51 protein-coding genes (1 of these 51 running past the window's edge) are annotated in these 55,993 nt (G+C 71.9%); 26 read left to right on the plus strand and 25 right to left on the minus strand.

The features are described 5' to 3' along the window. Positions 1-141 precede the first annotated feature (141 nt). Genes AC07DS_RS10900 through AC07DS_RS10910 form a run of 3 tightly spaced genes read right to left on the minus strand, consistent with a single transcriptional unit; the run spans position 142 to position 3,199 of the window. Positions 142-735, minus strand: coding sequence for a TetR/AcrR family transcriptional regulator (locus AC07DS_RS10900; protein WP_145882741.1), 594 nt, complete (start codon positions 733-735; stop codon positions 142-144). 23 nt (positions 736-758) lie between these two features. Continuing rightward, entirely contained in the window at positions 759-2,429 is a 1,671-nt protein-coding gene (locus tag AC07DS_RS10905; protein ID WP_479144124.1) for a class I adenylate-forming enzyme family protein, read from the minus strand. Further along, positions 2,426-3,199: an SDR family oxidoreductase gene (locus AC07DS_RS10910; protein ID WP_479144125.1), complete on the minus strand. Its 774-nt coding sequence runs from the start codon at positions 3,197-3,199 to the stop codon at positions 2,426-2,428. Before AC07DS_RS10910 ends, AC07DS_RS10905 begins: the two co-directional genes overlap by 4 nt. 205 nt (positions 3,200-3,404) lie before the next feature. Here AC07DS_RS10910 and AC07DS_RS10915 point away from each other — a divergent pair, with 205 nt between their 5' ends. Then, positions 3,405-4,631 carry an exo-beta-N-acetylmuramidase NamZ family protein gene (locus AC07DS_RS10915; protein WP_479144126.1) on the plus strand — a complete coding sequence of 409 codons (1,227 nt, stop codon included), beginning with the start codon at positions 3,405-3,407 and terminating at the stop codon, positions 4,629-4,631. Between the two features lie 80 nt (positions 4,632-4,711). Further along, positions 4,712-5,986 carry a lipase family protein gene (locus tag AC07DS_RS10920; RefSeq protein ID WP_479144127.1) on the plus strand — a complete coding sequence of 425 codons (1,275 nt, stop codon included), beginning with the start codon at positions 4,712-4,714 and terminating at the stop codon, positions 5,984-5,986. An 18-nt stretch (positions 5,987-6,004) separates the two neighbouring features. Here the strand turns inward: AC07DS_RS10920 and AC07DS_RS10925 are convergent, their stop codons facing one another. Then, complete coding sequence (locus tag AC07DS_RS10925) at positions 6,005-8,794, minus strand: penicillin acylase family protein (protein WP_479144128.1); 2,790 nt, start codon at positions 8,792-8,794, stop codon at positions 6,005-6,007. A gap of 258 nt (positions 8,795-9,052) precedes the next feature. Here AC07DS_RS10925 and AC07DS_RS10930 point away from each other — a divergent pair, with 258 nt between their 5' ends. Together AC07DS_RS10930 and AC07DS_RS10935 are read left to right on the plus strand one after the other, a co-directional pair. After that, positions 9,053-9,655 (plus strand): hypothetical protein, encoded by a 603-nt coding sequence (locus AC07DS_RS10930; protein ID WP_479144129.1) that lies wholly within the window; start codon positions 9,053-9,055, stop codon positions 9,653-9,655. Between the two features lie 100 nt (positions 9,656-9,755). Beyond that, positions 9,756-10,484 (plus strand): 3-keto-5-aminohexanoate cleavage protein, encoded by a 729-nt coding sequence (locus AC07DS_RS10935; protein ID WP_479144130.1) that lies wholly within the window; start codon positions 9,756-9,758, stop codon positions 10,482-10,484. On the opposite strand, the gene AC07DS_RS10940 is transcribed toward AC07DS_RS10935, so the two are convergent. Further along, positions 10,430-11,164 carry a hypothetical protein gene (locus AC07DS_RS10940; RefSeq protein ID WP_479144131.1) on the minus strand — a complete coding sequence of 245 codons (735 nt, stop codon included), beginning with the start codon at positions 11,162-11,164 and terminating at the stop codon, positions 10,430-10,432. The two genes, AC07DS_RS10935 and AC07DS_RS10940, sit on opposite strands and share 55 nt — an antisense overlap. A gap of 150 nt (positions 11,165-11,314) precedes the next feature. Between AC07DS_RS10940 and AC07DS_RS10945 the strand changes: the two genes are divergently transcribed. Both AC07DS_RS10945 and AC07DS_RS10950 read left to right on the plus strand, forming a co-directional pair. Beyond that, positions 11,315-12,382, plus strand: coding sequence for an RNA ligase (ATP) (locus tag AC07DS_RS10945; protein ID WP_479144132.1), 1,068 nt, complete (start codon positions 11,315-11,317; stop codon positions 12,380-12,382). A 222-nt stretch (positions 12,383-12,604) separates the two neighbouring features. Then, positions 12,605-12,766, plus strand: a complete 162-nt coding sequence (locus tag AC07DS_RS10950; protein WP_479144133.1) for a hypothetical protein — start codon at positions 12,605-12,607, stop codon at positions 12,764-12,766. Here AC07DS_RS10950 and soxR read toward each other — a convergent pair. Beyond that, positions 12,740-13,198 (minus strand): redox-sensitive transcriptional activator SoxR, encoded by a 459-nt coding sequence (gene soxR, locus AC07DS_RS10955; protein WP_479144134.1) that lies wholly within the window; start codon positions 13,196-13,198, stop codon positions 12,740-12,742. The genes AC07DS_RS10950 and soxR overlap by 27 nt on opposite strands. A 117-nt stretch (positions 13,199-13,315) precedes the next feature. On the opposite strand from soxR, the gene AC07DS_RS10960 reads away from it, so the two are divergent. After that, on the plus strand, positions 13,316-13,777 hold the full coding sequence (locus AC07DS_RS10960; RefSeq protein WP_145882732.1) for a MaoC family dehydratase: 462 nt from the start codon (positions 13,316-13,318) through the stop codon (positions 13,775-13,777). Positions 13,778-13,799: 22 nt separating this feature from the next. On the opposite strand, the gene AC07DS_RS10965 is transcribed toward AC07DS_RS10960, so the two are convergent. From AC07DS_RS10965 to AC07DS_RS10975, 3 genes are all read right to left on the minus strand, one after another. Then, complete coding sequence (locus AC07DS_RS10965; RefSeq protein WP_145882731.1) at positions 13,800-14,423, minus strand: TetR/AcrR family transcriptional regulator; 624 nt, start codon at positions 14,421-14,423, stop codon at positions 13,800-13,802. A 93-nt stretch (positions 14,424-14,516) separates the two neighbouring features. After that, positions 14,517-14,804 (minus strand): YiaA/YiaB family inner membrane protein, encoded by a 288-nt coding sequence (locus AC07DS_RS10970; RefSeq protein ID WP_479144135.1) that lies wholly within the window; start codon positions 14,802-14,804, stop codon positions 14,517-14,519. A 60-nt stretch (positions 14,805-14,864) separates the two neighbouring features. Next, on the minus strand, positions 14,865-16,016 hold the full coding sequence (locus tag AC07DS_RS10975) for an acyl-CoA dehydrogenase family protein (RefSeq protein ID WP_479144232.1): 1,152 nt from the start codon (positions 16,014-16,016) through the stop codon (positions 14,865-14,867). A gap of 90 nt (positions 16,017-16,106) precedes the next feature. Here AC07DS_RS10975 and AC07DS_RS10980 point away from each other — a divergent pair, with 90 nt between their 5' ends. From AC07DS_RS10980 to AC07DS_RS10990, 3 genes are all read left to right on the plus strand, one after another. After that, positions 16,107-16,748, plus strand: coding sequence for a TetR/AcrR family transcriptional regulator (locus AC07DS_RS10980; protein WP_145882729.1), 642 nt, complete (start codon positions 16,107-16,109; stop codon positions 16,746-16,748). Positions 16,749-16,794: 46 nt separating this feature from the next. Then, on the plus strand, positions 16,795-17,508 hold the full coding sequence (locus AC07DS_RS10985; RefSeq protein WP_479144136.1) for an ArsR/SmtB family transcription factor: 714 nt from the start codon (positions 16,795-16,797) through the stop codon (positions 17,506-17,508). A 245-nt stretch (positions 17,509-17,753) separates the two neighbouring features. Continuing rightward, the gene (locus tag AC07DS_RS10990; protein ID WP_479144233.1) at positions 17,754-18,683 is read left to right on the plus strand and encodes a DMT family transporter; all 930 of its coding nucleotides are present in this window, start codon (positions 17,754-17,756) and stop codon (positions 18,681-18,683) included. Between the two features lie 3 nt (positions 18,684-18,686). Here the strand turns inward: AC07DS_RS10990 and AC07DS_RS10995 are convergent, their stop codons facing one another. The 9 genes from AC07DS_RS10995 to AC07DS_RS11035 all read right to left on the minus strand — a co-directional run bounded on the left by AC07DS_RS10995 (position 18,687) and on the right by AC07DS_RS11035 (position 29,771). Continuing rightward, complete coding sequence (locus AC07DS_RS10995) at positions 18,687-19,769, minus strand: Zn-dependent alcohol dehydrogenase (protein WP_479144137.1); 1,083 nt, start codon at positions 19,767-19,769, stop codon at positions 18,687-18,689. A 15-nt stretch (positions 19,770-19,784) separates the two neighbouring features. Continuing rightward, the gene (locus AC07DS_RS11000) at positions 19,785-21,173 is read right to left on the minus strand and encodes an aldehyde dehydrogenase family protein (RefSeq protein WP_479144138.1); all 1,389 of its coding nucleotides are present in this window, start codon (positions 21,171-21,173) and stop codon (positions 19,785-19,787) included. A gap of 231 nt (positions 21,174-21,404) precedes the next feature. Further along, complete coding sequence (locus tag AC07DS_RS11005) at positions 21,405-22,781, minus strand: ABC transporter ATP-binding protein (protein WP_479144139.1); 1,377 nt, start codon at positions 22,779-22,781, stop codon at positions 21,405-21,407. Positions 22,782-22,999: 218 nt separating this feature from the next. Next, positions 23,000-23,701, minus strand: coding sequence for a class F sortase (locus AC07DS_RS11010; RefSeq protein WP_479144140.1), 702 nt, complete (start codon positions 23,699-23,701; stop codon positions 23,000-23,002). Next, the gene (locus AC07DS_RS11015; protein WP_479144141.1) at positions 23,688-24,461 is read right to left on the minus strand and encodes a hypothetical protein; all 774 of its coding nucleotides are present in this window, start codon (positions 24,459-24,461) and stop codon (positions 23,688-23,690) included. Before AC07DS_RS11015 ends, AC07DS_RS11010 begins: the two co-directional genes overlap by 14 nt. 160 nt (positions 24,462-24,621) lie before the next feature. Continuing rightward, positions 24,622-26,019: a CitMHS family transporter gene (locus AC07DS_RS11020; protein WP_479144142.1), complete on the minus strand. Its 1,398-nt coding sequence runs from the start codon at positions 26,017-26,019 to the stop codon at positions 24,622-24,624. A gap of 123 nt (positions 26,020-26,142) precedes the next feature. Continuing rightward, complete coding sequence (locus tag AC07DS_RS11025; RefSeq protein WP_479144143.1) at positions 26,143-28,374, minus strand: molybdopterin oxidoreductase family protein; 2,232 nt, start codon at positions 28,372-28,374, stop codon at positions 26,143-26,145. 157 nt (positions 28,375-28,531) lie between these two features. Then, a complete protein-coding gene (locus AC07DS_RS11030) occupies positions 28,532-29,149 on the minus strand; it encodes a TetR/AcrR family transcriptional regulator (RefSeq protein WP_479144144.1) in 618 nt (205 codons plus the stop codon). 85 nt (positions 29,150-29,234) lie between these two features. Then, positions 29,235-29,771, minus strand: coding sequence for a hypothetical protein (locus AC07DS_RS11035; RefSeq protein WP_479144145.1), 537 nt, complete (start codon positions 29,769-29,771; stop codon positions 29,235-29,237). Between the two features lie 155 nt (positions 29,772-29,926). On the opposite strand from AC07DS_RS11035, the gene hmgA reads away from it, so the two are divergent. From hmgA to AC07DS_RS11050, 3 genes are read left to right on the plus strand one after another with little or no spacing between them, the layout of a single operon-like run. Then, complete coding sequence (gene hmgA / locus AC07DS_RS11040) at positions 29,927-31,300, plus strand: homogentisate 1,2-dioxygenase (protein WP_479144146.1); 1,374 nt, start codon at positions 29,927-29,929, stop codon at positions 31,298-31,300. A gap of 45 nt (positions 31,301-31,345) precedes the next feature. Next, positions 31,346-32,095 (plus strand): GntR family transcriptional regulator, encoded by a 750-nt coding sequence (locus AC07DS_RS11045; protein WP_479144147.1) that lies wholly within the window; start codon positions 31,346-31,348, stop codon positions 32,093-32,095. 26 nt (positions 32,096-32,121) lie between these two features. Then, positions 32,122-33,285, plus strand: a complete 1,164-nt coding sequence (locus AC07DS_RS11050; protein ID WP_479144148.1) for a type ISP restriction/modification enzyme — start codon at positions 32,122-32,124, stop codon at positions 33,283-33,285. Here AC07DS_RS11050 and AC07DS_RS11055 read toward each other — a convergent pair. Together AC07DS_RS11055 and AC07DS_RS11060 are read right to left on the minus strand one after the other, a co-directional pair. Beyond that, the gene (locus AC07DS_RS11055) at positions 33,282-33,737 is read right to left on the minus strand and encodes a nucleotidyltransferase domain-containing protein (RefSeq protein ID WP_479144149.1); all 456 of its coding nucleotides are present in this window, start codon (positions 33,735-33,737) and stop codon (positions 33,282-33,284) included. The two genes, AC07DS_RS11050 and AC07DS_RS11055, sit on opposite strands and share 4 nt — an antisense overlap. 48 nt (positions 33,738-33,785) lie before the next feature. After that, complete coding sequence (locus tag AC07DS_RS11060; RefSeq protein ID WP_479144150.1) at positions 33,786-34,496, minus strand: TetR/AcrR family transcriptional regulator C-terminal domain-containing protein; 711 nt, start codon at positions 34,494-34,496, stop codon at positions 33,786-33,788. 63 nt (positions 34,497-34,559) lie between these two features. On the opposite strand from AC07DS_RS11060, the gene AC07DS_RS11065 reads away from it, so the two are divergent. From AC07DS_RS11065 to AC07DS_RS11075, 3 genes are read left to right on the plus strand one after another with little or no spacing between them, the layout of a single operon-like run. After that, positions 34,560-35,516 (plus strand): ATP-binding cassette domain-containing protein, encoded by a 957-nt coding sequence (locus AC07DS_RS11065; protein ID WP_479144151.1) that lies wholly within the window; start codon positions 34,560-34,562, stop codon positions 35,514-35,516. Further along, positions 35,513-36,295 carry an ABC transporter permease gene (locus tag AC07DS_RS11070; protein WP_479144152.1) on the plus strand — a complete coding sequence of 261 codons (783 nt, stop codon included), beginning with the start codon at positions 35,513-35,515 and terminating at the stop codon, positions 36,293-36,295. The genes AC07DS_RS11065 and AC07DS_RS11070 overlap by 4 nt, the downstream gene beginning before the upstream one ends. A 44-nt stretch (positions 36,296-36,339) precedes the next feature. Beyond that, entirely contained in the window at positions 36,340-37,536 is a 1,197-nt protein-coding gene (locus AC07DS_RS11075; RefSeq protein ID WP_479144153.1) for a CaiB/BaiF CoA transferase family protein, read from the plus strand. A gap of 53 nt (positions 37,537-37,589) precedes the next feature. Here the strand turns inward: AC07DS_RS11075 and AC07DS_RS11080 are convergent, their stop codons facing one another. The 3 genes from AC07DS_RS11080 to AC07DS_RS11090 form a co-directional block, all read right to left on the minus strand. Then, entirely contained in the window at positions 37,590-37,856 is a 267-nt protein-coding gene (locus AC07DS_RS11080; protein WP_479144154.1) for a hypothetical protein, read from the minus strand. A gap of 126 nt (positions 37,857-37,982) precedes the next feature. Next, on the minus strand, positions 37,983-38,801 hold the full coding sequence (locus AC07DS_RS11085) for an anti-sigma factor (RefSeq protein ID WP_479144155.1): 819 nt from the start codon (positions 38,799-38,801) through the stop codon (positions 37,983-37,985). Further along, positions 38,798-39,340, minus strand: coding sequence for a sigma-70 family RNA polymerase sigma factor (locus AC07DS_RS11090; protein WP_479144156.1), 543 nt, complete (start codon positions 39,338-39,340; stop codon positions 38,798-38,800). The genes AC07DS_RS11085 and AC07DS_RS11090 overlap by 4 nt, the downstream gene beginning before the upstream one ends. A 211-nt stretch (positions 39,341-39,551) precedes the next feature. On the opposite strand from AC07DS_RS11090, the gene AC07DS_RS11095 reads away from it, so the two are divergent. The 4 genes from AC07DS_RS11095 to AC07DS_RS11110 all read left to right on the plus strand — a co-directional run bounded on the left by AC07DS_RS11095 (position 39,552) and on the right by AC07DS_RS11110 (position 46,019). Continuing rightward, positions 39,552-41,093 carry a DUF4331 domain-containing protein gene (locus AC07DS_RS11095; RefSeq protein WP_479144157.1) on the plus strand — a complete coding sequence of 514 codons (1,542 nt, stop codon included), beginning with the start codon at positions 39,552-39,554 and terminating at the stop codon, positions 41,091-41,093. 97 nt (positions 41,094-41,190) lie between these two features. Further along, positions 41,191-42,717, plus strand: coding sequence for a tetratricopeptide repeat protein (locus AC07DS_RS11100; RefSeq protein ID WP_479144158.1), 1,527 nt, complete (start codon positions 41,191-41,193; stop codon positions 42,715-42,717). Continuing rightward, positions 42,714-44,372, plus strand: coding sequence for an urease accessory protein UreH domain-containing protein (locus tag AC07DS_RS11105; RefSeq protein ID WP_479144159.1), 1,659 nt, complete (start codon positions 42,714-42,716; stop codon positions 44,370-44,372). Before AC07DS_RS11100 ends, AC07DS_RS11105 begins: the two co-directional genes overlap by 4 nt. A 45-nt stretch (positions 44,373-44,417) precedes the next feature. After that, positions 44,418-46,019 (plus strand): serine/threonine-protein kinase, encoded by a 1,602-nt coding sequence (locus AC07DS_RS11110; protein WP_479144160.1) that lies wholly within the window; start codon positions 44,418-44,420, stop codon positions 46,017-46,019. A 3-nt stretch (positions 46,020-46,022) separates the two neighbouring features. Here the strand turns inward: AC07DS_RS11110 and AC07DS_RS11115 are convergent, their stop codons facing one another. After that, entirely contained in the window at positions 46,023-46,829 is an 807-nt protein-coding gene (locus AC07DS_RS11115; protein WP_468813788.1) for an SGNH/GDSL hydrolase family protein, read from the minus strand. Between the two features lie 295 nt (positions 46,830-47,124). On the opposite strand from AC07DS_RS11115, the gene AC07DS_RS11120 reads away from it, so the two are divergent. From AC07DS_RS11120 to AC07DS_RS11140, 5 genes are all read left to right on the plus strand, one after another. After that, on the plus strand, positions 47,125-47,559 hold the full coding sequence (locus AC07DS_RS11120; protein ID WP_479144161.1) for a hypothetical protein: 435 nt from the start codon (positions 47,125-47,127) through the stop codon (positions 47,557-47,559). Positions 47,560-47,950: 391 nt separating this feature from the next. Beyond that, positions 47,951-48,772, plus strand: a complete 822-nt coding sequence (locus AC07DS_RS11125; RefSeq protein WP_479144162.1) for a glycosyltransferase family 2 protein — start codon at positions 47,951-47,953, stop codon at positions 48,770-48,772. Beyond that, positions 48,769-49,809 (plus strand): glycosyltransferase family 2 protein, encoded by a 1,041-nt coding sequence (locus tag AC07DS_RS11130; RefSeq protein WP_479144163.1) that lies wholly within the window; start codon positions 48,769-48,771, stop codon positions 49,807-49,809. The genes AC07DS_RS11125 and AC07DS_RS11130 overlap by 4 nt, the downstream gene beginning before the upstream one ends. A 34-nt stretch (positions 49,810-49,843) precedes the next feature. After that, positions 49,844-50,644: a polysaccharide deacetylase family protein gene (locus AC07DS_RS11135; protein WP_479144164.1), complete on the plus strand. Its 801-nt coding sequence runs from the start codon at positions 49,844-49,846 to the stop codon at positions 50,642-50,644. Beyond that, entirely contained in the window at positions 50,637-54,410 is a 3,774-nt protein-coding gene (locus AC07DS_RS11140) for a lipopolysaccharide biosynthesis protein (protein WP_479144165.1), read from the plus strand. Before AC07DS_RS11135 ends, AC07DS_RS11140 begins: the two co-directional genes overlap by 8 nt. An 18-nt stretch (positions 54,411-54,428) precedes the next feature. On the opposite strand, the gene AC07DS_RS11145 is transcribed toward AC07DS_RS11140, so the two are convergent. Continuing rightward, positions 54,429-55,850 carry a GH39 family glycosyl hydrolase gene (locus tag AC07DS_RS11145; RefSeq protein ID WP_479144234.1) on the minus strand — a complete coding sequence of 474 codons (1,422 nt, stop codon included), beginning with the start codon at positions 55,848-55,850 and terminating at the stop codon, positions 54,429-54,431. A gap of 110 nt (positions 55,851-55,960) precedes the next feature. On the opposite strand from AC07DS_RS11145, the gene AC07DS_RS11150 reads away from it, so the two are divergent. Further along, a protein-coding gene (locus AC07DS_RS11150) for a DUF5925 domain-containing protein (RefSeq protein WP_479144166.1) crosses the window boundary here: on the plus strand, positions 55,961-55,993 show its 5' end (the start). The gene runs 1,062 nt beyond the window's last position; the window shows 33 of its 1,095 coding nt (coding positions 1-33); its start codon is at positions 55,961-55,963; its stop codon lies off the right edge, out of view.

Below are 55,993 nucleotides of genomic sequence, written 5' to 3' on the forward strand. Positions count from 1 at the left end.
CACCTCTGTGTTTGGTCCGGTTCCTGGCAGGGGGGCCCCGCGTTGTTTGTGGCGGGGGGGGAGGCAAAAAGCTCTTTTGGGGGGGGGGGGGGGGGGGCCGCCCCCCCTGGCCCCCCCCCCCTCACCGGTATGTCTGCGGGGCTAGGGACGCAGCGCCCGCAGCAGCAGGTCGGCCAGGTGGTCGGCGACCTGCTGGGGGGTGAGGGGGCCGTCCGGGCGGTACCAGGTCGACAGGTGGTGGACCGAGCCGAAGTGGTAGTCCACGACCAGGTCGGCGGGGGTCGCCGTGGAGAAGACGCCCTCGCGCTGGCCCTCCTCGATGAGCGCGCGGAACTGCTCGTGGTAGCGCCGGCGCTCGGCGCGCACCTGCTTGTTCTTCTCCGGGCTCAGGTGGTGCATGGAGCGGAAGAAGATCATCGCGTCGTCGAGGTTCTCGATCGTCGTGACGACGACGTCCGCGGCCGCGCCCCTGAGCCGCTTCTCCACCGGCGCGTCCATGGTGGCGAAGTGGTCCAGCCGCTCCTGCTGGACGCGCAGCACCCGCGCGTACACCTCGTGCAGAAGGTCGTCCTTGGAGCCGAAGTAGTGGTACAGCGCCCCCTTGGTGACGCCGGCCGCCTCCACGATCTCCTGCACCGAGGTGCGGTCGTAGCCCTGCTCGGCGAAAAGGCGGGTGGCGGCGTTCAGCAGCCGCTGCGGAACGGGCGTCCCGTCTCCGTCCGTCGTCCTGGGCACTGCCGCCACCTGCCTTTCCGTCGTTACTGCTGATTGTCGTGGGCGCGGGAACGCAGTTCCCGACGGAGGATCTTCCCACTCGTCGTCTTGGGCAAGTCGGGCAGGATCTCCACCTGGCGCGGGTACTTGTAGGCAGCCAGTCTCTCCTTGCAGTACACCGCGAATTCATCCGGGTCCGCCTCGGCGCCCGGCCGCAGGCTGATGTAGGCCTTGACGGTCTCCCCGCGGTAGCCGTCGGGGACGCCGACCACGGCGGCCTCGCGCACCGCCGGATGGGTGTAGAGGACGTCCTCGACCTCGCGCGGCCACACCTTGAAGCCGGACGCGTTGATCATGTCCTTCTTGCGGTCGACCACGTAGAGCCAGCCCTGCGCGTCCATGAATCCGATGTCGCCGGTGCGCAGCTCCCCGTCCGGGAAGGTCTCGGCGGTGGCCTCGGCCCGCCGCCAGTAGCCGGGGACCACCTGGGGCCCGCGGACGACGATCTCGCCCTGCTCGCCGAAGGGGACCTCCTCGCCCCGCTCGTCCAGGATGCGGACGAGGGTGTCGGCGCCGGGCACTCCGACGGCGAGCGTCCCGGAGGCCTGGTCGACGGGCGACTCCAGGCCGGGCGGGACGGCCGCGGCGGCCCCGCTGCACTCGGTCAGCCCGTAGCCGGTGCGGATGTACTGGCCGCACTGGGCGCGGAACTTCTCCACCAGGGCGGGCGGCACGGGGGCACCGCCCGAGGCGATGCCCACGAAGGAGACGAAGTGCTCCGCGGTGACGTCGGGGTGGGCGGCCAGCGCCATGTACGCGGTGGACGGGCCGACCGTGTAGTGCGGACGGTGCTCGGCGAACGCGTCCAGGACGACACCCGGCTCGAAGCGGTAGGCGAGCACCAGCGTGCCCACGCTGGTGAGACACGACGCGAACTCGCTGACCATCCCGGTGATGTGGAACAGCGGTGCGAGCGCGAAGTAGACGGGTGCGTCCGGCAGGGCGAGCCCGGTCCGCTGCCGCTCGGCGTTGTGCATGATGTTGCCGTGCGTGTTGGTGGCGCCCTTCGGGGTGCCGCTGGTGCCCGAGGTGTAGCTGATCAGCGCGATGTCGCCGGGGCCCGGGTCGCGGTCCCCGGGCGCCCTGCCGCCCTGCCGGGCGACGGCCACGAGGTCGTCGGCGTCGGGGGCCTGGGGCAGCCGCTCGAAGGTGAGCACGCGCGCGTCGTCCCGGGTCTGGAAGTCGAGCTCGCACCCGGTGAGCACGATCCGCACCGGCGAGCCGGCGGCCGTGTCCCGCAGATACGACTCCCAGGCCCGGTCGGAGCAGATCAGCGCGGCGACCTCGGCGTCCCGCAGCACATGGGCGACCTCGGCCGACTTGTACATCGGGTTGACGGGCACGACGGTCGCGCCCGCCTTCCAGGCGCCGAGGACGGCCAGGACGAAGTGCGGGGAGTTCTGCAGCACGACGGCGACCCGGTCGCCGCGCTCCAGACCGCGCGCGGCGAGGCGGGCGGCCACGGAGTCGCTCAGCTCGTCGACCTCGCGGTAGCTCAGCCGGGCGTCGAAGTAGGCGAGGAAGGTGCGGTCGGGGGCGTCGGCGACGGCCGCGCGCAGGGCGTGCACGAGCGAGTCGGCGGGGTCGACCGGCCCGCGCTGCACCTCGTTGAGCAGGGCCAGCCAGGGCCGCGCCGCGTACGGTGAGGCGCTCACCGGGTGGCCTCCCACTTCTGCTGGATGTGGTTCATTCCGGCGAGCCAGCGGTCGGGGGTGGCGGCCCGCGCCTGGTAGTACTCGGCGACCTCGGGGTGCGGCAGGATCAGGAAGCGGTCCTCCGCGATGCCCTGGAACAGCGCCTCGGCGACCGCCTCCGGCTCGATCGCGGTCGGCTGCAGCACCAGGTCGCCCGCGCTGCCGGTGGCGGCGAGCATGTCGGTGCGGACGCCCTGCGGGCAGATGGCGTGGACCTTGACGCCCCGGTGGCCGTAGGTGAGCGACAGCCACTCGGCGAAGGCCAGCGCGCCGTGCTTGGTGACGGCATAGGAGGGGGCGCCGATCATGGTGAGGAGTCCGGCGGCCGACACCGTGGAGACGAACCGGCCGCGCCCGCGCTCCAGCCAGTCCGGCAGCAGCGCCTGGGCCGCCCGGACGTGGGCCATCACGTTGACGTCCCAGGACAGCGCCCAGGCCTTCTCGTCGAGGGTCTCGCCGGCACCCGCGTCCTCGAAGGCGACGCCGGCGTTGGCGCAGAAGACGTCCACGGCACCGCCGAGCGCCTCACGGGCGTCATCGACGATCGCCGAGGCATCGCCCGGCACGGCGATCCCGCCGATCTCCGCGGCCACCGCCTCGGCCTTCCCGGCGTCCAGGTCATTGACGACGACTCTGGCACCCTCTGCCGCGAACCTGCGGGCCAGCGCGGCCCCGATCCCCCCGCCCGCTCCGGTGACGACCACTCCGGCATCCTGCACGGCTTCCACCATCGGTCTCCTTCGACGCGATCTCGCGCGGCGCGTATCGGCTCTGGCATCCCAGACTAACCAGTCGGTATGTAGGTACGGAAGGGTCGACTCCCCAGGGTCTCGGGGCTGCATCGATTTGCGGCTCTGTCGCCTGGGCGCGATCAGCCACATCCGGCCCGCACCCTGCCACACTGCCTGCGGGAGCGCTCAACGTGGAGGTCACCTCATGCACCTGTCCAGAAGAGCCTTACTCGCAGCGGCCACAGCCACCGCCTCTCTCGGAGCGACACCGGCAGCGGCCGCCGACCACCTGCGCACGGGTTTCGAAAGACTCGCAGCCGACGGATACGCCCTCCTCGGCGGCCGGCGAGTCGGCATCGTCACCAACCCCACCGGCATCACCCGGGACGCCCTGCACATCGTCGACGTCATGCACGCCGACCCCCGCTGCAGGCTCACCGCGGTCTTCGGCCCCGAGCACGGTTTCCGCGGCACCGCCCAGGCCGGCGGCTCCGAGGGCCGCTACGACGACCCGGCGACGGGTCTGCCGGTCTACGACACGTACCTCACGAGCGGTCGCCCGCTGGCGGACATCTTCACCGCCTCCGGGGTCGACACGATCGTCTTCGACATCCAGGACGTGGGCGCCCGCTTCTACACGTACATCTGGACCCTGTACGACTGCATGGAGGCGGCCCAGCTCGCGGGCAAGAGCTTCGTCGTGCTCGACCGCCCGAATCCGGTCACCGGACGCTCGGCCCAGGGCCCCGTCCTGCACAAGGAGTTCGCCACCTTCGTGGGCCGCCGGCCCATCGCGCAGGCACACGGCATGACGGTCGCCGAGCTGGCCCGGCTGTTCAACGGGGAGTTCCTGAGCACGCCGGTCCCGCTGGAGACCGTCCTGATGACGGGCTGGAAGCGCACATGGTTCTACGACGCCTCCGGTCTGCCCTGGGTGCCGCCCAGCCCGAACATGCCGACCCCGGACACCGCACTGGTGTACTCGGGCACCTGCATGTTCGAGGGCACCAACCTCTCCGAGGGGCGCGGCACGACCCGGCCCTTCGAACTCCTCGGCGCCGAGGGCGTCGACGGGCGCTGGGCCGCCGCGGCCGACGAACTGGGGCTGCCGGGTGTGCGGTTCCGGGAGGCCTACTTCGCGCCCACCTTCTCCAAGTTCCAGGGCAGGACCGTCGGGGGCGTGCAGATCCATGTGCGGGACCGGGCCGCCTACGACCCCGTACGCACCGGGATCGCCCTGCTCGTGACCGCACGGAAGGTCTGGGACGGCTTCGCCTGGCGCTCGGACAACTGGATCGACAAGCTCACCGGCTCCACCCGGGTGCGGACCATGATCGACGCGGGGGCCGGCCCGGACGAGGTGGTCGCCGCCTGGCAGGAGGAGCTGGCCGCTTTCCGGAGCGTTCGAAAGGAATATCTGCTCTACAAGTGAACCGCGCCGTATGGCCAACTCTGCCCCGCCGCAGGACGATACGCCCACATCGCATCGTTCGGGGGACGAGGGAGCCCGGCATGGCGGATCCTGGGATGAGCGTGACTCCCTACTGGGAGCTGACCTTCGATGCGGACGGGGACGTGGACGGCCCCGAACGCGACCGGCTGCTGGCGCAGGTCACGGACCGGGGCGTCCGTGACCTGATCGTCTTCGCGCACGGCTGGAACAACGACCGTTCGGGCGCCACCGCGCTGTACCGGCGTTTCTTCGCCCCGATCCCGAAGCTCGCACCGAAGGCGCGGATCGGGTACGTGGGCGTGATCTGGCCGTCGATGCGGTTCTGCGACGAGCCGATCCCGGACTTTCCGAGCACCGTGCCCGGTCTCGCGGCGGGCCCGGCGCTGGACCCGGACACCCGGCGCGCACTGCTGACGGCCTTCCCCGACCGGGCCGAGCAGCTCGACCGGCTGGCCCGGATGCTGGACGAACAGCCGGACGGGGAACAGGGGTTGGCTCAGTTCGGGCAGCTGGTGCGGCAGCTGGTCGGGGCGGCCCCGCCGCTCGCCGCGGCGGACACCTCGCAGCCGGGCGAGCCCCTCATGTTCAGCGGTGACACGGTGACCGCCTGCGAGGAGTTCGCCGCGGCGCTGACCGGACCGCACGCCGAGTTCAGCCTGCCGAACCCCTGGGAGGGTGCCAAGGAGCTGCTGCGGCAGGCGACGTACTACATAATGAAACGGCGGGCCGGGACGGTCGGCGAGCACGGACTCGGTTCTTTCGTCGGGCAGTTGGCCCAGGCTGCTCCCGGCGTGCGGGTGCATCTGGTCGGACACAGCTTCGGCGGGCGGCTGGTGGCGTTCGCGCTGCGCGGGCTGCCCGGCGGAGTGCGCACGGTGAAGTCCGTGACCCTGCTGCAGGGCGCCTTCTCGCACTACGCGTTCGCGGCCCGGCTGCCCGGGGACCCGGACACCGCGGGCGCGCTCAAGGACCGGCAGAAGCGGATCGACGGCCCGCTGGTGTGCTGCTACTCGCACTTCGACGACGCGCTCGGCACCTTCTATCCGCTCGCCTCGCGTCTCGCGGGGGACGACCACTCGGTCCTGGGCGTCGACGTCGCGGGTGTGCTGGGCCCCGAGTGGGGGGCCATGGGGCACGACGGGGTGCAGGCGGTGCCGGGCACCGCGAAGCTGGACCTCGCCGCGGCCCTGACCGGGGCGCTGCCCGGATCGGGCTGTGTGAACGTCGACGCGGCCGCGGTCGTCCGCAGCGGGGGCCCGCCGTCCGGGGCGCACAGCGACATCGTGCACCCGGAACTGGCGCGGGTGGTGCTGGCGGCGGGCCGTATCGTCTGACCCGCCGCCGTTCGCATGTCACCGGTGTGACGTGTACTCCACGACCTGCTGGAAGGTCGGCCGGTTCTGCCAGCTGATCCTGCCGTGCTTGATGCCGCCCAGGGTGCGCTGGACGATCGAGTCGGCGCACCACTGGTCGCCGGCCGAGCACTGGTCGTCGCCCGGGTAGACCTGGGCGGCGGTCAGGCCTGCCGCCTGCTTCAGGGTGCCGATCAGGCTGTCCCGGCAGGCGCCGAGGCTGCCGCCGCCGCAGTACTGCCGGGCGAGCGGTCCCTGCACGGACTCACCGAGCACCGACCGGATGTCCTTGTCGACATAGCTCCACCAGCCGTACTGGAAGGAGCTCCCGGCGTGCGAGCCGGTCGGGCCGTGCCCGGCGGACGGGGCCTCGTCCACGGGCAGGTTGTCGGTGAACGCGGTGTACAGGTCGCTGCCCAGGCCGGGCTCGAACTCCGCCTTCACCAGCAGCGGCCACCAGGCGTCCAGGATGCGGATCGCGTCGGCGTTGGCGTACGTCTTCGAACCCGCCGAGGTCTCCGTGCGCCTGGCGCCCGCGCTCACCCACGCCTGGAGCTTGTTCACCGCGTCGGCGGCCGTGGAGTCGGTCACCGGGGAGGAGTTGATCACCTTGAGCAGCTTGGGCAGCACGTCCTCGGCGCGCAGGTCGGCGAGGGCCGCGTCCGCCATGGCCTGCACCAGCTTGGTGCGGGTCACCCCGCCGGCCGCGACCAGCTTCTTCACCCGGTCCTCGAGCAGGTTTCCGCGGTGAACCGACCCGTCGCCCCAGGACGCGGTCGTGTAGTCCTTGGCCTGCTTGTTGTTCCAGGAGACGTAGTAGTCCTGGTCGACCGAGTTCGGGTGCGCGGAGGCCGGGGTGTAGTCGGCCGTGTTGGTGGCCGGGTCCCAGTTCCGCCACTCGTACGCCGGCAGCGCCCACACCGGGAACTCGGCGTCGACGCCGCTCGCCCTGACCGGGTTGTCGCCGCTGTTGTAGTACGCGGTGTGCTGGGAGTCGGCGTAGAACCAGTTGAAGGTGTAGTTGATGTGCTGGGCCGCGCTCTGGAAGTCCTTCGGGCCCTTGACGTAGTCGGGGTCGTTCAGCATCTGGAAGCCGATGATCGAGTCGGCCTCGTGCAGGTAGGAGGAGCGCAGGGTGGTGTAGGCGACCTTCTTGCCGCCGACCGTGCCTCGGTACTCGACCGGGCCGTACTTCGTCCGCCACACCCGCATGGTGTACGACCCCGCCGCGCTCCCGTCGGCGGTCGTCGGCTTCCACGCATTCTTCTGCTCGACCTCGTCCATCGCGGTGCAGGTGCCGTGGTACAGGTAGTGGTAGTCGTCCTGGCACAGCTCGACGGCGTAGGTGTCGATGATGTCCTGGCCCGAGGTGGTCGCGCTCCAGGAGTAGTCCTGGCCGCGGCCCAGCTCGACGTACATGCTCAGGCCCGCGAAGGAGGCGCCGCGGGCGCTGATGCCCGGGCCCTGGATCTCCTGGAGCATGAGCAGCTGCGGGGCGAAGTAGCCGGTCTGCGGCCCGAAGACGGCGATGGGGTGGCCACTGGCGGTGTACTTTCCGCCCACCACGAGGGCGTTGGACATGCCTCGCCTGGCGGAGCCGAGGGTGGCCCTGGCGGCCGCGGTGGAGGCGCGGCTGGCGCTCGCGGTGGCGGCGCTGCCCGTGCGGTCGTAGACGAGCGGCTCCTGGGTCACCGAGCCGGGGTCGGGCAGGGCCTCGCCCTTGGGGTCGTCGGGCCTGGAGGCGTAGGGGAAGCTCTCGCCGTTGTGGACGGTCAGGACGGCCTCGGCGTCGTTGCGCTCGCGGAAGGACTCCCAGACCTTGGTGCCCTCCGCCACGCCGTACTTGGACTGGGCGGCGATCAGGGAGAGCGCGTTGTCGACCTCGCCGCCCCCGCCGGAGCCGAACAGCGAGCCCACGACGGAGCCGAGCGCCACCAGGTCGGTGATCTTGAAGTGGTCTATGGTGCCGGCGTTGGTGATGGAGTCCTTGTGGCCGGTCAGGACGTACTCGCCGGGGAAGTAGCGGCCGCTGTCGGAGGCGTCGATGTAGGAGTTGATGCCGGCGAGGTAGGCGTTGGCGTCGGCGAGGGCCTGCTGACCGCGGGCGCCGTTGTTCGCCACGGCGTTGTCGATCTGCGCCTGCAGGTCGGCCTCGGTGTACGGCGCGTTGCGGTAGAACTGCTGCTCCAGGCCCTGGTTGGCGGCCGCGCCGCCGGCGAAGGTGGTCAGCTGGCCGCGGCCCACGTGCCGGAAGACGTCCATCAGCCACAGCCGGTCCTCGGCGGCCGCGTACCCGGCACCGAACTCGGTGCCGTACCGGGTGGTGCCTGTGATGTGCGGCACACCGGTCTTCTTGTCGCGGACGATCGTCACGTCACCGCGGCCGGCCGGCTTCTCGGTGGAGGCGACCTGGTCGGAAGGGACGCCGAGGGAGGCGTCGTCGAAGAACGTGTTGATCTTCGCGTCGGTGAGCCCCGAGTAGCCGTTCGCCAGGTTGGCGTACGGTCCGAGCTGGTCCTCGGCGTGCGAGGGCTGGACGCCGAAGGCCTGGTTGAGCAGGATCTGGGCGAGGGTGGCGTTGCCGTTCTCGCCCGGCGGCAGGATGTCCGAACACTGGCCGCCGCAGTAGTCGTTCGAGGCCGTGGCGCTCTCCGCCGCCGCTGCCTGGGTGAGCGGGGAGAGGACTCCCGCGATGAGAACGCATACGGATGCCGTCTTCAGGAACCCGGTGAGCCTGCGGGGAGTTCTCAGTCTGTCGAACAACACGTTGCGTGGGGTGCGCCGTGGCATGGCAGCTCCTCCCGACGGGGGTGGGCCGGACGTTACCGCCGGTATCCCCGGGATTGAAGATGAACATGCGTCAAGTTTTGGAGTCACGAGGACCGGTGCGCCCGGCGGTCAACCCGGGGCGCCTTATGGGAGGGCATCGGAAATCGGATGGAGCCGGATCGCGTGTCGATACGTCTACTCGGCGACGTCGCGCGAAAGCCGTACGGCGACGCCGAAGTGACCGAAGTGCGGACGCAGGTGTGACGGAGGTGCAGGGCGATGGCCGGATTCCGAAGTCTGGCGAGACAGGTGCGCGATCCGCGGTGTGATCTGGCACTGCGGCGCTACTCACTGCGTAAGTGCCTGGAGCGGTTCGCTCCCTACGGGCACCGGGCGACCTGGGACCACTTGTGCTCCCGGGCCGGTTTCGGTCCGGAGGACCGCTCCCCCGACCCGGCGCGGCTCGTGGCCGCACTGGAGGAGCTGGAGGAGGCGCGCGAGGTCTGGCTCACCTATGAGGGCGAGTTCGCCGAGCGCCGCAAGAAGGAGAAGCACGACGGGCTGCGCCGGCCCGGCACCGTGGACGACTGGCACCGGCTGACCTGGGGCGGGTTCGGGGTCGCCTGGTGCGACGACCCGCGGGTCCACCCCGGCGAGCCGCTGGCCGAGGTGCTGCGCCGGCTGATCGCCGCGCTGGAGCGGGAGCCGGGCTCGGCCTGCCCCGTGTGTTCCGGTGAGCGCCTCATATGGAAGTTCGACCTGGACCACGAGCCCTCGTCCGGTCCGGTCTGCACGGACTGCGGGATCCTCGTGCCCCGGCCCGTGCTCACGCCCCAGGCGCTGGCGTACGCCGGGCGGGGACAGCTGCTGATCTCGGCCTGATCGGCAGGGGGGTGGAACCGGGGGGTGCGCAGGGGGATGCCGCACCCCTTGCCGGGACGCGCCGTTGGGCACTGTCAGTGGCGTCCGGCACCATCGACTCATGATGCAGGTGTGTCTCAACGGCCGCCGCTCGGCCATGGACGGCGCGTGTGTGCCCTTGTCCCCCGAGGACTTGGCACGGTCCGCCGCCGAAGCTGTCGCGGCCGGCGCCACGGAGATCCACGTTCACCCCAAGACACCGTGCGGGCACGACAGTCTGTCCCCACGGGTGCTCGCCCCGACGCTGGAGGCGATACGGGCGCGGGTGCCGGTGCCGGTCGGGGTGACCACCGGCGCCTGGGCCGAGCCCGACCCCGCCGCCCGGCTCGACCGGGTGCGCAGCTGGTCGGCGCTGCCCGACTTCGCCTCGGTCGACTGGCATGAGCCCGGCGCCGAGGAGGTGGCCGAGCACCTGCTCGCCCGGGGTGTCCGTGTGGAGGCGGGTATCTGGTCCGGCACCGACGGAGCGGCCCGGTTCGCGGCCTCGCCGCTCGGGCCGAGGGTGCTGCGGGTGCTCGCGGAGGTGACCGACCCGGATCCGGCGACGGCTCAGGCGTCGGCGCGGACCCTGCTGGCCGGACTGGCCGGCGCCCACGGCCGCCCGGTGCTGCTGCACGGCGAGGAGGGCGGTGCCTGGCCGGTGCTGCGTCTGGCCGGGCGGCTGGGCCTGGCCGTCCGTATCGGCCTGGAGGACACCCTGGTCCTGCCGGACGGTGAACGGGCCCGTTCCAACGCTCAGTTGGTGGGAGAGGCGCTGTCCCAGTACGCGTGCGCCCAGCGGTCGCCGTAGGGCAGGGCCAGGAGTTCGCAGCGGACGGCGAGGTCGTACTCGCCGAGGGCGTGCAAGCGGGCGGCGCCGGGGCCGGGCAGCCAGGTACGGAGCTCGGCGAGACCCGCCTCCTCGCTGTCGTCGTACCACCAGGGAAAGGGGGAGTTGTCGGAGAGCAGGTCGTAGAGCCACACGCCGGCGCAGTGGATGAGGTGGGTGTCGGCGACCGGTCCTCGGGGCCAGCCGTCGAGGAACGGTGTCACGCTCTGCGCGATCGTGACACAGGTGTCGAAGATGTCGTCGATGCTGTAAGGCGGTTGGGCGGTCGTCAGGGCGTCCCGCCACCAGGCGCGCAGGAAGGCGTCGATCGCGGCGGCCTGCTCGGCCGGCCAGGAGCGCCAGTCCACCCGGCTCAGCCCGTGGCAGCCGTAGCCGATCGAGCCGAGGGCGCCGTCGGCCATCGCCCGTGCGGCCTGCGGGAGCAGACGGCGCATCGAGGCCGCGTGGTCGTCGAAGTGGTCGGACACCTCGAAGAGGTACCTCCGCACCACGTCGACGGGCATGCGGACGTACGGCGTGCGCAGATACGCGGTCTCCTCGGGCAGGTGGCACAGGCCGCAGCCGGTCTCGTCCGGGCTCGCGAAGCCGTTGAAGACCGTGTCGATGTCCGCGAGGGCGGCGTCAAGGGCAGGCGTGGGCATGGGAGTTCGGCCCCGTTCGGTACTCCGTGCCGGGGGTCGCCGCCGGCCGAAGATCGCGACGTTACCAGCCCCTAATCCGCTCGCTCCACCCCTTTCCCGTGCGGAGAGTGGTGTCGATGAAACCGACCTGAGGAACCGAGGAGTCCCCAGATGTCGACGCTGCGCGTCACCGCCGAAGTGCTGACCGTCCACGAGCATCCGAACGCCGATGCGCTCGAGTTGGCCCAGGTGGGCCTGTACCGGGCCGTCGTCGCCAAGGGTGCGTACCGGACCGGTGAGACCGCCGTCTACATCCCCGAGCAGTCCGTGCTGCCGCCGGGGCTGATCGAGGAGCTGGGGCTGACCGGGCGGCTGGCGGGCGGTGACGCCAACCGGGTCAAGGCGGTGCGGCTGCGGGGTGAGCTGTCGCAGGGCATCGTGTGCCGGCCGAAGGCGCTGGCGGACGTGGACCTGGCGCGGGCCGCGGCCGAGGGGACCGACTTCGCCGGGCGGCTGGGCATCACCAAGTGGGTGCCGCCGGTCCCGCCGACGATGGACGGGGACGTGGAGTCCGCGCCCGACCTGCTGCCCTGGGTGGACATCGAGAACATCCAGCGGTTTCCGGACATCTTCGCAGCGGGCGAGGATGTGGTCCTGACCGAGAAGCTGCACGGCTCGGCCTGCCTGCTGACGTATCTCGCCGACGAGGACCGGGTGCACGTCTCCTCCAAGGGCTTCGGCGCCAAGTCCCTCGCCCTGAAGGAGGATCCGCGCAATCTGTACTGGCGGGCGGTGCGCGGACACGGCGTCGCCGAGGTCGCGGCCCGGCTCGCCGAACGGCTGGGGGCGCGCCGCGTCGGCATCTTCGGCGAGGTGTACGGGGCGGGGGTGCAGGACCTGACCTACGGGGCCGACGGGCGGCGGGAGACGCTGGGCTACGCGGTGTTCGACGTGTCCGCCGAGATCGACGGCACGGTGCGGTGGCTGGACGCGGCCGAAGTCCTCGGCGGTGAGCTGCCGTCGGTGCCTCGGCTGTTCTCGGGGCCGTACGACATCGAGCGGGTGCTGGAGTTCGCGAGCGGGCGGGAGACGGTGTCCGGGCGGGGGCTGCATCTGCGGGAGGGCGTGGTGATACGGCCCCTCGTGGAGCGGTACAGCGGGGTGACCGGGGGCCGGGCGATCGCGAAGGCCGTCAGCCCTGCCTACCTGACGCGCAAGGGCGGGACCGAGTACGAATAGGCGACCGGTCGTGAACTTGCACCCCCCATGGGACGGGTGTGGCCGAGATCTGCAAGGCAGCCGGTGTGCCCAAGGTCAGCCGTGGGTCGACTGCCTCGCCCTGCTCGGCGCTCGTGCGCCGCGGGAGGCCGCATCGGGGTTGTGACATCCGCCCGGGCCGGCCTGCCGCGGCTCCGTTCCGTCAGGCACCGCCCTCGCCGGGGTCCGCGGTGACCTCCCCAGGTGCGGGCCGTCGTACCGGGCGCCCTGTCGCATCACCACGCCGCGGCGCGGTCAGCGGCTGCCGTCGCCCCGGCCCGGGTCGTCGGGGTGGGATTCGACCACTACCAGGTCTCCCACCTCGGCCAGGGCCCCGGCTCACCGGCCCTCGGCCATGAGACGTGAGCCCGCCCGCCGTTCGCCGAAGGCGTCATCGGGGTTCGACAGCACACATGTGTCCAAGGACAGGCACCCGCAGCCGATGCAGTCGGTGAGGTGGTCGCGGAGCCGGTTGAGCTGCTTGATGCGTTCGTCCAGCTCGGAGCGCCACGCCTCGGACAGCCGGGCCCAGTCCTCGCGGGTCGGGGTGCGTTCCTCGGGGAGTTGCGCGAGGGCCTCGCGGATGGTCGCCAGCGGGATGCCGACCCGTTGGGCCGCGCGGACGAAGGCGACGCGGCGCAGCGTGTCGCGGGTGTAGCGGCGCTGGTTTCCGGAGGTACGGCTGCTGGTGATGAGCCCCTTGGACTCGTAGAAGTGCAGCGCGGAGACGGCGGCGCCGCTGCGTGCGGACAGCTGGCCGACGGTCAGCTCGTGGATCTTCTCGGGAATCTGGGGCACTCCGCAGAGACTACCGACCGGCACCATCCGGCCGGTCGGCCCGGCATCCGTTGACATCGCCTCCGCACCCGACCATGCTAAGCAGTCGCTTAGACCTGCGAGCGAGAGGCCGGGAACATGGCAGAACCGAGGACCTTCACCTCCCCCGACGAGCTGAGGGGCGCGGTGGGCGAGCAGCTGGGCCACACGGACTGGCTGGAGATCGACCAGAAGCGGATCGACCTGTTCGCGGAGGCCACCGGGGACCACCAGTGGATCCACGTGGACCCGGAGAAGGCCGCGGCGGGACCGTTCGGGACCACCATCGCCCACGGCTACCTCACGCTGTCGCTGCTCCCGCTCTTCGGACCGCAGCTCATCCACGTCGAGGGCGTCCGGATGGGCGTCAACTACGGGACGAACAAGGTCCGCTTCCCCTCCCCCGTCCCCGTCGGCTCCCGGCTGCGCGCCACCGCGACGATCACCGGTGTCGAGGACGTCCCGGGCGGTGTCCAGGTGGCCGTCGCCTTCACCGTCGAGCGCGAGGGCGGCGACAAGCCGGTCTGCGTCGCGGAGTCGGTGTCCCGGTACTACTTCTGAGTTCCGCCCGGGAGGGGCGCCCTCACCCGGCGCCCACCATCCGCAGCACGAGGTCGGCGTACAGCGCGCCGACCTCCTCGGGGGTGCGCGGGCCGTCCAGGGTGAACCAGCGGGCCACGTCGATGCACAGCGACAGCACGGCGAGGGTGGTGCCCTTCACGTCGGGCACGTCGAACTCGCCGGAGGCCACACCGTCATCGATGATCCCGCGCACCTCGGCGTCCACCTGGCGGCGCAGCGCGACGATCTCGGCGCGGGCCTCGGGGCCGAGCGCCTCGAGCTCGTACTGCACGACCCGCGCGGTGGTGCGCCGCCCGGCGTGCCAGCGGACGAAGGAGCTGACGGCGTCGGCGAGCCGCTCCGCGGCCGTGCCCTCGCGCCGGGCCGCCGTCCGCAGGATGTCCAGGGCCTTGTCGTGGCCGATCCGGCTGATCCGGTGGAGCAGCTCTTCCTTGGTCTTGTAGTGGATGTAGAGCGCGGCCGGGCTCATGCCGGCGCGGCCCGCGATGTCGCGGGTCGTCGTCGCGTGGTAGCCGCGCTCGGCGAAGGCCTCCACGGCGGCGACCAGCAGCCGCCGGGCCGCGTCAGGGGTGACCTCTTCCCACGGCTCGACCTCGCCGCCGGCCGTCTCCTCCGCCGTACTCATCGCTCACTCGCCCCTCTCGGTGACAGGAGCACCACCATACCGCTGAAGGTGAGCGCTCGCTTAGAGCGCCCGCTCAGAGCTTGCCGGCGCTTTTCACAGCTTTTCGAAGGGGTCGTGCTCGGCGAGCAGCTTCTCCAGGCGGGCCTGGTCGACACGGCTGACGATCTGCCCGGCCTCCTGGCGGTCCCGGATCACCTTGGCGAGCGTGAAGGCCGACGTGACGAGATAGAGGACGGCGATGGCCAGGAAGGCCCGGACCCAGGCGTCGGCGTCCAGCCGGAAGATGCCGATGGCGGTGGCCGCCATGGCGACCGCGAAGGAGGCGACGGCCTGGCCGTAGTAGGCGGCCGTGTTCTGCTGTCTGACGGGTGTGTCACTCATGGGAGAAAGCATCGGCGGACGTGGCCCGCGCCACATCCGCCGAAATACTCAGGGGCGTACTCAGAATGCGGAGACCCCGGTGAGCGCCCGGCCGATGAGCAGCTTCTGGATCTGGGTGGTGCCCTCGTAGAGGGTCATCACGCGGGCGTCGCGCAGGAGTTTGCCGGCCGGGTACTCGTCGATGTAGCCGTAGCCGCCGAAGACCTGAAGGGCGTTGTTGGCGGCGCGTACGGCCGCCTCGGAGGCGAACAGCTTGGCCTTGGAGGATTCGACGGCGAACGGCTGCCCGCGGTCGACGAGGTCGGCGACCCGCCAGGTGAGCAGCCGGGCCGCGTCCACGTCGACGGCGATGTCGCTGATCAGCTCCTGGACCAGCTGGTGGTGGGCGATGGACCTGCCGAACTGCTCGCGCTCACCGGCGTACCGCACGGCCGCGTCCAGCGCGGCCTGGGCTATGCCGACACAGCCCGCCGCCACCGACATCCGCCCCTTGGCCAGCGCGGACATGGCGACGGAGAAGCCCTTGCCCTCCTCGCCGAGCAGCGCGGAGGCGGGCACCCGGACGTCCTCGAGGACCAGTTCGGCGGTGGCCTGGCCGCGCAGGCCGAGCTTGCCGTGGATGGCGCGGCGGGTCAGTCCGGGGGTGTCGGCGGGGACCAGGAAGGCGGAGACGCCCTTGTGCCCGGGGGCGTCCGTGGAGCGGGCGAAGAGGAGGACGACGTCGGCCCAGGTGCCGTTCGTGATGAACGTCTTGGTGCCGTTGAGGACGTAGGTCTCGCCGTCGCGCACCGCTCGGGTGGTGAGGTTGCCCGCGTCGGAGCCGGTGCCGGGTTCGGTGAGACCGAAGCAGCCGACGTACTCGCCCGAGGTCAGGCCCGGGAGCCAGCGCCGCTTCTGCTCCTCGCTCCCCCGGGCCGCGATCGACTTGGCGACCAGGCCCAGGGACACGGAGACGATGCCGCGGACCGAGGAGTCCCCGCGGCCCAGCTCCTCGGTGACCAGGCAGTACGCGAGGTGGTCGCCGCCCGAGCCGCCGTACTCCTCTGCGATGGTCAGACCGAGGAAGCCGACCTCGCCGAGCTTCTTCACGATGCCACGGTCGACCTCCTCGGCGCGGTCCCAGGCGACCACGTGCGGGGCGATATCGCGCTCCACGAAGTCCCGGGCGAGCTGCCGTACCGCGACCTGCTCCGCGCTGAGCCCCAGGTTCACCACGAGATCACCCCACACCAGACGGATCTTGAAAGCCGGACATTTAAATTAGCACTGCTAGTTTCCCGTCGCAGCCCTACTATGTGCGCCATGGCCCGACCGCGCAAGCCCATCCTCAGCACCGACCGGATCGTCGAGACGGCACGGGAACTCGTGGACGCGGAGGGCCTGGCGACCGTCTCCACCCGACGGCTCGCCGCCGAGCTGGGGGTGAGCGGGCCCTCGCTCTACAACCACTTCCGCACCAAGGACGAGATCCTGGAGGCGGTGGCCGACTCGGTGAGCGCTCTGGTGGACCTGTCGATGTTCGAGGACGTCCGGGACTGGCGGACCGCGCTGCACGACTGGGCGATCTCCTACCGGGCCGCCCTGCGCGACCACCCCAACATCGTCCCGGTCCTCGCCCGCGGGCCCGGCCGCCGCCCCGCGGCGCTGCGGCTCGCCGACGCCGTGTACGGCGCGATGGTCGCGGCGGGCTGGCCGCCGTCGCAGGCCACGTCCATCGGCGCGCTGATGCGGTACTTCATCATGGGCTCCGCGCTCGGCTCGTTCGCCGGGGGCTTCGTGGACGACGCGAGCGCCTACGACCCCGCCGACTATCCCCACCTCGGGCAGGCGCACCTCCTCGCCGAGCAGCAGGAGAAGATCGACGAGCGGGCCTTCGAGACGGGGCTGAGCGCGCTGCTGGACGGGCTGGCGCAGCAGTACGAGCAGGTACGGCAGAGCGTGTGAGGACACTTCGGCCGGCGCCGAAGCATCGGTGCCGCATGCTGAAGGCATGACCGCCAAGGACTCCCGGGCCGCCGGCCTCGCCGCACTCGCCTCGCTGGTCGCCGACGAGACGCGGGCCGCGTGCCTGCTCGCGCTGCTGGACGGACGGGCCTGGACCGCCGGGGAACTGGCCCGGCATGCCGGGGTCGCCGCGTCCACACTGAGCGAGCACCTGGGCAAGCTGGTCGGGGGCGGGCTGCTGACCGAGGAACGGCAGGGCCGGCACCGGTACGTCCGGCTGGCCGACGCCCGCGTGGCCCAGCTCGTCGAGGACCTCGCCGCACAGGTGCCCGCGGCTGCCGTACGGCAGGCCGGCCACACCCTGCGGGAGTCCGGCGCCCGCTCCGCGATGGCTCGCGGCCGTACCTGTTACGACCATCTCGCCGGGCGGCTCGGGATCGCGGTCACGGATGCGCTGACTTCGCACGGGCTGCTCCGGCAGGACACCGGGTTCGCGCTGACGGACGCGGGGGTGGAGTGGTTCGGCACGGCGGGTATCGCCCTCGACCACTCGACCCGGCGTCCGCTGGCCCGGGCGTGCCTCGACTGGACCGAGCGGCGGCCGCATCTCGCGGGGGTGGCGGGGGCGGCGCTGTGCCGGCACGCGATGGAGGCGGGCTGGTGCGTGCGCATCGGCTCCGAGCGGGCCGTGAAGGTGACTCCGTCGGGAGAGCGTGCGCTATTTGAGTTGCTCGGCGTCGAGGCGGCGGGGTTGGGTTGAGTTCGGCTACGGGGTGGGGGGTGTGTGGTGTGCCGGGTGCGGGTGCCATGCGGCTGGTCGCGCTTCCCCGCGCCCCTGACGAGTTGCGGTGCGTCGGCTGCATGGGCGCCGCGGCCGCAGACAGCCGGCACCCTGCCGGCGCCGGGGAGCGTCCCCACCCCGCCCGGCCAATGCAGCGGGCAACGGTAACGCCGTCCGATTCCCGCCAGATCGCAGCCCCTTCGCTGCCTAGCCTCAGGAGCATGATGAACAGCGCCCCACGCCAACAGCTGCTCGCCACCGCCGCGGCCGTCGTCTCCGTCGTGCTCTGGGCCTCCGCCTTCGTGGCGATCCGGACCGCGGGGGACGCCTACTCGCCGGGTGCGCTCGCGCTCGGACGGCTGGTCGCGGGGGCCGTGGCGCTGGGCGTCATCTGTGCCGTACGGCGGGAGGGGTTGCCGCCCAGGAGCGCGTGGCGGGGCATCGGGCTGTCCGGGGTGCTGTGGTTCGGGTTCTACATGGTGGTCCTGAACTGGGGTGAGCAGCAGGTGGACGCGGGCACCGCCGCTCTCGTCGTGAACGTGGGCCCGCTGCTGATAGCCCTGCTCGGTGCCAGACTGCTCGGCGATCCGATGCCGCCCCGGCTGCTGGCGGGGATGGCCGTGTCGTTCGCCGGTGCCGTGACCGTGGGGCTGTCGATGTCGGCCGGCGGCGGTTCCTCGGTGTTCGGGGTGGTGCTGTGTCTGCTCGCGGCGGTGGCCTACGCCGGCGGGGTCGTCGCGCAGAAGCCGGCCCTCGGGCACGGAAGTGCCCTGCAGGTGACGACCTACGGGTGCCTCGTCGGTGCCGTGGTCTGCCTGCCGTTCACCGGACAGCTGGTGCGGGAGGCCGCCCACGCGCCGGTGTCGGCCACCCTCGACATGGTGTACCTCGGTGTCTTTCCCACCGCTCTCGCCTTCACCACCTGGGCCTACGCCCTCGCCCGCACCACCGCCAGCCGGATGGGCGCGACGACGTACGCCGTTCCGGCCCTGGTCGTGCTGATGTCGTGGCTGGCGCTCGGCGAGGTGCCGGGGCTGCTCACGCTGGTGGGCGGCGCGCTGTGCCTCGCGGGCGTGGCGGTGTCCCGGTCCCGGGTGCGCGGGCGGACCCGGCGGGTCGCGGCCGGGGAGCCGCGACCCGAGAAGGTCGGCTGACCGTCAGAACACCACCAGGGAGCGGCCGCCCTTGCCCGCCAGCATGTTCTCGAAGGCCGCCGGGATGCCCTCCAGGGCGATCCGCTCGGTGACCAGGGCCGAGAGGTCCAGCCGGCCCTCCCGTACGTGTTCGGCGAGCACCGGAAGGTCGCGAGCCGGGTCGCTGTTGCCGTAGACGCAGCCGGACAGCGTGCGGCCCCACTGGAAGATCTCCAGGGCGTTGAAGGTGACCTCCTGGTCCTTGCCGCCGATGCCGACGACCGTCGTACGGCCGCCCCGGCGGGTGGACTCCCAGGCGGCGCGGATGGTGACCGCGCGGCCCACGCACTCCACGGAGACGTCGACGCCCTGCTTGTCGGTGAGGGCGCGGATCTCGCGGGGGGTGGTGTCGGAGGCGAGGACGAAGTCCGTGGCACCGGCGGCGCGGGCCAGTTCCTCCTTCTCCGGCGAGACGTCGACGGCGATGATCCGGGACGCGCCCGCGATGCGCGCGGACTGGAGGGTGGCCAGGCCCACTCCCCCGACGCCGAACACCGCGACCGTCTCGTCCGGGCGGACCCCGGCCGAGTGGTGGACGGCGCCGTAGCCGGTCAGGACGGCGCAGCCGAGGAGGGCCGCGTCGGTGAGCGGGACCCCTTCCGGCAGGGGCAGCACGCAGGAGGAGGCGACGACGGTCTCCTCGGCGAACGCGGCCACGTTCAGACCGGGGTGGAGGCCGGTGCCGTCGGCGGTGCGGGCGTAGACGTCGGCGGTGCCGTTCAGCGCGTTGGCGCACAGCCAGACCTCGCCGAGCGTGCAGGCGTGGCAGGTGCCGCAGGACGGCGCCCAGTTGAGGACCACGGGGCTGCCGGGCGACACGTGGGTGACGCCCTCGCCCACGGCCACGACGGTTCCGGCGCCCTCGTGGCCGAGCACCACCGGGGCCGGCACCCGCAGGGTGCCGTTGGACAGGGACAGGTCGGAGTGGCAGACACCGGCGGCGGCGAGGCGGACGCGGACCTGCCCGGGGCCCGGCTCGGGCAGCTCGATGTCGGTGATCTTCAGCGCGGCGCCGATGGCGGGCAGGACGGCGGCTCGTACGGCCATGGGTCGTGGACTTCCTTAGAACTGGAGGGACTTGGTCTGGAGGTACTCGGCGAGCCCGTGGCTGCCCAGTTCCCGGCCGACGCCGGACTGCTTGTAGCCGCCGAAGGGGGCGAGGGGGTTGAACCGGCCGCCGTTGATGTCGACCTGACCGGTGTCCATACGGCGGGCGAAGGCCACGGCCTCGGCCTCGTCGCCGGCCCAGACGGCGCCGGCGAGGCCGTAGACGGTGCCGTTGGCGATGCGCAGGGCGTCCTCCTCGTCCTCGTAGCGGAGGATCGAGAGGACCGGGCCGAAGATCTCCTCCTGCGCGATCGTCATCTCCGGGGTGACGTCCGCGAAGACCGTCGGGCTGACGAAGCAGCCCTTCTCGCGCGGGGATTCGGGGCCGCCGGCGACCAGGCGGGCGCCCTCGGCGACACCCTTCTCGATGTAACCGCGCACGCGGGCCTGCTGCTTGGCGCTGACGACCGGTCCGATGCGCTCGCCGTACTTGGCGGCGGCCGCGGCGGCCAGTTCGACGGCCTCGTCGTACCGGTCGCGGTGGACCAGCATCCGGGTCCAGGCACTGCACGTCTGGCCGGAGTTGGACATGACGTTGGCGACGCCGACGTTGACGGCCTTGGCGAGGTCGGCGCTCGGCAGGATGACGTTGGCGGACTTGCCGCCCAGTTCCAGCGCCACCTTCTTGACGGCCGCCCCGGCGACCGCGCCGATCTGCCGGCCGACCGCGGTGGAGCCGGTGAAGGAGACCAGGTCGACGCCCGGGTGTTCGGCGAGCGCCTGTCCGGCGACCGGGCCGAGGCCGGTGACGAGGTTGAACACACCGGCCGGTACGCCCGCCTCATGAACCGCCTCCGCGAAGAGCTGGGCGGTGAGCGGGGTGTCCTCGGCGGGCTTGAGGACGAGGGTGCAGCCCGCGGCGAGCGCCGGGGCGACCTTGGCGACGATCTGGTGGAGCGGGTAGTTCCAGGGCGTGATCGCGCCGACGACACCGATCGGCTCGTGCAGGACCGTGGAGTTGCCGACCTTCTCCTCGAAGGAGTGGGTGGCGGCCAGGCCGGCGTAGGAGCCCGCGACGGCGATCGGCACGCCCGCGTGCACCGCCTGCGCGAACTGCGGCGGGGCGCCCAGTTCGGCGGTGACCGTCTCGGCGATCTCGTCCTTGCGGGCCGCGAGCGCGTCCCGCAGCGCGGCCAGGCGCGCGGCCCGCTCGGCCGGGGGTGTGGCGGCCCAGGCCGGGAGGGCGGCGCGTGCGGCACGTACGGCGGTGTCCACGTCCAGGGCGCTCCCGGCCGGAACCCGGCCGATGACCTGCTCGTCGGCCGGATTCACGACGTCGATCACGTCCCGGCTCTCGGCGGGGCGCCAGGCGCCGTCGATGTACAGGCCGTCATGTGCCTTCATGCTGCTTCCTCCCGGCAGTGCTGCGTCGTCCGGCAACAAACTAGCGGCGTTAGTTTTCAGGCGCCATACATGACCGGACGTCCCCGGGATATCAGAAGTCGGCCTGCCCCCGTTCGTCCACCCCACCCACGGGCTCCTGGCCGAAAGGCTTCTCGCAGGCGCGCCGGATGTCCTCGATACAGCGGTCGCTCGGGTCCGCCCGCCCCTGCGGGTACCAGCAGGACGCTGGACTCACTCCTCCAGGTCCGGCAGCCGTGCCGGGGACGGGCAGATCCGTTCGCCGTGCCGGTCGAAGACGAAGAGGTGGGCGATGTCGACGAGCAGGGGGACCTGCATGCCGTGCCGGAGCTGGATGTCCGGGGTGGTGCGCACGACCAGGTCGCCGGGCATCCGGCCCTCCGCGGGCACGGGGGCGGGGCCCTCGTCCGGCGGGTCCTCCAGGACCACGACCGGCCCGGCGCGCAGGGCACCGGCCCGATCCCTGAGCCGGTCCAGGACCGTGGCGCCCTCCCGGCGGCGCCGCGCGGGGCGGCCGGACGGGCGCGGGGCCTCCAGCTCCGGTACGACGGCCGGGCTCGAACCGGTGTTGAAGTGGACGAGGACCTCGTGCCCCTGGAACTCCACGTGCTCCACCAGGCCGCTGATCGCCACCTCGCCGGGCCGGGCGGCGGCAGGCCATGGGAGTCCCCCATGTCCGCGCGAAGCCGAGAACGTGGGGGAGATGCGGACCGCCTCCGAGCGCAGCCCGACGATCACCTCACGGCCCTGCTGCACGCGCAGCAACCGGTGGTCCGGGGAGAGGGGTTCGGGCAGGCGCAGCGCCTGCCTGCCGAGGCTGATGGTCATGGCGCCGTCCAACGGGGCGCGGACCACCCCGCACAGCAGGTTGATGCGCGGGGTGCCGATGAAGGCCGCGACGAAGACGTTGCGGGGCAGCGCGTACACCTCGCGCGGGCTGCCGACCTGCTGGAGCACCCCGCCGCGCAGGACGGCGACCCGGTCGCCGAGCGACATGGCCTCGGCCTGGTCGTGCGTGACGTACACCGTGGTCACGCCCAACTCGCGGGTGAGCTGCGATATTTCGGCCCTCAGGCGGTTGCGGAGCTTGGCGTCGAGGTTGGACAGCGGCTCGTCCATCAGGAAGGCGGAGGGGTGGCGGGCGATGGCCCGGCCCATGGCGACGCGCTGGCGTTCGCCGCCGGAGAGCTGGCTGGGGAAGCGGTCGAGCAGGTCCTCGATGCCGAGCATGCGGGCGGTCGCGTCCACGCGCGGGCGGGGGTCGGCGCCGGGGGCCTCGATGCGCAGCGGGAAGCCGATGTTGTCGCGGCCGGTCATGCTCGGGTAGAGGGCGAAGTTCTGGAAGACCATCGCGATGCGGCGGTCGGAGGGCAGCCAGTCGTTGGCGTACTCGCCGTCGAGGAGCAGTTCGCCCTCGTCGATCTCCTCGAGCCCGGCGATCACGCGCAGCACGGTGGACTTGCCACAGCCGGAGGGTCCGAGCAGGACCAGGAACTCGCCGGGCGCGATGTCCAGCGAGAGCCGGTCCACCACGCGGGTGCCCCGCGTGTAGGACTTGCTCACGTCGTGCAGAGAGATGGCGCGTGTCATGGCTGGTGCCCCCGGGGGCTGTCCGGAGCGCCGCTGCTCCGTGGGTCCGAAGGCCGCGTGCGGGTCGTACGAGGCCTGTGGGTCACGGAAGTTAACGGAATGTGCTCGGCCGGGGAAGACGGGGCGCGGCATCGTACGCCGCGCCCCTGGCAGGGGCGGAAGCGGACGACGGGATTCGGGTCGCCGGGGCGCGGTCGGCCGACGGGCGCGCCGTGCGGTCATCTCGTCGCGGTCAGGTGGGCGAAGACCACCACGTTGCTCGTGTAGCCCGTGCGCCGGGTGAACAGGCCGCCGCAGGTGAGTACGCGCAGCTCCGGGCGGCGGGCCGGGCCGTACACCTCCTTGTCGGGGAAACCGGTCTTGTCGAAGACCTTCACCCGGTCCACGGTGTAGACGGCGGTACGGCCGTCCGCCCGCTCGGCCTCGATCAGCTTGCCGGGCTTCACCTGGGCGAGCGCGGCGAAGACGGCGGGGCCGGTCGCGGTGTCGCGGTGGCCGACGGCGATCGCGGTGCCCGACTCCCCCGGTGTGGCGCCGCCCTGGTACCAGCCGACTTCCTTCGGCCGGCCGAGCGGCGGTGTCTCCAGCTGCCGGTCCCGGTCGAGCCGTAGCCCGATGACCGGTGCGTCGATCCCCAGGGACCGGATACGGAGGGACGTGGGGCGGGATCGGGACAGTGGGCGGGGCGGGGGCGTCGGGCGGGCCGGGGCGGAATCCTCCCGGCCCGCGCCCCGCCCGTCGGTGCGGTCGGAGCCCGGGTCGGCGGCCGGACCGCCCGCCCGGAGGGAGGAGGCCGGTCCGTCGTCCCCGCCGCACCGGACCCCCACCGTCACCAGGACGGCCGCGAGCAGGGCCGTCCTGGCGAGACGGTAGGCGCGGGTCCGGTACCACGGCCTGCGTCTGCGCCTACGCGGCGCCATGCGGCCGACGGCGGATCAGCCGGAGGTACGCCACTCCGCTGACCGCGACCAGTCCCACGGCCGCCGCCGCGGCCACCGGCGAGAAGGCGCCCGAAGTGTCGACCAGGCCGCCGCCGCCCGCGTGCACGCCGCCCTTCGGGCCGTCGTTGTGGTCGCCGCCCTGTGCCCAGGCCGCGTCGTCGCGCTGGTCGCTCTGCTGATCCTTCTGCTGGTTGCCCTGCTGGTCCTTCTGCTGGTCCTTCTGCTGGTTGCCCTGCTGGTCCTTCTGCTGACCGCCCTGCTGGTCCTTCTGCTGGTGGTCCTCGATCTGGCCCGGAGCGTGCGCCCCGTCCTCCTTGGCCAGGTCGCGGCAGTTGACGCGGAAGACCTTCTCCTTGGTGGCGCCCGCGACGATCCAGGTGATCTTGTACTGGCCGTCCGCCAGCCCCAGCGGGTCGGTGTGCCCGGCACCGCCGGCGAGCGGAACGGAGCCGGTGACGGTGGCGGACGTGGGCAGCGGGGGCTGCGGCGTGATGGTGTACGGGATGCTGGCCAGGGTGTCGAAGTTGACGGCGTCGAGATAGAACCGGCAGACCTGCGACTCGTCCTTCCCCGTGCCGGGAAGCGCATAGACCCGGTGGACCCTGATGTCGCCGTTCTCTCCTTGGGCCACCGCGGTCGGCGCCGCCACCCACGACGCTCCCGCCGCGGCGAGGGCGGTGAGGACGACGGTGGCGCCCGCGCGGGAGCCGACGGCACGTGGGAGTGTCAGGGTGGGCATGCGCATTCCTCCGAGTTCAGACGATTTTCATACAAATCGCTCTTTCGCCTGGACTCTGCTTCACGAGCACCGTGCCCCGCGGCATCGACGCCCGGCGCGCCGTCAGATATCGCTCGTGCGGCGCAATACCTGGCGCCATGGACGCGTCTTCCTCCGGAGATCAGATGATGCCGAAGAGGATCCCCGCCCCGAGCACCACGAGGGAGGTCAGGACGGCCCACTTCACGACGAACCTGGTGTGGTCGCCGAACTCGACCCTGGCCATGCCGACGAGGACGTACACGGCCGGGACGAGCGGGCTGGACATGTGCAGCGGCTGGCCGACGAGCGAGGCGCGGGCGATCTCGACGGAGGAGACGCCGTGCGCCTGCCCGGCCTCGGCGAGCACCGGCAGGATGCCGAAGTAGAAGCCGTCGTTGGACATGAAGTACGTGAGCGGGATGCTCAGCACGCCGGTGACGAAGGCCATGTGCGGGCCCATGCCGGCGGGGATGTTGTCCACCAGCCACGTGGCCATGTGGTCGACCATGCCGGTGCCCTGCAGGACGCCGGTGAAGACGGCGGCCGCGAAGACCATGCCGGAGACGTTGAGGACGTTGTCGGCGTGCGCGGCCAGCCGGGCCTTCTGGTCCGGCATGTGCGGGAAGTTGACGGTCAGCGCGAGCGCGGCACCGAGCAGGAACAGCACCGGGATCGGCAGCCACTCCATGATCATGGCGGTGAGCAGGGCGACCGTGAGCAGCGCGTTGAACCAGTAGAGCCTGGGGCGCAGGGTGGCACGGTTCGGGTCGAGGCCCTGGAAGCGCTCGTCCTCGGGCTCGTCGGGCAGGTCCGCGCCAGCGTCGCCGGAACCACCCGTGCTCCGGGCGCCCTTGCCGCTGCCGGCACCGATCAGCACGGTCTCCGTGCGGGTCTGCGCCACCAGCACCTCGTCCAGCGTCAGCACGCCGAGCCGCCCCCGCTCTCGGCGGCCGAGGACGTAGGCGAGGACGAACACGAACAGCAGGCCCGTGGCGAGCGCCGGGATCATCGGCACGAAGATGTCGCTCGCGTCCAGCTTCAGCGCGGTCGCGGCCCGTGCGGTCGGACCGCCCCAGGGCAGCGTGTTCATCACGCCGTTGGCCATGGCTGCCACACCGGTCATCACGACCGGGCTCATCTTCAGTCGCTTGTACAGCGGGTACATCGCCGAGACCGTGATCATGAAGGTGGTCGAGCCGTCGCCGTCGAGCGACACGATCGCGGCGAGTACGGCCGTTCCGACGACGATCCGCAGCGGATCGGCCTTGCAGAACCTCAGGATGGCCCGGACGATCGGGTCGAAGAGGCCGACGTCGATCATCACACCGAAGTAGACGATCGCGAACATGAGCATCGCCGCGGTGGGGGCGAGGCCGGTCACGCCGTCGATGACGTAGTCGCCGAGCCCTGCGCCCTTCCCGACGAAGACGCAGAACAGTGCCGGGATCAGCACGAGCGCCGCGATCGGCGACATCTTCTTCAGCATGATCAGGACCAGGAAGGTCGCGATCATGGCGAAGCCGAGGATGGTCAGCATGAGTGGATACCTAACGTTCGCCCTTGAACATCCCACCTGGGGTCGGCGGTGCGACGACGTTAGGTCCCGTCAAACGACGTTAACAAGACGTTGACGCGCGAGCAATAAGCGCAAAACTCCAGGTCACAGCTGTGCGGTGAGTTCGACGGGCACTCCGTTGAGGACCGCGTTGCCCGACAGCGGGTCGAGCAGGCTGCCGTCCAGGAGCTGGTTGACGTTGACACCGGGCTCCCGGACCGCGTGGCTCATCCGGGTCCCGGGGCGGTCGTGACCCCAGCCGTGCGGCAGGCTCACCACGCCCGGCCGGACGCCGTCGGTGACCTCGGCGGGGGCGACCACCTCTCCCCCGGCCCCCTTCACGCGTACGTCCGCCCCGTCCCGCACACCGAGGCGCTCCGCGTCCTCGGGGTGGATGTGGAGGGTGCAGCGGTTGCTGCCGCCGGTGAGGGCGGGCACGTTGTGCATCCAGCTGTTGTTGGAGCGCAGATGGCGACGGCCGACGAGGACGAGCTCCGCGGGGCGCTCGCGCAGGGCGGCCCGGAGCCGGGGCAGGTCGCCGGCGATCGGCTCGGGCAGCAGCTCGACCCTGCCGCTCACGGTCTTCAGGGGCTGCGGCAGCCGGGGCCGCAGCGGGCCGAGGTCGATGCCGTGCGGGTGCGCGAGCAGCCGGTCCAGGTTCAGCCCGTCGGGCCGTACGCCGAAGCCGTCGCCGTAGGGGCCGAGGCGCAGCATCAGGTCGAGCCGGCGCTCGGGGCCGGTGTCCCCGGTGAGCTGTGCGGCGAGTTCCTTCGGGTCGCGGCCGTGCACCGGGGAGTGGGCCTCCTGGACGGCCTTGCCGAGGGTCTGCTCGATCACCATCGTGTCCACCGCGCCCGGGTCGGCGCCGTGCATGCCGGTCACGGCCAGGGTGAGCCGGGCATGGATCTCCGTCTCGGCCATGCGGCCGGGTTCCAGGGGTACGGCGGGGCGGCTGTAGCGGACCTGGTTGCGGACGGCGAGGGTGTTGAAGGCGAAGTCGTGGTGCGGGCTCTGCGCGGGCGGCGGCGGGGGCAGCACGACGTCGGCGTGGCGGGAGGTCTCGTTGAGGTAGGGGTCGACGCTGACCATGAAGTCCAGCGAGTCCAGTGCCTTGTCGAGGCGCCGGCCGTCGGGGGCGGACAGCACCGGGTTGGCCGCGATCACGACGAGCGCGCGGATGGGCTCGCCCGCCTCGGTGGCGGTGTCGATCTCCTCGGCCAGCGCGGAGAGCGGCAACTCGCCCTTGGCCTCCGGAAGTCGCCGCACCCGTGAGTGCCAGCGGCCGAGCGCGAAGCCGTGTCCGGGGCCCGCCGGACGGGGCGTCCTGTCGGTGGCCGCCTGCGGGAACAGGGCGCCGCCCGGCCGGTCCAGGTTGCCGGTGAGGATGTTGAGGACGTCGACCAGCCAGCTCGCCACGGTGCCGTGCGGAACGGTGCAGCTGCCGATGCGGGCGTAGACCGCGGCGGTGGGGGCGGCGGCGAGTTCGCGGGCGAGCGTGCGGATGAGGGCGGGCTCGACGTCGCACGCCCCGGCGACGGCCTCGGGGGTGAACTCCCTCAGGGAGTCGCGGAGTTCGGGTAGTCCCTGGACGTGCGGGGCGAGCTGCCCGAGGTCGGTCAGGTCCTCCTCGAACAGTACGGTGGCCATCGCGGCGAGCAGCAGGGCGTCGGCTCCGGGCCGGACGGCGATGTGCCGGTCGGCGAGCTTCGCGGTCCGGGTGCGGCGCGGGTCCACGACGGTGAGCCGGCCGCCGCGGGCCCTGAGGGCCTTGAGCTTGCCGGGGAAGTCGGGTGCGGTGCACAGACTGCCGTTGGACTCCACGGGGTTGGCGCCGATGAGGAGCAGATGGTCGGTGTGGTCGAGGTCCGGCACCGGGATGGCGTGGGCGTCGCCGAAGAGCAGTCCGCTGGAGACGTGCTTGGGCATCTGGTCGACCGTGGAGGCGGTGAACAGGCTGCGGGTGCGCAGCGCGCCGAGCAGGACCGGAGGGTAGAGGGCGCCGGCCATGGTGTGCACGTTGGGGTTGCCGAGGACGAGTCCGAGGGCGTCGGCGCCGTACCGCTCCACGACCGGGCGCAGGCCCGCGGCGACCGCGTCGAAGGCCTCCTCCCAGGTGGCCTCGCGCAGGGTGCCGTCCTCGCGGACGAGCGGGGTGCGCAGCCGGTCGGGGTCGCCGTCGACGGCGCCGAAGGAGGCGCCCTTGGGGCAGATGAACCCCTTGCTGAAGACGTCCTCGCGGTCGCCGCGGGCGCCGGTGACTCGGGTGCCCTCGATGGTGAGGGTCAGCCCGCAGGTCGCCTCGCACAGGGGGCAGATTCGCAGGGCGGTGCGGGACACGGGTCCTCCCGGAGGGTCGGCGGCGGCCGTACCGCTGGGGCACAGGCGGGCTGGGGCGAGCATACCGACCGGTAGGCATGGAGGGGAGCCCCTTGTCGCCGCCGGGATCTGCACGAGAGGCCCGGCCGGGACGAGAGGCCCGGTCGAGACGGAAGGCTCAGTCGAGCACACGCCCCAGGTACGCCCGCAACAGCTCCCGCGTCTCGTGGATGATCGCCTCGTCGCCCTGGGGGTCGATCCGGAAGGCCAGCTGCACGAGGGTGTCCGCGCTCTCCACGGCGACCAGGAAGACGCGTCGCAGCTCGTCGTCCGGGGTCCGGCCGAGAAAGCCGGCGAGCAGGTCGGTGAGGCGGTCGGCGACCCGGGTGTTGGGTTCGGCCTCGCGGACGCCGACGGGGATCTGGTTGCCGAAGTCCACGAGGGAGAAGCCGGGCGCGGTGCGCTTCATGCTCAGGTACTCGTCCAGTACGGCGTCCATGGCATCCCGCCAGTCGCCCTGCCGTGCCTCCTGGAGGCGCTGCGTGACGCGCTCGGTGTACCGCTCCAGGTTGCGCTGGGCGAGGGCGTCGGCCATCTGCCGCTTGTTGCCGAAGAAGCGGTAGACCGAGCCGATGGGCACTCCGGCGCGCAGGGCCACCGCACGGGTGCTCAGCTCGTCGTAGCCGACCTCGTCGAGGAGGTCGGCGCAGGCGTCCAGGATCCTGGTCAGCCGTTCGGCGCTGCGCCGCTGGACAGGCGCGCGACGAAGCGATGTCGCGTGGGGCACGGACTTCATGATGCCTTTCCGCCGGGATCCGGTGAACCTCGCCCCCCAGTACGGAAAAGGGTGCCCGTTGCACTCATCGGGGAGGCACCCGCCCTCATCGGGGTGTCGCCGCCGGCCCCGTCTCCGCGCCGGACGCCGTGATGTCGGCGGTGCTCTGGACCGGGTCGCCGTGCACGGCCCACACCGTGCCGTCGTCGGCGTACAGGCGGGCGGTGACGTGATGGGTGCCGTGCGGGACCAGGCGGGGGGTCAGGTGGTACTCGGGTGCGCGCAGCCGGGAGACCTGGCGGCCGTCGACGAAGAGGGACGCGAGGCCGTGCCCGGGGACCGCCTTCGACCGTTCGCCGGCCGGGGAGAAACGGAAGTGGCGCAGGCTCAGCCGCACGTTCCAGCCGCCGGCGGCGTCCGGGGTCACCTCGACACCGACCTCGGGTGCGTCCTCCTTGCCGACCTCGCGCAGATGGCGGCCGGTCTCGTCCGTGTCGTCCAGGACCTTGCCCACGGGAGAGGGCGAGACGGCACCGGCGCTCCCGTGCGCCTCACCGGTCCCGCAGCCCTGCAACCCGAGCGGCAGCAGGACGCAGACCGAGAGCAGGGTCAGGGCTCTGCGCCTCCATGACGTCCACGACATGCCCGGGAGATTAGAACAACGTTCCGCCAACCGAATCCCCCTCAAGTCTGGTTCCGGCCCCGCCCCGGGAGGAAGGACGACCCCAAGCCCTCTTGCGCCCGCCCCCACTCATTCCTACGGTGATGCATAGGAATGAGGAGCGCAAGGGAGCGATCATGAGCGATGGGGGCACCGCCCGCGCGAGCGAATTCGAGCGTGGGGGAGCACGGAAGACCGCCGAGGGACTGTCGTATCTGTCCGGGTTCGGCAACGAACACGCCTCGGAGGCGGTGCCGGGCGCCCTGCCCGAGGGCCGCAACTCGCCGCAGCGCGCGCCGCTCGGCCTGTACGCCGAGCAGCTGAGCGGTTCGGCCTTCACCGAGCCGCGGTCGCACAACCGACGCTCCTGGCTGTACCGGGTCCGCCCGTCGGCCGCGCACCCGGCGTTCACCCGGACCGGCAACGGCGCGATCCGCACCGCTCCCTTCACCGAGACCGTGCCCGACCCGAACCGGCTGCGCTGGAACCCGCTCCCCGAGCCGCCGACCGGCACGGACTTCCTGGCGGGCCTGTGGACCCTGGGCGGCAACGGGGACGCGAGCCAGCGCTCCGGCATGGCCGTGCACCTGTACCACGCCAATTCCTCGATGGAGCGGGTCTTCTCCGACGCCGACGGGGAACTGCTGATCGTGCCGGAGCGCGGCGGGCTGCTGCTGCACACCGAGTTCGGCGGGCTGCATGTGGAACCGGGCCATGTGGCGCTGATCCCACGCGGGGTGCGCTTCCGTGTGGAGCTGCTGGACACCGCGCCGGACGGCGGGCAGAGCCCGACGGCACGCGGCTATGTGTGCGAGAACTACGGGGCACCCTTCCAGCTCCCCGACCTCGGCCCCATCGGCGCCAACGGGCTCGCCAACGCCCGGGACTTCCGGGCACCGGTCGCCGCGTACGAGGACGTGGAGGGCCCGGTGGAGGTGGTGAACAAGTTCTGCGGCAACCTCTGGACGGCGACGTACGACCACTCGCCCCTCGACGTGGTCGCGTGGCACGGCAACCATGTGCCGTACGTCTACGACCTGCGCCGTTTCAATGTGATCGGCACCATCTCGTACGACCACCCGGACCCCTCCATCTTCACGGTCCTGACCTCCCCGTCGGACACCCCGGGCCTGGCCGGCGTCGACTTCGTGGTCTTCGCGCCCCGCTGGCTGGTGGGCGAGGACACCTTCCGGCCGCCGTACTTCCACCGGAACGTGATGAGCGAGTACATGGGCCTCGTCGAGGGCGCCTACGACGCCAAGGCGGAGGGCTTCGTGCCGGGCGGCGGCTCGCTGCACAACATGATGTCCGCGCACGGCCCGGACCGGGAGACGTTCGACAGGGCGAGCGCCGCCGAACTGAAGCCGCAGAAGATCGACGACGGGCTGGCGTTCATGTTCGAGACGCGCTGGCCGGTGACGCTCACCCCGCACGCGGCCGGTGCGGACCACCTCCAGCAGCGGTACGACGACGTGTGGCAGGGACTCGAACGTCACTTCCGCGCGCTGTGACAGCTGCGTTGCACAGAACGTTCCTCAACAGGTACGGATAGCCATGTGACCTCATTCGCTCCGGATTCGATCGTCCTGAACCGCAAGCTGCCGCTGTGGTACCAGGTGTCGCAGTCGCTGCGCGCCTCGATACTCGGCCGCTCGCCACGGGATCCGCTGCGCCTGCCCACCGAGGAGCAGCTGGCCGGGCACTACGGGGTCAGCGTGCTGACCATGCGGCAGGCGCTGAAGGAACTGGAGGACGAGGGGCTGATCAGCCGGCACCGGCGGCGCGGCACGTTCATCGAGCCGGACGTGCGGCGCGGTGCACCGGTGCGGCTGCTCGGCTCGGTGGACGCGATCGTGGCCCAGCAGTCCGGTATGACGACCGAGCTGCTGGACCACGGCCGCGTCCCCGTGCCGGCCGGTCTCGCCGAGCACTTCCCCGACCTCACGGAGGTGGCCACGTACCACCGCCTGCGCAGCGACGAGAAGACCGGCGAGCCGACCAACCACGCCCTCAACCACGTACGACCCGAACTGGCCGCGCGCATCGACCTGGACGACCTGGTCCGCTGGCCGATGACGAAGGTGCTGCGGGACGTCGTCGGCGCGGACATCAGCCGCATCACGGACACCGTGGAGGCGAGGCTCGCCGACCCGGAGACCGCCCGCCTGCTGGAGGTGCCGCTGCTCAGCCCGATCCTGCACTACACGGGCGTGACGTACGACGCCGAGGGCCGGGTCCTGGACGTGGCGGTCATCCACTACCGGGGGGACCGCTTCTCCTTCACGGTGACCCTGGACGCCACCTGACCCGGCGCGCGGAAGCAGGCCGTACCATGCCCAGCGTGACGCACGACGACGCTCCGCTGCTCGCGGACCTCATGCCGTGGTCCGTCGCACCGCTGCGGCCGGGCCGCGCCTGGCCGACGGCACCCGACGCGGCGTCCCTGAAGACCCGCTGGGCCGCCCTGCTCAAGTCCGAAGGGCCGGACCGGGAGGCCCTGTTCGAGCCGACGCGCTCCCGTACGCCGCAGTCGGCGGTGGGGCAGCTGCCGGGCCAGTCCACCGGCACGGAGCGGCTGGCGCGCGCCGAGGGCCCCTGCGCCGAACCGGTACGGGTCCTGGCGGCACCCTTCGACGAGCAGTGGCTGATCCCGGACCACCGGCTGATCGACACGGCCCGCCCGGAGTTGTGGCGGGTGGCCGACGAGCACCAGGTGTTCGTGGTGGAGACGGGCACGGAGACGACCGGGCACACCCCCCTCCTGGCGACCGCTCTCCTGCCCACCCTGCGCACCGGCCGCATTCGCCCGCTGTACCGCCGCCCGGGCGGCACGGAACCGAACCTGGCGCCGGGCCTGCTGGACCACCTCTCCGCCCGGCTCGGCACACACCCCGGCCCGCCGGACGTACTGGCCTGGATCATGGCGGTGATCCGCCCCGACCTCACCGTGCCGCTCACCGAGGACCCGGAACTCTGGTCCGGGGGCGTCGAGCTGGGCCACCGCATGCTGTGGCTGATGCGCCGCGACGGGGACCGCCCCAAACTCCCCGGCGGCCGCCGCCCCTACGTCCGCGCACCCCTCCCCGCCCGCCCCGCGACCGTCGGCTTCGACCGCGACGAGGAGACCCTCCACCTCGACGAGGGCCGCATCTCCCCCGTCCCACCGGGGGCCTGGGACTACGAGGTGTCGGGCGCCCGCGTCCTGGAGGCCTGGTTGGCTACCCGCACGGCCTCGCCCGAGCCCGGCACCCTGGCCGCCATCCGCCCGACCGCCTGGCCCCAGCCCTGGACCTCCGAACTCCTCGAGCTGATCACGATCCTGGCCCTGCTGTCGGAGCTGCGCCCACAGCGGGCCGGCTTGAAGCCCGTCTCGACGATCACCGCGGCGGACCTCCGCAAGGCGGACGTCCTCCCGGCGCCGGACTCGTCCCACCGCCCCGCCTCGGTCCTGGACCACCACGAGGAGGGCCCGGAGGGCCAGTTCGCGCTGCTCTAGCGCGGCTCGTCCAGGGCGGCCCGCAGCCGTGCGACGTCCTCGACGTCCTTGGCACGGCGGGGCCGGGACGGATCCCAGACGGGCATCATCCGCTTGATCTCGATCTGGGCGCGCGGACCGACGATCGCAACCTCCAGGGCTCCGATACGGCCCGGCTCGGCGTCGAGCAGGGTGAAGCTGCTGTCCAGGCCGTCCTTGGTGAAGTCCAGCTGGAGATCCGCGGGCGGGCCGGGCACCGGCCGGTGGCCGGCCCGGGCCAGGACGGCGGCAAGGCGCGGCGCGTCCCAGGCCCAGGCGAACCAGTCGATGTCCCCGTGATCGCGGGTGACCTCACCGAGAAAGGAGTCCATGGCCCAGCCGCCACGCAGCCACAGCTCGATGCCGTCGCCGCGAGCCGCATCCAAGTCATGTGCGATCAGTATGAGTTGACGCTCGGCGCGCTCCTGATCCATCAGTCCCACCGAGACCCCCCAGCGGCGGGGCGGCACCGGCCGCCCGGGCTAGCGCGGCGCGAACCCATCCAGCACCCGCTCCAACGCCCGCTGGAAGACCGCCTCCAGATCGACCGGCCCCGGATCCTCGCTGAACGCAGCCGCCATTCTCGGATGCGCGCCGGAGGCGAGCCGGCCGCTCAGGTACGCGGTACGTGCCGCGTTCTCCTCGTCCTCCGACCAGGGCAGCGCGCGCACCCGCTCGGCCGTGTCGAACTCGTTGCGGACGTAGGTGGTCACCACGCCGTTCAGCATGGCGATGAGCTCGAATTTGGTGCCGTTGGACACCTCCAGCGGGTCCAGGCAGGCCAGGCAGTGCTCCAGATAGCGAAGGGCGTGCGGGCTGAAGCCGTAGACCGGGGACATCAGGCGCGGCACCCACGGGTGGCGGTGCATCAGCGCGCGGGTCCCGTGGGCCACCCGGAGCAGATCCGCCCGCCAGTCCCCACCGGGCTCCCACAGGACGTGCTCCGCGCTCACCGCGTCCATCATCAGCTCGTACAGGTCCTCCTTGCGGGGGACGTAGTTGTAGAGCGACATGGTGCCGCAGCCCAGCTCGGCCGCCACGTGCCGCATCGAGACCCCGTCGAGCCCCTGCGCGTCGGCGATCCGGACGGCCGCCGCCGCGATGTCGTCGCGGGTGTGGGCCGGCTTCGGGCCCCGGCCGGTGCGCTCGGGGCGCGCCCAGATCACTTCGGGGACGGCCCCTCGGTCTGTCATCGGTCATCACCTCGGCCACCATCGTAGTTACGTACGACGTACGTAGTGCGCTATGGTCGCGACATGACTACTACGTACGGTGTACTCAGTGAGGGGTTGGAGAAGCGCTTCGGAGCCGTGCACGCCCTGCGGGGGCTCGACCTCGCCGTGGGGCAGGGGACGGTGTGCGGGCTGCTGGGCCAGAACGGCGCGGGGAAGACGACGGCGGTACGGCTGCTGACCACACTGCTGCGGCCCGACGCCGGCTCGGCGCGGGTGGCCGGGCACGACCTGGTGCGGAACCCGGCCGCGGTACGGCGCCGGATCGGGGTCGCCGGGCAGTACGCCTCGGTCGACGGGGACCTCACCGGCCGGCAGAACCTGCGGCTGTTCGCGCGGCTGCACCGGGTGCGGGGCCCGGCCGGCCGCGCCGACGAGCTGCTGGAGCGGTTCGGGCTGGCCGAGGCCGCGGACCGCAGGGCGGCCACCTACTCGGGGGGCATGCGGCGCCGGCTGGACCTCGCGGCGAGCCTGATCCGCCGGCCCGACGTGCTCTTTCTCGACGAGCCGACCACCGGCCTCGACCCGGCCAGCCGCACCCGCATCTGGGAAGCGGTGCGCGACCTGAAGGCGGACGGCACGACGGTGCTGCTCACCACGCAGTATCTGGAGGAGGCCGACCGACTCGCCGACGACATCGCCCTGGTGGACCGGGGCAGCGTCGCCCACACCGGGTCACCCGCCGAACTCAAGGCGCTCATCGGGTCGCACGCCGAGGCCGTTGTCGCGCACGCCGAAGGGCTGCTGGACGCGGCCGGCGTGCTCGACCGACTCACCGGTTCCGCGCCCGTGTTCGACCATGAGCGCAACGCCGTCGGCGCGGTCACCACCGACCCGACCCTCACCCTGCCCCGCCTGGTGCGCGAACTGGACGCGGCCGGCGTGCCGTTGCTCGACGCGAGCCTGCGGCCGCCGACCCTCGACGACGTCTTTCTGCGGCTCACCGGAGAGCCCGCCCACGACAGGGAGCCTGTGGCATGAGCGCGTTGACCCACGACGGATGGGCAATGACGGGCCGGCAGCTGCGCCGGGTCCGCAACAGTCCCGGCCTCGCCGTGCTGACCCAGCTGATGCCGGTCAACATGCTGCTGTTCTTCGGCTACGTCTTCGGCAGTGCCCTGGCGATGCCCGGCCGCGAGTACCGTTCCTTCCTCGTGCCGGGGCTGCTGGTCGCGACCGCCGCCGGCGGGCTCATGACCGGGATGTTCCAGGCCGCCGCGGACACCCACCGGGGTGTGATGGACCGCTTCCGCACGATGCCGGTGAGCCGGGCCGCCGTGCCGCTCGGGCAGGCGGTGGCGGACCTCGTCGTCACCACCCTCGGCACCGTCCCCCTGCTGCTGGTGGGGCTCGCGGTGGGCTGGCGGATCGAGGGCTCCGTGCCCGCGGCAGCCGGGGCCGTGGCGCTGCTGCTGCTCTTCCGGTTCGCCTGCACCTGTGCCGGGATCTTCCTCGGGCTGCTCACCCGCAGCGAGGACGCCGCCGGGCAGCTCGGTGCCTCCTCCTTCGTGCTGCCACTGCTGTCGAACGCCTACATTCCCACCGGAAACCTGCCCGGCTGGCTGCGCACCCTCGCCGAGTGGAACCCGATCAGCGCGGTGACCACCGCCCTGCGGAAGCTGTTCGGCGACGCACGCGTCCCGGCGGACTCCGCCTGGCCGGTGGCCCACCCGGTCACCGGGGCGCTGCTGTGGAGCCTCGCCCTGATCGCCGTGTTCCTGCCCCTGGCCGTACACCGGTACGCGCACGGCGAGCGATGACCCACTGCTGACAAAGCCGCCGGTCAGGGGAGATCATCCACCCCATGGACCTTCTCCCGCTGCCCCTGGAGGGCATCACCGTCGTCGCCGTCGAACAGGCCGTGTCCGCGCCCTTCGCGACCCGGCAGCTCGCCGACCTGGGCGCCAGGGTCATCAAGGTGGAGCGGATCGACGGCGGCGACTTCGCACGCGGGTACGACACCGCGGCCGGGGGCCTGGCCTCGCACTTCGTGTGGTGCAACCGGGGCAAGGAGTCCATCGCGGTCGACCTCAAGGACCCGCGCGGCCTGGACGTCGTACGGCGGCTGATCGCGGACGCGGACGTGTTCGTGCAGAACCTCGCCCAGGGGGCCGCGGCCCGGCTGGGGCTCGACGCGGCCACACTGTGCGCGGCGGATCCGCAGCTGATCGCCGTGGACATCTCGGGGTACGGCAGCTCGGGGCCGTACGCGGACAAGCGGGCGTACGACATGCTCGTGCAGTGCGAGGCGGGGCTGGTGTCGGTGACCGGCACGCCCGGGCAGCCCGTCAAGGCGGGGATCCCGGCGGCGGACATCGCGGCGGCCATGTACGCCTTCTCGGGGGTGCTGGCCGCGCTGGTGCGGCGCGGCACGACCGGCCGGGGCGGGCCGGTCGAGGTGTCCATGCTGGAGGCGCTCGCCGAGTGGATGGGGCATCCGCTGCACCACGCGATGCACGGCGGTGAGCCCCCGGCCCGTACCGGCCTCGCGCATGCCGTCATCGCTCCCTACGACGCCTATGCGACGGCTGACGGCGGACGGGTGCTGTTGTCGGTGCAGAACGACCGCGAGTGGCGGCGGCTCGCCGAGCAGGTCATAGGACGGCCGGAACTGGCGACGGACCCGGCCTGCGCGACGAATGCGGCGCGGGTGGCCAACCGGGAGCGGACCGACGAACTGGTCGCCGGGGCACTGGGCACGCTGAGCGCGGACGAGGCGCTGGGCCGGCTGGAGCGCGCGGGCATCGCCTGCGCACGGCTCAGGGATCTGCAGGAACTCGCGGAGCATCCGCAGCTGGCGGCCAGGGAACGGTGGCGTCAGGTGGGTTCGCCGGTGGGGCCGCTGAAGGCGTTGTTGCCTCCCATCACACTGCCGGGCGGGGACGAGGCACGGATGGGTGATGTGCCCGCGCTCGGACAGCACACCGGGGCGCTGCTGCGTGCCGTGGGGATGACGGACGACGAGATCGCAGCGTTGCGCCGGGCCGGTGTGGCGGCCTGAGCGCGGGCCTCCTGGATCAGGATCCAGGTACTGCCGGTTCGCTCAGTGACTGCTCAGTGCCCGCCGAACAGCGAGCGGCGCAGCCGGCGCAGCGGCGCGAAGAGGGAGACGCGACTGACCCGCCTGCCCCGGTCGCTGCGCTCGCGCGGGGTGTCACGTGCCGTCAGCTCGAGCATCAGCGAAGTCGCCTCGGCCGCCTGCTGGTGCGGTATGGCGGGACCCGCCAGCACCGAGAGATGGCGGTCGAGGCGCGAACTGGTCGCGCTGCTCCCGCAGGTAATAGCAGGGACCCTGGCCCTGCTGCGTGTTATCTGCTCCATGTCACTCCCCACCCGTACGAGTCCACCCGGCCCGGGCAGAGTAACCCTATCCCCCCAGTGGGGCACGCGTGTATCGCGCCCACAGGATTCACCTTCCCCGCAAGGCTGTTGACCATCCCTCGACGACTACTCTCCGAATCCGACCGATTTCAGGGTGAGTTGGACAAGGGGCTGGCCGGTGGGCTGTGCTGACCCTCCGTCAGGCTCGACGGTTACTGCGAGTGACGTCGAGGACTTGCCGAGACCCTTGGCGACCAAGGGCGTGTCGCCCGCGAAGAGCCCGAGGGAGCGCGGTTGCACATGGGGGCGCATGAGCCAGAGCTGGTGCACGCGGCCGCCGGACGGGGTGCCGTATCCGCTGAGGGTGACGACGGCCCGCCCCTCGGATGCGGAGGCGATTACTCCGATACTGCGGCCCCGGGCGTCCTCGCTGTTCGCGGCGCGGGCGTCGCGAGCAGCCAGAACGTGTGCGATCTCACGTGCCTGAGCCCGTTCGGCGTCGAGCCTGCCCTGGGTGCGGTTCGCCTGGACGGCGAAGAGGGAGGCGACGACCAGGGCCGCGGCGGCGGTCGCCGTGGCGAACGGGACGAAGAGGGGGCGCCCGCGGGGCGTACGGGTGCGCGACGGCGGAGGCTGGGTGCCCCAGACGTGCGGCGGCAGCTGGGGCGAGCGCTCCCGCGCGGGCGCGGGACCCTGCTCCTGCGGGGTGGTGCGGACGGCGGCCAGGACCCGGTCGCGCAGGGCGGCCGGCGCGGGTGCCGCCGCGGACCAGGCGAGGCGCACCGCGTCCTCGGACAGGGCCCGCACCTCTGCGGCGCAGCGGTCACAGCCCTTCAGGTGCTTCTCGAAGCGGCGCCGCTCGGCCGGGTCGAGGGCGTCGAGCGCGTAGGGAGCGGCGAGGGAGTGCAGGTCCTCGCGGCCCAGCATGCGGCCGAGGATGCTCATGCGGCACCTCCCAGGCACTCGCGCAGCCGGGTGAGTCCGTCGCGCATCCGCGTCTTGACCGTGCCCAGCGGCAGCTTCAGCCGCTCGGCCACCTCACGGTACGTGTAGCCGTCGTAGTAGGCGAGCGTCACGGACTGGCGCTGCAGCGCGGTGAGCCGGTTCAGGCAGCGGCGCACCCACTCGCGCTCCAGGCCTGCCTCGACCTCCTCGGAGACATGGTCGAAGGCGGGTTCCCCGGCGCGCAGGGCCTCGCGCTGTTCGCGTTCGCCGGCCGCGCGGGCGCTGCGCACCCGGTCGACGGCGCGGCGGTGGGCGAGGGTGAGGATCCAGGAGAGGGCGCTGCCCCGGGCGGGGTCGAACCGGGCGGCGGAGCGCCACAGTTCGAGCAGCACCTCCTGGGCGACCTCCTCGGACTGGGCGGGGTCGCGCACCACCCGTCGCACGAGCCCGAACACCGGTCCGGACACCAGTGCGTACAGATCCTCGAACGCCCGCTGGTCACCGCCCGCCACGAGCACGAGCAGTTCGTCCGCCTCCACCCCGTTCCCCCTTCCGTGGCCGCAGCCGGCCGCCCTGCCTCTGACTCCACGCATCCGCACGAGCGCACACCTCCGGCGGGTGATACGGATCAGCATGCCGAAAACGCGGGTCCGAAAAGCCGAAAAGATTTTTTCCGCCGGACCAATCCGATCGGCTCCTCGGCTCCGTATACCCGTCCGTCAAGGCAAGTTGGCACTGAGGACGGACGGCATGACACCTCTCATCTCCAGGAGCGGCACGGGACGCAAGGGCCTGGTCACGCTCATCTGTGGTGCGCTGGCCGCCGGAGGGCTCGCAGCCGCCGGCGTCGCCACGCTGGAACCCGGGGCGGCATCCGCCTCCTCGCACCGGGAGGCCCCGCTGATCTCGGGGACCCCGCAGTACGACAACACGGACCTGTACGCGTTCGTGAGCCCGGACAAGCCGGACACCACGACGATCGTGGCCAACTGGATCCCCTTCGAGGAGCCGGCCGGCGGACCGAACTTCTACACGTTCGCGGACGACGCGCAGTACGACATCCATGTCGACAACAACGGTGACGCGCAGGGCGAGCTGCTCTTCCGCTACACGTTCAAGACGCACGTCAAGAACAAGAACACCTTCCTCTACAACACGGGGGCGGTGAAGAGCCTCGACGACCCGAACCTGAACATCACGCAGACCTACAACATCGACCTGGTCAAGCTGCACAACCAGAAGGTGGTCTCCAAGACGAGGCTCGCGGACAACGTGCCGGTCGCGCCGTCGAACGTGGGCAAGGCGTCGATGCCGGACTACGCCAAACTGCGGTCCCAGGCGATCTACAAGACGGCGGGCGGTGGCGCGACCTTCGCCGGCCAGGCCGACGACCCGTTCTTCGCCGACCTGCGGGTCTTCGACCTGCTCTACGGCGGGAACCTCTCCGAGGTCGGACGGGACACGCTCAAGGGCTACAACGTCAACACGATCGCGCTGCAGGTGCCCAACGACCTGATCCGCGAGTCGTCCAAGCAGCCGGTCGTCGGCATCTGGTCGACGACGCAGCGAAGGAACGCGCAGGGTTACTACGAGCAGGTGTCCCGCCTGGGCAACCCGCTGGTGAACGAGGTCGTCAACCCGCAGAAGGACAAGGACAAGTTCAACGCGTCCCAGCCCTGGTACGACGCGCAGTTCCTGAAGAACGTGACCAACCCCGAGCTGCCGAAGCTCATCGAGTCGATCTACAAGATCAAGGCACCCGCCGAGCCGCGCAACGACCTGGTCGACGTGTTCCTCAAGGGCGTCAAGGGCCTCAACCAGCCGCCATACGTGAAGCCTGCGGAGGAGCTGCGCCTCAACACCTCGATCAAGCCGAGCATGCACCCCAAGCGGCTGGGCGTCCTCGACGGTGACAACGCGGGCTTCCCGAACGGCCGTCGCCTCACGGACGACGTGATCGACGCCTCGCTCCAGGTGGTCGAGGGCGAACTGGTCGGCTCCAAGAACGACCTGGGCGACGCGGTCGACAAGAACGACAAGGGCTTCGAGAAGTACTTCCCGTACGTGGCCGAGCCGACGGCCGGTTCCCGCGGCGCCCTGGCCAAGGGCACGTCCGGCAACGCCGACGTCCGCAGCCAGCTCGGTGACGCCCTGCAGCCCGCCGGGTCCTCCTCCGACGGCTCCGGCAACACGATGCTGATCGCCGCCTCGGCGGCCTCGGGTGCGGCCGGGATCCTGCTGATCGGCACCGCCTTCGCCTGGTGGCGCCGCCGGATGCAGCGTCCGTACTGACCCGCATCCCCCTGACCGGCGCGGCCCGTATCCCCCTCCCCCACGGCGGGCCGCGCCCTTTTTCTTCCGAGCACGACCAGGCGACCGAGGAGAGGGCATGTCCCCGCGTACGAACGACGACGAGGCCGGCGAGCAGCCGGTGAGCACGGGCGGGGATGCCGCTTCGACACCTGCCGCTTCGACACCTGCCGCTTCGGCACCTGCCGCTTCGGCACCTGGTCCCGAGGCCGGTCCGGCCGGGGCCGACCCGGAGCCGGGGGACCGACGCGTCGCCGCCGTCCGCCGGTTCGCCGCCACCGGGCGGCGCTGGCGGGCTCTCCGACTGGGCAGTTGCGCGGCGCTGCTGGCGGTCGCACTGACCGGCGCGGCGATCGCCGTCGGGGCGGCGCGCGACGGCGGGCCCGCGGTGGCGGCCGCCTCCACCGCCGTCGATCCCGGGGTGCTGGGCAGCGGGAACCTGGACGCGAGCATCGCCGCGCTCCAGGTGCACCTGCGGTCCCAGCCGAGGGACTACGGCAGCTGGGCCACCCTCGGCCTGGCCTACGTCGAGCAGGCGCGGACCAAGGGCGACCCGGCCCGCTACCCGCAGGCCGAGAAGGCCCTGAAGCGGGCCCTGGACCTGTCACCCGGCAACGACCAGGCCCTGGCCGGCCGGGCCGCCCTCGCCGCCGCGCGGCACGACTTCAAGGACGCCCTGACCTACGCGGACCAGGCCCTGAAGCAGAACCCGTACAGCGAGCGCGCCCTGTCCTCACGCATCGACGCCCTGGTGGAACTGGGCCGGTACGCCGATGCGGACAAGGCCGCCAGGACCGCCGACTCGCGCAAGCCCGGCGTGCCGGTCTTCGCTCGGTACGCGTACGTGCACGAGCTGCGCGGCGACGTGGCGACCGCCCGGCGGGTGCTCAAGCAGGCCCTCACCGCGGCCACTTCACCGGGCGACGTCGCGTACGTGGCCGCCCAGCTGGGCCAACTCGCCTGGAACCAGGGCGACTACGACTCCGCGCTCACCTACTACGCCCGGGCCCTGGCGGCCGACGAGAACTACCTCCCCGCGCTGGAGGGCCGGGCCCGCGCCCAGGCGGCGAGCGGCGACCGGGACGAGGCGATCAAGGGCCTGCAGACCGTGGTCTCCCGCTATCCGCTGCCCGGACCGCTCGTCGAACTCGGCGAACTGTACGAGGCCCGTGGCGCAGCCGGCGACAAGGCCAGGGCGCACGACCAGTACGCGCTCGTGGACGCCTGGATCGCCCTGGCCCGCGCCAACGGCGTCAACGCCGACCTCGACACCGCGCTGGCCGCCGCCGACCACGGCGACCGGACGGCCGCCCTGCGCGCGGCCCGCGCCGAGTGGGCCCGCCGGCACACCGTGCACACCGCGGACGCCCTCGCCTGGGCGCTGCACGTCAACGGGCATGACAAGGAAGCCCTTCCCTACGCCCGCCGGGCCACGGCCACCGGCTACCGCAGCGCCGCCTTCCTCTACCACCGCGGCATGATCGAGCTCGCCACGGGCCGTGCCGAGGACGGCCGCGCCTCCTTGAAGGCGGCCCTGAAGCTGAACCCCGGCTTCTCCCCCCTGGGCTCGGCCCGGGCCCGCAAGGCGCTGGAGGCCGCCAAGTGAGCCTCCGTCGCCCGCTCACCTGTGCCGCGGCGGTCCTCACGGCCGCGTGCGCCCTCGTGCTCACCCCGGCCACGGCCGCGAGCGCGCACCCTCTCGGCAACTTCACCGTGAACCGTTACGACGGTCTCGTCGCCGCACCCGGACAGCTCCGGGTCGACCATGTGGAGGACCTCGCCGAGATCCCGGCCACCCAGGCCAAGCCGGACATCAAGCGCCTGGGTCTGTCCACGTGGGCCGAGCAGCGGTGTGCGGCGGCCGCGAAGGGTAGCGGCCTGACCGTAGGCGGACACTCCACCCCGCTCACCCCCGGCTCCGCCCGTGCGAGCCTGCGGCCCGGGCAGGCCGGGCTCAACACGCTGCGTGTGGAGTGCCGGTTCACCGCGCCGCTCCCCCGGGGGAAGTCCGTCGCCCTCGGCTTTCACAGCGCGGGTGTCACCACCGGGCCCGGCTGGCGGGAGATCACCGCACGCGGCGACCGCATGACGCTCACCGCGACGGACGTGCCGAAGAAGTCGGTCTCGCACGAACTCACCAGCTATCCCAAGGACTTGCTGTCCTCCCCCGCCGACACGGCCACCGCCTCCCTGCGCGTGCGTCCCGGCGGCCCGGCCCTCGCGCAGGAGCGGCAGGACGCCCCGGGCGCCTCCGTACTGCCGCGGGGCGCCGACCGCTGGACCCGCGCACTGGACGACCTCGTCGCCCGCCACGACCTCACCCTCGGCTTCGCCGCGCTCGCCCTGCTCATCGCCGTCGTCCTGGGCGCGATGCACGCCCTCGCTCCGGGGCACGGCAAGACCCTGATGGCCGCGACGGCGGCCGCGCGCGGAGGCCGGGCCCGGATGCGGGACGTGCTGCCCCTGGCCGCCTCGGTCACGGTGACGCACACCCTCGGCGTGGTCGCCCTGGGCCTGCTCGTCACGGCCGGTTCCGCCGCCACGCCGTCGGTCATCGCCTGGCTGGGCATCGCCAGCGGCGTCCTGGTGCTCGTCGCGGGCGCGAACCTCGTACGCCGGGCCTGGCTCACCCGCACACCCGCACATCCCCACCCCCACCCGCATACGCACGAGGAAGCCGAGGAACGACCGCTGGTCCTGGTGGGCGCACACCAGGACCAGGAAGCAGCCCACCCGCACCATCACCACCACGACGACGGCCACCATCACCACGACGGCCACCACCATCACCACCATGAGCACGGGCACGAAGACGGGCACGGGCACGAAGACGGGCACGGGCACGAAGACGGGCACGAGCACGAGCACGGTGTGGTGCACACCCACGGTGGCCACACCCACAGCCACACCACCGCCCCCACCCTCCGCGGCACGATCCTGCTCGGGTTCGCCGGCGGTCTGGTGCCCAGTCCCTCCGCGGTCGTGGTGCTGGTCGGTGCCGCGGCGCTGGGGAAGGCCTGGTTCGGGCTGCTGCTCGTCGTGGCGTACGGCGCCGGGCTCGCGCTGACGCTCACGGCGGCCGGGTTCGCCGTCGTCCGGCTGGGCTCCGGAGTCACCCGGGTGCTCGACCGGCGCCCGCGCTGGACAGCCCACCCGGTCGCCACCCTCGTGCGCCGGACCCTTCCGCTCGCGTCCGCGCTGGTCGTCGTCGCCCTGGGTGCCGGATTGGTGCTCAAGGGGGCCGCATCCGCACTCGGCTGAGCTACTTTTGTGGAGAATTCACGTGAGATGCCGTGGGGGTCGCCCGTGTCCGAAGAGCCGGACCGTGAACGTGTGATCGCGGGCCGCTACCGCCTGCTGTCCCCGCTGGGCGAGGGCGGCATGGGCACCGTGTGGCGCGCCCGTGACGAAGTGTTGCACCGCGAGGTGGCCGTCAAGGAGGTGCGGGCCCCGGCCGGTCTGGCCGCCTCGGACGTCGAGCGGATGTACGCCCGCCTGGAGCGCGAGGCGTGGGCGGCGGCGCGGGTCGCCAACCGCAACGTGGTCACGGTGTACGACGTGGCCATGGAGGGCGGCCGGCCCTGGATCGTGATGGAGCTGGTGCGCGGGCTGTCCCTCGCCGACCAGCTGGACGCCGAGGGTCCGCTGCCGCCGCAACGAGCCGCGCACATCGGTGCCGAGGTGCTGGCCGCGCTGCGTGCCGCGCATGCCGCCGGAGTGCTGCACCGGGACGTGAAGCCGGCCAACGTGCTGCTGGCCAACGACGGCCGGGTCGTCCTCACCGACTTCGGCATCGCGACGGTCGAGGGCAGTTCGGCGCTGACCATGACCGGTGAGGTGATCGGCTCGCCCGAATTCCTCGCTCCGGAGCGGGCCCTGGGCCGTACACCGGGCCCGGAGTCGGACCTGTGGTCGCTGGGCGTGCTGCTGTACGCGGCCGTCGAGGGCAACACCCCGTTCCGGCAGGACACTCCGCTGAGCACTCTGCGTGCGGTGGTGGACGAGGAGTTGCCGCCGCCGCTCCGGGCCGGACCGCTCGCCCCGGTCGTCGAGGGCCTGCTGCGCAAGGACCCCGCCGAGCGGCTGTCGGGCGATCGGGCCGAGCACGACCTGCGGATCGTGGCGGCGGGCGGGACCCTCGGTCCGGCGCGCACGGAGCCGGTGCAGGCGTCTCCGTACGCCCCGACGATGGCGGCCGAGTCCCAACGGCCTTCTTCCACACCGCCGATGCCCCTGCCCACCCGGTACCCGGAGCCGGAGACCACCGCCGTCGAGCCGCGCCGCAATCGGCGGGCCGGCGTGGTGCTGGTCGTCGGACTCCTCGCGGTCGTCCTGGCGGCGGCGGGGCTGACCTACGCGCTGCTCAATCTCAAGCACGGCGGCGGTGGCGGGAACACCGGCGCGCACACCAGCCGGGCGAGCGGCGCCACGCACTCCCCCGGCCCGAGCACGAGCGCCCACTCGGACACCGCGGCGCCGCCTCCCGCCCGGAGCAGCAGCGCCGCGGCGAGCAGTCAGCCGGCCCAGTCCGTGCGGGTCACCCTGGCCGGCGCGCACACGGAGTACGACGGACCCTGCCCGCCGCCCACGGCGCAGGCGCCCACGTTCACGGCGACGTTCACGGTGGGGCGGGTGCCCGCGCAGGTGGAGTACCGGTGGGTGCTCGCGCACGGCTCGGTCTCCGACCCGGGGTGGAAGACGCTGTCGTTCCCCGCGGGCGGCGGGAAGACCCAGCAGGTGCAGGTGGTCGTGACCGCCTACTCCGACAGCGGGACGATCGAGAACGAGATCAGCGTGGAGGTGCGCAGTCCGGTGCGGACGACGTCGGACTCGGTGCCGTTCACGGTGACCTGCGCAACGACGGAGACCCCGACGGACGGGGCCTCCGCTTCACCTTCGGCCTCGTGAGGGTCAGGCCGCGTTCGTGAGCACCGGCAGGTAGCCGCCGGACTGGCCGGCCGCGGTGGGGTGGTACGACTCGCCGATGGAAAGCCAGTTGACGCTGTGCAGCCAGGAGTCGCCGGAGCAGATCTCGTGGCCGGTGAACGTGGTGCGGACGTCGCCGAAGACGAAGTTGTGGTCCAGGACGCGCTTCTGGATGGCGGCGTCGATGTAGTCGGCCGCGCCGTTGATCGCGGACCGCTTGGTCTCGGAGAGGCCGAGGCAGGTCTGGCCGAGCTGGTAGAAGCGGGGGTAGCCGATGACGACCACCCGGGCGGACGGGGCTTTGGCGCTGATCGCGTTGTACACGGCGTCGAGCTTGCCGGGGAGCGTGGAGTCGACGTAGGCCTTCGCCGTGTTGATGCGGGACAGGCACGAGCTGTCGGACTGGAGCACACAGGTCGTCATGACGTCGGCGAAGCCGGCGTCGTTGCCGCCGATGGTGATCGAGACCAGTGCGGTGGAGGAGTTGAGCGAGCCGAGCTGATTGGCCAGCACGTCGTCCGTCTTGGCGCCCGAGCAGGCGTTGAAGGCGAACGAGGACGGGCTGTGAGCGGCGTTCCACAGGTACGGGTACGCCTTGGTGCTGCGGTCGCAGCTGCCGCTCGAACTGATGTAGCTGCCCGCTCCGACTCCGGAGGAGTAGGAGTCGCCGAGCGCCACGTAACCGCCGTTCGCGGCAGCCGTGGAGGCCTGCGCCGCGGCGGCCCCGGTGAGGGCGAGGCCGGTGGCGAGGAGGAGCGAGGTCACGTATGCCGCAAATCGGGAACGTCTCATGGAACCTCCCTTTAGCAGGATCTCTGCCACAACTGTCGTAGCAACTACGCGTGTTGACTGGAAGTGTTCATGCCAAGACTTTTTAGGCCTCAACGACGTCTCGACGGGATCGACTCAGGACGTTCACGCTCGAGATGTTGCATGTACACGTCATCTCTGTTGACAGCACGTCACCCGGACGCCCCGAAGGCCCCTGGGGAACACATGTGTACGAGGCGACGTCGTCTTGACGGCCCACCGGAGCCTGCGCCACATTGAAGCCCGGCATCAGGGACGCCGGGGGGCAAAGTCGCCAATGCAGACCTTACGCATCAAGACACCTTCGCCGGACGGCGCCGGAGACGACGCCGAGCGGGCGCGGCCAGGTCCGGGGAGGGACCTGTCTCCACTGCTCGCTGGAGCGGCCACAGCGGTGGGCGCGGTCGGCGCACTGCTCGCGCTCGTCGACGCCGACTCACCGCTGCGCGGTCCGTGCACGTTGTTCTTCCTGCTCGCGGCGCCGGCCGTGGCGATCGGGGCGGCGCTGCGCGGGCTGGATCCCTTCGGCCGGGCGCTCACCGCGCTTGCGGGCTCGGTCGTACTGGACATGCTGGTCGCCCAGGGCATGCTCGCCGTGCACCGCTGGTCGGTCCGCGGCGGCGTGGTCGCGGTGACCGCGCTCAGCATGCTGCTGCTCCTGCTCGTCCTCGGCCGGGAGAAATTCCGTTCGAGGAAATCGAAGCAAGAGTGAAGAAGCCGGGCCAAAGTTACGTAATACCCGAACCAATAAAAACGTGAGAAGCAGTTCCAGGTCTTGCGATTCTGCTTCAATCGTCAATACCGTCGTACATCTCACCCGCATCGGTCCGTCAGCACACGGCTCAGGGGAGGGCTCAGGGCCGTGACGTTCCGGCGCGGGGCGCGGTAGGGGGGTGCCGTGCTCGGTGACCGCACTTGTGACCGAGCCGTGCCGCGCGACCGGCTGTCGTCCTTTTCCGGCAGCCCGGCCAGCTTTGCCAGCTCATCTGTGTGCACGGAGACCGATTCGCCGTGCCGCGGATGAGAACCCCCCTTTCGAACCGGACTGAAGAGCCGGGCCGGCCCAGGGGCGGGCGGTCCACCGGACGAGAGGGACCACAGTCATGAGTTCTGTCCTGCATCCGCCGAGTTCGGGCCAAGATCCGTTAATGGCCACCCACTACCGGCCCATCTCCTCTCACCTGGCGATCACTCCGCCGGTGAGCGTGGTGATTCCCGCCATGAATGAGGCGGAGAATCTGCCCTACGTCTTCAAGACCCTTCCGGACTGGATACACGAAGTCGTTCTGGTGGACGGCAACTCCACCGACGACACCGTCGAAGTGGCCCGCTCGCTGTGGCCCGGCGTGCGCGTCGTAGAACAGCAGGGGAAGGGCAAGGGAGATGCCCTGATCACCGGGTTCGAGGCGTGCACCGGCGACATCATCGTGATGGTCGACGCGGACGGCTCGGCCGACGGCAACGAGATCGTGTCCTACGTCTCCGCCCTCGTCTCGGGCGCCGACTTCGCCAAGGGCTCACGCTTCGCCAACGGCGGCGGCACGGACGACATGACCTTCATCCGCAAGCTCGGCAACTGGGCGCTGTGCACCGTCGTCAACCGCAAGTTCGGCGCCCGCTACACCGATCTCTGCTACGGGTACAACGCGTTCTGGCGGCACTGCCTCGACAAGATCGACCTCGACTGCACCGGTTTCGAGGTCGAGACGCTGATGAACATCAGAGTGGTCAAGGCGGGGCTGAAGGTGCAGGAGATCCCCAGCCACGAGTACCTCCGCATCCACGGCACGAGCAATCTGCGGGCCGTGCGGGACGGGCTCCGGGTGCTGAAGGTCATCCTCGCGGAGCGCTCCAACCGGCGTTCCCTGCGCCGCCAGGCCCGTCAGGAGCGACTGCTGAACACCGGGCGGGGAGAGGTGTCTTGAGAGATCCCGGCATCTCCGTCGTGATCTGCGTGTACACCGAGGACCGCTGGGAGGACATCCTCGCGGCGGTCTCCTCGGTGCGCGCGCAGTCGTATCCGGCGCTGGAGACGCTCCTGGTCGTCGACCACAACCAGGCGCTGCTGGAACGGCTCGGGCGCGCGTACAAGGAGGCCGGCGACGTGCGCGTGCTCGCCAACGCCGGCCCGCGCGGTCTGTCGGCCGGCCGCAACACCGGAGTCGCCGTCTCCCACGGCGAGGTGATCGCCTTCCTCGACGACGACGCCGTGGCCGAACGGGACTGGCTGCGCCGCTTCGCCGAGGGATACGCCGACCCGCGGGTGATGGCGGTCGGCGGCCGTACGCTGCCCGTCTGGGCCTCGGGCCGCCGTCCGGCCTGGTTCCCGGAGGAGTTCGACTGGGTGGTGGGCTGCACCTACCGGGGGCTGCCGCCCGGGCGGGTCCGGGTACGCAACGTGCTCGGCGGAAACGCCTCCTTCCGGCGTACGGCGTTCGACGCGGCAGGCGGCTTCGCGACGGGCATCGGCCGCGACGGCGACCGGCGCCCGCTGGGCTGCGAGGAGACGGAGCTGTGCATCCGCCTCACCCGGGCCCGCCCCGACGCGGTCCTGCTCATCGACGACCGCGCGGTGATCCACCACCGGGTGCCCGTCGCCCGCGAGCACTTCGCCTACTTCCGCACCCGCGCCTACGCCGAGGGCCTGTCCAAGGCACTGGTGGCCCGCAGCGTCGGCGCCGCCAAGGGGCTCGAGTCCGAACGCCGGTACACCACCCGGGTCCTGCCCGCCGGGATCGCCCGCGGCCTGCGGGACGCCCTGCTCGCCCGCCCGGGCGGCGCCGGACGCGCGGGCGCGATCGTCGCGGGGGTGCTCACCGCGGCGGGCGGCTATGCGGTGGGCAGTGTGCGGGCGCGGCGAGGCGGGCCGGCGTTCTCCGTCGTGCCGGTCGCGCCCGTCGTGCCGGCGAGAACGCCGGGGAGCGACCCGGGCACGGGGACGGAGGAGGGGGAACGCCCATGAGCCGCAGGGGCGTACGGATCGAGGGGGAACGCCCATGAGCGACACCGCCGTACCCATCCTCATGTACCACGCGGTGGCGAGCGCGCCGAACGACGCCACCCGGGCCCTCTCGGTCGCACCGGAGGCCTTCGCCGAGCAGATGGCGCTCATCGGTGACCTGGGCCTGACCCCGGTCACCACCGCCGACCTCGCCGCCCGCTGGCGCTCCGGCCGCCCGCTGCCCGAGCGGCCGGTGCTGATCACCTTCGACGACGGCTACGAGGGGGTCCACCGGCACGCCCTGCCCGTGCTCGCCAAGCACGGCTTCCCGGCCACGCTGTTCGTCTCCACCGGCTGGATCAGGGGCGCGTACGACACCGGAGGCGGCCTGGACGCCATGCTCGACTGGCAGCAGGTGCGCGACCTCGCCGACACCGGGATCGAGATCGGCGGGCACAGCCACTCCCACCCGCAGCTCGACCAGCTCGACGACGCCGCCCTCCGTGCGGAACTGGTCCGCAGCACGGAGATCGTCACCGGCGAACTCGGCGCACGGCCGGTGTCGTTCGCCTACCCGTACGGCTACTCCAGCCGCCGGGTCCGGGTCGCGGTGCGGCAGGCCGGCTACGCCCAGGCGCTCGCCGTCGGCAACGGGCTCGCCCGCCGCCGCCAGGGGCCGTACGCCCTGCGACGCGTCACCGTCCGTCGCGACACGGACGTCGAGGAGTTCGAGCGGCTGCTCCAGGGCCGTGCCATCACCCGTAACTTCGCCAAGGACCGCGCGCTGACCAAGGGGTACGCCCTCGTCCGCAGAGCGCGCCAGGTCCACCGGAAGGCCATCCGTTCCCGTGTCTGACACGACCACCACGACCGAGGCCGCAACGCCCGAGGACCAGGCGCCCGAGCAGTCGGGGCGCCGCCTCCGCCTGCCCGGGACGGGCCGGGGATCCGGCGGCAGCCAGCTGTTCCGCAACGCCTACGCGCTGATGCTCAACACCGGCATCTCCGCCGTCCTCGGGCTGGGCTTCTGGCTGGCCGCGGCACACTACTACTCCGAGTCGGCGGTCGGTCAGGGCTCCGCCGCCATCGCCGCGATGAAGCTGCTCGCGGGGCTGACCGCGGTGACCCTGACCGGCGCCCTGGCCCGCTTCATCCCGGTGTCAGGGCAGCGCAGCGGGCGGCTCATCTTCCGTACCTATGCCGGCAGTTCGCTGGTCGTGGCGGTGGCGGCGGGGATCTTCCTGGTGACACTGGACGCGTGGGGGCCGTCGTACCGCTTCCTGCACGGGCCGCTCAACGGGCTCGGCTTCGTCCTGGCCGTCGTCGCCTGGAACCTGCTCACCCTCCAGGACGGCGTGCTGACCGGGCTGCGCAGCGCGCCCTGGGTGCCGGTGGGCAACACCGTGTTCTCGGCGGTGAAGCTGGGGCTGCTCGTCGCGTTCGCCGTGGCGATCCCGACCAGCGGCGTCTTCGTGTCCTGGGTCGCCGCGATCGCCACCTCGGTGGTGCCGTTGGGCTGGCTGGTGTTCCGGCGGCTGGTGCCCCGGCACGTCAAGGCGACCGCGGACCACGCCAGGCCTCCGTCCATGAAGGAGATCGGGCGGTTCCTCGCCGGCGACTACACCGGCTCGCTGTTCTCGCTCGCCGTGGTCTACCTCGTCCCGGTGATCATCGCCTCGCAGGTCAGCTCCGCGGACAACGCGTACTTCTACATCACCACCACCATCGGCGGCACGACCAACCTGCTCGCCATCAACATGGGCGCCTCCCTCACGGTCGAGGGCTCGCACGACCCGGGGCGGCTCGCCGCCGACACCCGTGCCGCGCTCAGGCGGATGGCCCGGATCATGCTGCCGATCGCGACCGTGCTGTTCGTCGGCGCTCCCTGGATCCTGGGCGTCTTCGGCGCCGGCTACGCGGACGCGGCGACCCCGCTGCTGCGCTGGTTCGCGGTGGGCGCGGTGCTCCGGGTCGTCATGGAGACGTACTTCGCGGTGCTGCGCGCGCAGAGCCGTACCGGCGGACTCGCCTGGCTGCAGGGCCTGCTGTGCGTACTCGTGCTCGGCCTGACGCTGCTGCTCCTGCCCCGGATGGGCCTGACCGGAGCGGGCGTCGCCGAGATCTCCAGCCTCGCGGTGATCGTGACGATCGCCGCGCCGAAGCTGTGGCGGACCATCCGCTCCACACCCTGCGCCCGGTCGGAGACGGCGGCACCGGACGGGGACCTGGCCGACCTGGGGGCCCGCGAGAATGCCGCCGTGGCCTCGGTCCCCCGGCACGGTCCGGCCTGGGCGCTGGACAACGACACCCTCGCCCTCGGCATCCACGTCGACTTCGACCACGTCGAACGCAGGCCGGACGTCCGCCCTGGCCCCGGCACCCCACCTGCGGGCACACCCGTGCCGCGGCCGGTCGAGGAGCCGGAACCGGGCGCGGAGGCATCGCTGGGTCCGGCCGAGGCGGCGCTGCTGAGGGAGGCGGAGGCCGACGCGCCGTTCGACGCCGTGCCGTCCGAGAATGCCGTGGTGGACGAAGTCGCCGACGAGTCACCGCACATGGCCGTGGACGGAGCCGTGGACGAGGAGCCGTCCGCACCGCCCGCGCCTTCGGGGCTCACCCGCTCCGGTGTCGTCCTCGGCTGTCTGCTGGTCGCCGCGCTCCTGCTCTACTGGGTGCCGGCGCTGCGCCTCGGCGAGGCGGACCTCGACCGGATGGGCGGGCTCGGCCTGGTCTCCGTGCTGCCGCTGCCGACGCTGGTGGGGGCGGCCCTGCTGATCACGGTGTTCGCCTCGCTGCTCCGGCTGCGCCGTGAGCACCGGACCCTGCTGCTGGTCACGCTGCTGGCGACCGTGGTGTCCTTGCACGCGCTGCCCGCGGTGCTGGAGACCGAGCCGCGGTTCGCGACGGCCTGGCAGCACCTCGGCTTCATCGACTACATCGACCGCACCGGGTCCGCCGTGCCGGATCTGGACGCCCGCTGGAGCTGGCCGGGATTCTTCGCGGTGGCCGCGTTCGTCGCCCGGGCGTGCGGGGCCGACGACTTCACGGAGATCATCCGCTGGTGGCCGACGGCCGTGCAACTGGCCTATCTGGCACCGATGTTCCTGCTCACCCGGTCGCTGCGGGCGAACTGGCGGGCCAAGTGGACCGGTGTGTGGCTCTTCGTGCTCAGCGGCTGGGTCGGCCAGGACTACTTCTCCCCGCAGGGCTTCACGTTCCTCCTGTACCTCGTCTTCGTGGCGATCCTGCTGGTGTGGTTCCGCGCTCCCCACATGGTCTGGACGAAGTTCCGCCCGGGAGAGGCCGAGGTCGAGCCCACCGACCGGCGCCAACGGGCCGTCCTGCTCATGGTGCTGATCGGCCTGTACGCGGCGAGCGTCCCGGCGCACCAGCTCACCCCGTTCGTGATGCTCGGCGTGCTCGCCGCACTGGTGCTGCTCGGCAGGTCCGAACTGCGCGGGCTGCCCGTCCTGTTCGCGGTGCTGGTCGCGGTCTGGGTCGGCTTCATGGCCGAGCCGTACTGGTCCGGCCACTTCGACGACCTCTTCGGTGGGGTCGGTGGCGTCGGCAGCAACGTCTCGTCCTCGGTCTCCGGCCGTATCCAGGGCGGTGACCCGACGCACAAGCTGGTGCTGTACACCCGGGTCCTGCTGGCCGGCTCGGTGCTGGCCCTCGCCTGCTGGGGCTGGTGGCGGCGGCGCTTCCACCGGTACCGCGAACGGTCCCTGCCGGTGCTCACCTTCGTCCCGTTCCTGGGCTTCGGCATGCAGTCGTACGGCGGCGAGATGGCGCTGCGCGTCTTCATGTTCGCGGTGCCGGGGGCGGCCCTGCTCGGCGCGCTCGCCCTGTTCCCGCGCACCGGCGCCACCGCGACGGAACGCGAGAAGGAGCGGGGCAGCCTCGCCGCGCTGGCCGCGCTGCTCGCCGGGCTGCTGCTGATGGGCGGCTTCCTGGTGGCCCGGTGGGGCAACGAGTCGTTCGAGCGGACCCGGCCGGGCGAGGTCGCGGCCATGGACTGGGTGTACGCCCACGACCGGCCGACGGTACGGCTGCTGTGGCTGAGCCAGGACACGGTCAACGACGTGACCCCGGCCATGCCGTGGGGCGCGCGGGACATGGAACGGGTGAACTACGTGCCGACGCAGGCACCCGTCGACCCGGTGCTGGTGTCCGGACTGGTCAAGGCGCTCAAGGACGCGGGCCCGAACTCGTACCTGATGATCAACGAGAGTCAGGTCACCTATCTGCAGTTGGACGCGGGTTACCCGGCGACCTGGAAGTCCCGGCTGATCCGCAACCTGGACAACCGGCAGGAGCTGACGAAGGTCCTGGTCAACGACGACGTCACGGTGTACGCGCTGGGCAGACAGCCGGCGGGCCCGGTACCGAAGCCGAATCCGGGCCGGATCGGGCCGCAGGTGACGTGGACGTCGTGGTCGGTGGTCGGCGCGCTGGCCGCCGTCGCGCTGATCCTGCTGCTCACCGCGCGCGAGGTGGTCCGGGTCGCGGCGCGGCCGAGCACGCGGCAACTGCGATGGCTGCAGGGCAGTTTCTGGTTCTCGCTGCCGCTGCTGGCCGTGGTGCTGGCCTCGCTGGTGCAGCGGTTCCTGACGATGAAGTGACGGGTACGGTGCGGCGGCTCAGCGGTCGAGCCACCGCACCTCGTACGCGTGCATGTCGAACCGCTTCCCGTCGACCTGTGCGCTGATCGGCCGGTCGAGGGTGTTGACCACGAGTACCGTCCTGCTGTCGGCCAGCACCCGCACGTTGGGCACGTCGTCCCGGGCGACGGGCACCGTCTCGTACCGGGTGCCCGGCGGGAACGCCCGGTCGAACCGGGACACCAGGTCGTACATGGGCAGTTCCCTGCCCCCGCCGGGCGTGTCGGTGGGCGTCCACAGGCAGCCGGAGCAGTCGGCGCCCGTCTTCTCCTCCGGGTTCCAGTAGAAGCCGGAGCCGGCGCCGCCCTTGACCATGGCGATCAACGCGGTGGCGTGCACGGCGAGACGGCGGGCCTCGGACCAGCCGCTGCGTTCGTCCTTGCCGTCGGCGGGCTCGACGTAGTACTCGGCCCACCACAGGGGCAGGTCATGGGTCTGCTGCCGTACCCACTCGCCCACCGCGGTGAGCTTGTCGGTGGCCGCGAACTCGTCGGGCAGCAGATCGTCGTCGTTGGTGTAGCTGGAGCCGTCGACGACCACGAAGTCGGCGCCCGCCCGGTGGCTGTTCCAGTAGCCGAAGGCGTCGAGGACCCGCTGGTCCATGGCGCCCCAGGCACCACGCAGGGCGGTCGACGCGTTCTCCTTCTGCCGCGGGTCGACACTGTCCATGACCAGGTAGGGCCCGCCGACCATGATGTCCTTGTCGACCTTCTTCAGCGCCTTGTAGACGAGGTTGTACATCCTCGTGTAGCCCTCGTAGTCCCAGCGGCCCTCGGCGTTGTTCCAGAAGCCCTTGAACTCGTTCCACACGATGAAGTGGCGCACGTCGGGATAGCGCTTGGCGACGGTCGCGGCGAGGTCGGCGAAGTCCTGGTAGTGGTCCGGGGTGGGCGCGGTCTCCAGCGCGGCCCGGCTCCAGTCGGTGTTGTCGACGCCGGCCCTGCCGCCCTTCATCCAGTCCGGCGAGCAGCACAGCGTGACCACGGGGGTGCCGCCGGACCTGCGGATGAAGTCGATGCGGCGGTCCATGGCGCCGAAGTCGTAATGTCCCTTCACCGGCTCGGGGTTGTCGGCGCCCCAGCCCATGAGCGCCTGGTCCTGCGGCAGCCCGCCGTTCTTCGCGAGCAGCCCGGCGACCCGGCCGGTGGCCGCGCCGCTGCCCTGGTCGGCGCTGTACTGGGTGTGGGTGAAGCCCCAGCCCACGTACGGCTCCGGGCGCTCGGACGGGGTGGCGGGCGTGCCGTGGACCTTGTCGCCGTCGCGCGAGGTGCCGGCGGTGCTTCCGCCGCCGGGCAGTGTGTTGATCAGGGTGACGATCAGGGCCAGAGCGGCCGCACCCACACCGAGCAGGGCGGTGAGCCGCCACCGACGAGTCCCCGTATACCACTCATGACGTCCCATCATGGACAACACTAACGGCGGGGGCCACGTACGGGGCAGGTCTTGGGAACACCCGGGACAAGGGGTGGAAATGCCGTGCACGGAGGGCATCGGTGCCGGATCATGGCGGCATGGCCGTGAACCCGCACGACGCTCTGCCGATC

This window comes from Streptomyces sp. NPDC044064 (genome assembly GCF_056434245.1).

What these genes read in the sequence shown, in the direction of transcription:
- AC07DS_RS10910 (WP_479144125.1), bottom strand. Translation starts at nt 3,199, where the DNA reads ATGGTGGAAGCCGTGCAGGATGCCGGAGTGGTCGTCACCGGAGCGGGC.
- AC07DS_RS10915 (WP_479144126.1), top strand. Translation starts at nt 3,405, where the DNA reads ATGCACCTGTCCAGAAGAGCCTTACTCGCAGCGGCCACAGCCACCGCC.
- AC07DS_RS10920 (WP_479144127.1), top strand. Translation starts at nt 4,712, where the DNA reads ATGGCGGATCCTGGGATGAGCGTGACTCCCTACTGGGAGCTGACCTTC.
- AC07DS_RS10925 (WP_479144128.1), bottom strand. Translation starts at nt 8,794, where the DNA reads ATGCCACGGCGCACCCCACGCAACGTGTTGTTCGACAGACTGAGAACT.
- AC07DS_RS10930 (WP_479144129.1), top strand. Translation starts at nt 9,053, where the DNA reads ATGGCCGGATTCCGAAGTCTGGCGAGACAGGTGCGCGATCCGCGGTGT.
- AC07DS_RS10935 (WP_479144130.1), top strand. Translation starts at nt 9,756, where the DNA reads ATGATGCAGGTGTGTCTCAACGGCCGCCGCTCGGCCATGGACGGCGCG.
- AC07DS_RS10940 (WP_479144131.1), bottom strand. Translation starts at nt 11,164, where the DNA reads ATGCCCACGCCTGCCCTTGACGCCGCCCTCGCGGACATCGACACGGTC.
- AC07DS_RS10945 (WP_479144132.1), top strand. Translation starts at nt 11,315, where the DNA reads ATGTCGACGCTGCGCGTCACCGCCGAAGTGCTGACCGTCCACGAGCAT.
- AC07DS_RS10960 (WP_145882732.1), top strand. Translation starts at nt 13,316, where the DNA reads ATGGCAGAACCGAGGACCTTCACCTCCCCCGACGAGCTGAGGGGCGCG.
- AC07DS_RS10965 (WP_145882731.1), bottom strand. Translation starts at nt 14,423, where the DNA reads ATGAGTACGGCGGAGGAGACGGCCGGCGGCGAGGTCGAGCCGTGGGAA.
- AC07DS_RS10970 (WP_479144135.1), bottom strand. Translation starts at nt 14,804, where the DNA reads ATGAGTGACACACCCGTCAGACAGCAGAACACGGCCGCCTACTACGGC.
- AC07DS_RS10980 (WP_145882729.1), top strand. Translation starts at nt 16,107, where the DNA reads ATGGCCCGACCGCGCAAGCCCATCCTCAGCACCGACCGGATCGTCGAG.
- AC07DS_RS10985 (WP_479144136.1), top strand. Translation starts at nt 16,795, where the DNA reads ATGACCGCCAAGGACTCCCGGGCCGCCGGCCTCGCCGCACTCGCCTCG.
- AC07DS_RS10990 (WP_479144233.1), top strand. Translation starts at nt 17,754, where the DNA reads ATGAACAGCGCCCCACGCCAACAGCTGCTCGCCACCGCCGCGGCCGTC.
- AC07DS_RS10995 (WP_479144137.1), bottom strand. Translation starts at nt 19,769, where the DNA reads ATGGCCGTACGAGCCGCCGTCCTGCCCGCCATCGGCGCCGCGCTGAAG.
- AC07DS_RS11000 (WP_479144138.1), bottom strand. Translation starts at nt 21,173, where the DNA reads ATGAAGGCACATGACGGCCTGTACATCGACGGCGCCTGGCGCCCCGCC.
- AC07DS_RS11005 (WP_479144139.1), bottom strand. Translation starts at nt 22,781, where the DNA reads ATGACACGCGCCATCTCTCTGCACGACGTGAGCAAGTCCTACACGCGG.
- AC07DS_RS11010 (WP_479144140.1), bottom strand. Translation starts at nt 23,701, where the DNA reads ATGGCGCCGCGTAGGCGCAGACGCAGGCCGTGGTACCGGACCCGCGCC.
- AC07DS_RS11015 (WP_479144141.1), bottom strand. Translation starts at nt 24,461, where the DNA reads ATGCCCACCCTGACACTCCCACGTGCCGTCGGCTCCCGCGCGGGCGCC.
- AC07DS_RS11020 (WP_479144142.1), bottom strand. Translation starts at nt 26,019, where the DNA reads ATGCTGACCATCCTCGGCTTCGCCATGATCGCGACCTTCCTGGTCCTG.
- AC07DS_RS11030 (WP_479144144.1), bottom strand. Translation starts at nt 29,149, where the DNA reads ATGAAGTCCGTGCCCCACGCGACATCGCTTCGTCGCGCGCCTGTCCAG.
- AC07DS_RS11035 (WP_479144145.1), bottom strand. Translation starts at nt 29,771, where the DNA reads ATGTCGTGGACGTCATGGAGGCGCAGAGCCCTGACCCTGCTCTCGGTC.
- hmgA (WP_479144146.1), top strand. Translation starts at nt 29,927, where the DNA reads ATGAGCGATGGGGGCACCGCCCGCGCGAGCGAATTCGAGCGTGGGGGA.
- AC07DS_RS11050 (WP_479144148.1), top strand. Translation starts at nt 32,122, where the DNA reads ATGCCCAGCGTGACGCACGACGACGCTCCGCTGCTCGCGGACCTCATG.
- AC07DS_RS11055 (WP_479144149.1), bottom strand. Translation starts at nt 33,737, where the DNA reads ATGGATCAGGAGCGCGCCGAGCGTCAACTCATACTGATCGCACATGAC.
- AC07DS_RS11060 (WP_479144150.1), bottom strand. Translation starts at nt 34,496, where the DNA reads ATGACAGACCGAGGGGCCGTCCCCGAAGTGATCTGGGCGCGCCCCGAG.
- AC07DS_RS11065 (WP_479144151.1), top strand. Translation starts at nt 34,560, where the DNA reads ATGACTACTACGTACGGTGTACTCAGTGAGGGGTTGGAGAAGCGCTTC.
- AC07DS_RS11070 (WP_479144152.1), top strand. Translation starts at nt 35,513, where the DNA reads ATGAGCGCGTTGACCCACGACGGATGGGCAATGACGGGCCGGCAGCTG.
- AC07DS_RS11075 (WP_479144153.1), top strand. Translation starts at nt 36,340, where the DNA reads ATGGACCTTCTCCCGCTGCCCCTGGAGGGCATCACCGTCGTCGCCGTC.
- AC07DS_RS11080 (WP_479144154.1), bottom strand. Translation starts at nt 37,856, where the DNA reads ATGGAGCAGATAACACGCAGCAGGGCCAGGGTCCCTGCTATTACCTGC.
- AC07DS_RS11085 (WP_479144155.1), bottom strand. Translation starts at nt 38,801, where the DNA reads ATGAGCATCCTCGGCCGCATGCTGGGCCGCGAGGACCTGCACTCCCTC.
- AC07DS_RS11095 (WP_479144157.1), top strand. Translation starts at nt 39,552, where the DNA reads ATGACACCTCTCATCTCCAGGAGCGGCACGGGACGCAAGGGCCTGGTC.
- AC07DS_RS11100 (WP_479144158.1), top strand. Translation starts at nt 41,191, where the DNA reads ATGTCCCCGCGTACGAACGACGACGAGGCCGGCGAGCAGCCGGTGAGC.
- AC07DS_RS11115 (WP_468813788.1), bottom strand. Translation starts at nt 46,829, where the DNA reads ATGAGACGTTCCCGATTTGCGGCATACGTGACCTCGCTCCTCCTCGCC.
- AC07DS_RS11120 (WP_479144161.1), top strand. Translation starts at nt 47,125, where the DNA reads ATGCAGACCTTACGCATCAAGACACCTTCGCCGGACGGCGCCGGAGAC.
- AC07DS_RS11125 (WP_479144162.1), top strand. Translation starts at nt 47,951, where the DNA reads ATGAGTTCTGTCCTGCATCCGCCGAGTTCGGGCCAAGATCCGTTAATG.
- AC07DS_RS11135 (WP_479144164.1), top strand. Translation starts at nt 49,844, where the DNA reads ATGAGCGACACCGCCGTACCCATCCTCATGTACCACGCGGTGGCGAGC.
- AC07DS_RS11145 (WP_479144234.1), bottom strand. Translation starts at nt 55,850, where the DNA reads ATGGGACGTCATGAGTGGTATACGGGGACTCGTCGGTGGCGGCTCACC.